This window comes from Congzhengia minquanensis (assembly GCF_014384785.1).
In the GTDB taxonomy this organism is placed as follows: Bacteria; Bacillota; Clostridia; order UBA1381; family UBA9506; genus Congzhengia; species Congzhengia minquanensis.
This window is the reverse complement of sequence record NZ_JACRSU010000004.1, coordinates 172,262-229,932: the sequence shown is the minus strand read 5'-3', so window position 1 is coordinate 229,932 and position 57,671 is coordinate 172,262. Positions and strand designations below refer to the sequence as shown.

Genomic DNA, 57,671 nt, shown 5'->3' with positions numbered 1-57,671 from the left:
TCATGGCTCGTCATTTGTCGTAATTCTGTCGTAAAACATAAAGACAAACTGCTTTAAAACCCCTGAAACACTGTGTTTAAGCCACTTTACTTATCCAAAGGCTTCATTGTCGGAAACAAAAGCACGTCACGAATGGAGTTTTCCCCGGTTAAAATCATAACCAAACGGTCAATTCCAATGCCCAAACCGCCGGTGGGCGGCATGCCATATTCCAGCGCCGTAACAAAATCGTCGTCCATCATGCTGGCCTCGTCGTCCCCCGCGTCACGCTTGGCAACCTGCGCCATAAAGCGTTCTTTCTGGTCTATGGGGTCGTTCAATTCGGAAAATGCGTTTGCACATTCCCTGCCGCAAATAAACAGCTCAAACCGTTCCGTATACCGGCTGTCCCCCGGGCATTTTTTCGCCAAGGGTGAAATTTCAACCGGGTGCCCAGTTAAAAAGGTGGGCTGAACGAGCTTGTCCTCAACAAATTCGTCGAAGAACAAATTCAAAATATCTCCCTTCAGGTGGTGAGGCTCAAACTGAATGTGGTGCTCTTTGGCAACCTTGCGGGCTTCCTCTAACGTTTCAATTTCATTAAAGTCTACGCCAGCATATTTTTTTACAGCGTCCACCATGGAAATGCGCTCAAAGGGCTTTGAAAAGTCCAGCGTCGCGCCGTCATATTCCACCACGCCGGTGCCCAAAACGGCCTGGGCCACATGGCGGTATAGGTCTTCCGTTAAATTCATAATATGCTCATAGTCGGTATAGGCCTCATAAAGCTCTAACAGCGTAAACTCGGGATTGTGCTTTGTGTCCATGCCCTCGTTGCGGAACACCCTGCCGATTTCATACACCTTTTCAAACCCGCCTACAATCAGCCGCTTTAAATGCAGCTCCAGGGCAATTCTCATGTAAAGGTCAATGTCCAGCGTGTTGTGGTGCGTGATGAACGGCCGCGCCGCTGCGCCGCCCGGAATGGTGTGCAGCACCGGCGTTTCCACTTCCATAAAACCCAAATTATCTAAGAAATTTCGAATTTCTTTAATAATCTGTGTGCGCTTTAAAAATGTCTGTCTGGACCTTTCGTTCATAATCAGGTCCACATAGCGCTGCCTGTATCTTAAATCTGTGTCTGTCATGCCATGAAATTTCTCCGGCAGGGGCAAAAGTGATTTGGAAAGCAGCGTATATTCCGAAACCCGCACCGAAACCTGGCCGGTTTTGGTTTTAAACACCTCTCCCTTTGCGCCCACAATGTCGCCGATGTCAAGCTTTTTATAGGCGGCGTAAGACGCTTCACCCAACACGTCTAACTTTACAAAAAGCTGAATTTTTCCGGAAACGTCCTGCAAATCGCAGAACATTACCTTTCCCATGCCGCGTTTTGACATAAGCCGCCCGGCAACGGACACAACTTCGCCCTCCATAGATTCGAAATTGTTTTCAATATCAGCACAATAGTGCGTTTTATCAAATTTCACCTGTTCAAAGGGATTTTTCCCCTCATTCACCAGCTCGGTCAGCTTGTCCCGCCGGATTTGCAAAAGTTCACTCAGCTCCGGCACTGAATTATTTTCCTGTGACATGGTATTCCTCCTAAAATTATGTATATATCAAATATTATACTACAGTTTTATTGTTTACACAATAATTTTTTTATTTTTCTTGAAGTTATTGACTTTTTGAAACGATTGCTATAAAATAAATGAAACTTCATTAAGCATGAAAAGGAGAGAAAAGTTATGTACAATTTCAGCAACGTGACAACCCTTTATATTTCGGCTGAAAACGGCTCAGATATTAACATGGGCTTTCTGCCGGAGGAAGACGGTTTGGGCAACGGCCCCTTACAAACCTTTAAATTTGCGCTGATGCAAATTGCAAACCTGCGCCGGGTGGGAATGTTACAACCCATCACCTTAAAAATAATGGACAGCGAGGTGTTCGTGCCCGAAACCATTGTGATCGACGAATCGGTCTGCGGACTAACCATTGAGCCTTACGACATGGAAAAACGCACCACCATCACGGGCAGCAAAAAGCTCACCGGGTTTTACGAATCGGAGTTTAACGGCCACAAGTGCTTTGCGGTGAACATTCCCGAGGTGAAAGAGGGCAAATGGTCTTTTGCCGATTTATATGTTGACGGCGAACGCGCACAGCTTCCCAGATACCCGGAAACAGGCCACATCATTCCAAAGCAAGTGGAAGTGAAAACAAAGGTTTTGCACGAAGGCTCTAAATGGTTCATTGCCAACGACGGCGATTTGGACGGCATTCAGAATGTGGAGGACTGCTATTTAAGTTTCACCCATTTCTGGGTTGACGAGCACACCCCTATTGAAAGCTTTGACAGAAAAACCAACAAGGTTACGTTAAAATACCGCTCCGGCTACCACTGCTACAGCGAATCTCCGGAAGATTCCAGCACCATGGAATATTATTTAGAAAACGTACCGGAAAAATTCTCTAAGCCCAACCAGTGGTTTTTAGATAAAAAAGAAGGCATTTTATATTACATTCCGAAAAACAACAGTCAGACCGTTGATAACATTTCCGTCTATGCACCGGTTATTTCCATGCTGGTAGACATACACGGCGACGCAGAAAACGGCAAAAAGGCAAACAATATCCGGCTTCGCAATTTAGACTTCCGCTACACCGACGGCGGCTATTACAGCGACCAGATTTTAGACACCGCCACCATGCACACCGAAAATGTTGAACCCAAAGCAACAGACGGTCAGTCTGCCAACAAAGCGCCGGGAACCATTCGCTTTATCGGCGCTCACGGCTGCTTCATGGAAAACTGCTCGGTGAAAAATTTCGGCCACTACGGCGTATCCATTGAAGACGGCTGCGACAACATTCACATTTTAGGCAACACGTTCTACGACGGCGGCGCAGGCGGCATTAAAATTAACGGCGCAGATGCGGAAGGCGAAGCATTTAACCTTACATACGGCAACGAAATTTCCGACAACGAAATTTCGTTCTGCGGCCGGAAATATTTTGCAGGCTGCGGCGTATTGCTGATGCACTCCTTTGAAAACACCGTTTCCCACAACGACATTCACGACCTGTTCTACAGCGGAATTTCTGTGGGCTGGGTTTGGGGTTACAAGCCTACGGTGTGCCGCGACAATATCATTGAAAAGAACCACATCTATAACCTGGGCGACGGTTTGCTTTCCGACATGGGCGGCATTTACCTTTTGGGCTACCAGCCGGGCACCATTGTCCGCGGAAACCTCATTCACGACGTAAACGCCCGCCACTACGGCGGCTGGGGCATTTACACCGACGAGGGCTCAAGCTACATCACCGTTGAAAACAACATTTGCTACAACTTCTCAAACAATGCTTACCACCAGCATTTCGGAAGCATGAACACCGTGAGAAATAACATTTTTGCCTTTTCCACTGACGGAATTCTCCGTGTCAGCAGACCAGAAATGCACCTTAGCATTATTTTTGAGCGCAACATTGTGGTGGCAGACAATTCGCCCATGTATGCGGTGAACTATCACGGCCAGTTTAACCATGCCATTGCCGGCTCGAAAAACGTGTTCTACGACTATGGCCGCGACAAGACCTATCTCATGGAGAGCGACACGGTTCAGGCGGAGCTGCCGGAATTTTCGGCAAAACACAACATGGATTGCGACTCGGTTGTGGCAAACCCGCTGTTTAAAGATGTAGATAACCGTGACTTTACGTTGTCACCCAATTCCCCTGCCATCAAACTGGGCTTTGTTCCTTTTAATTTAAACGATGCAGGCGTAAGAAAATAAGATACCGTGTAAAACAGCTTTATTTATAAAACAGAAAGGGGTACATGATATGTCAGACGAAATGAAAAATCAGGTTGATCCGGACCAGAAAGTCACAGACGCTGCTGTGACACCTGCGGAAAACACATCCCCTGCAGATACACAAGCAGAACAGACGCCCGTCTCCCCAGCGCCCGAAACTGCGCCACAGCCGGAGACACCTCAAGAGGCGGAATCCCTCCAAAAATTCTGCCCACAGTGCGGTGCCCCCCTTGCGCCGGACGGAACTTGCTCCACATGCACAAAGGCAGGAAAAAAATCAGGTAAAAAAACCGCGGCGATTGTAATTGCAGCGGTGGTGTGCCTGGCGGTTCTGGCAGCTGCGGGGCTGTTCGCGGCAAAAAAATATCTGGGAAAAGGCGACGAGCAAATTACCTTGTTTCGTCAGGGACTTCTTCCGGTGAAGGTAGGCGAACAGTGGGGTTACATTGACCAAAACAACAATTTTGCCATCAATCCCCAATTCGATTCTGCGTTCGGCTTTGGGGACAACGGCCTGGCATTGGCAAAAAACGGCGAAAAGTACGGTTTCATCGACAAAAAGGGTAATTTTGTTATCAATCCACAATTTGAGGATGCGAACGGCTTCGATGAACACGGATTGGCAGCAGCGAAAAGCAACGGCAAATGGGGATTGATTGACCAAAAAGGAAACTTTGTCATCAATCCACAATTCGATTCTTCGTTCTACTTTGCAGACAACGGCCTGGCAGCAGTAAAAAGCGGCGAAAAATACGGATACATCGACAAAAAGGGTAATTACGTCATTAATCCCCAATTCAGTTATGCGTCCGACTTTATGGACAGCGACCTGGCGGCAGTAAAAAGCGGCGAAAAATACGGATACATCGACAAAAAGGGCAAATTTGTCATCAATCCCCAATTCGATTATGCGTCCTACTTTGCGGACAACGGCTTGGCGGCAGTAGAAAGCGGCGAAAAATATGGATACATCGACAAAAAGGGTAATTACGTCATCAATCCCCAATTCGATTATGCGTTCTACTTTGCAGACAACGGCCTGGCGGTTGTAAAAAACGACGAAAAATACGGCTATATCGACAAAAAGGGCAATTATGTCATCAACCTGCAGTTTGATTCTGCGTCAACCTTTGATGACAGCGGTATGGCGCTGGTCAAAAACAGTGACCAATTCGGCTTTATCGACAAAAAAGGTAATTACGTCATCAATCCGCAGTTTGATGATGTGCATGAATACTCCAGTTACGACAAAGATTTAATCGCCGTGGAAACCGGAGACAAATATGGCTGCATTGACAGAAAGGGAAACCAGGTAATTTCCGGTAAGGACTACATTTACCAGATTTATCCCGACGGCATTATCTTTGCGCAAGGCAAAAAAGCAGGCGTTCTTAAAAAAGACGGCACGGTGCTTATCAATTGCAGTTACGACGGAGTCGGCTCATATGATTCGGAAAAATTCTGCACAAATGACGATTGTTACAACTACAAATCAGCCGATTCGCTCTATTGCTACACACACAAACCCAAAACCTCATCTTCATCCTCATACTCCACAATGCCCTACTGCGACTTTTATGGTTGCCTCAACCGCGTGGAATACAGCTGGAATGACTATTGCACAGAGCTCAGCTTTATGGAAGACTAAGCTCTGCCGACTAAGCTCCTCTGCAAAAGACAGCACAGAAACTGTGCTGTCTTTTTTTATGCTCAAATGCCCGTAAATTTTTCTTTACAAACTAAATTGGTTGTGATATAATAATTTGCGTTGGCCCCCATAGTTAAATGGATATAACAGCCCCCTCCTAAGGGGCAGTTATAGGTTCGATTCCTATTGGGGGTGCCACGCCGGGACGGACTTTGCTCCGTTCCGATTTTTTTATAAAAAATAAATCCCGGCAAAGCTTTTCACTTGCTGGGATTTATGCTTAGTTATTTAGCGAATAACCGAAAAATGACAGCCAGAACGGGCCGCCGCTTTAATGTAAGCTGATAATTGATCCGCCTTTACGGTGGAGCAAACAGGCTTTTTCCAGGTTTTATTCATGATGTCTTTCCCCCTTTCGTGTCATCTTTCTGAATATCTACTTAAAACGCCAATGATGGCGCTAAAGTACTTTCTGTTTAGGCCGTAAAGAATGGTTTTTCCCTCATTCCGCGTTTTTACAAGCCCAATTCTCGTCAGCATGGTAATGTGATGATAGGCCGTAGAGCCGGAGAAGCTAAAAATCTTTTCCAAATCCTTGCAGGTAACTTCCTCCCGTTCCAACAGTAACTCCAAAATTTTAACACGGCTTTCTTCACATAGCGCATTGCCGAAATCCAATAAACTTAAATCCGTCTTGTTCTTTACAAAATCTAAGATAGAAAGATAGTCGTAACCAAGAAGATAAACAACACCTTCCCGCACACCAAAAAAATTAAGGCTGAATTTATTTATGAGACAATAGGAAACATATAATGACTCTTGATTGTTTTTTTTTATAAATTTTAAATCATCTAAGCCTTTTAATTTTTTGCTTAAAATTTCAAACGTAGTCTGATTGTAAACGTCAAGAATTTTCTGATAATTCTTTTCATAATATTGAGAAAGCATAAATTCTTTTGCAATCAGCTCAAAATGCAGCGTTCGAACATATGGTTCCGGGTGAATAAAAAATTCATACAGCTTGCTTTTTACCTCAGTGGAATAGTGCGATGTTTTTATCAGCGAAAATAGTTCCAACGTAGAGTTCATGCACGCATCAATCTTCTCGTCGGAAATTTCGTAAAAATAAAATCGAATCAGAGCGCGAAGCAGCTGGTCACTGTCTGTCAGTTCTTTCTGAATCAGTTTAAAGTTATAGGTTGTCGTGAACTGTTCTTTATATGGATTAAAATATTGTGTTGCAAAAAAACAGCGTCCGTTTTCAATGGCATGAAAAAAAACATATAAATCATCCGGAATGTCAGAAAATTTTTCCAGAATGTCGTTAAAAAATTTTACATCAGCTTGTTTTCCACTGTTTTCAAGCATATTAATATAATATTGTTTATTAAATCTAAGATAAAATATAAAAAGCAGGTCATAAATATAACCCGGTTCTTTTAACAAACGAATTTGAGACATGCCATCACCTCAACCTTCTTTACTTTCATTATAACAAAAAAACAAAAAAAGTCAAGAATTATGACATCAAACAATTAAAAAAATATAAACTTTTTTATGCTTATCAATGCCCGCAAAACAGTTTTAAAGCGGGCGAAATAGATTTTCCGGGGATATGTCAAAATGGCGGAAAAGCCGAATTGCAATATCCACCGTGATGCTCTTCGGCAGACTGCCCTGCTCAATCTGTATTAATTCCGGCACAGATATTCCGCAAATGTGTGCCATCTCCTCCCTGTTAAGGCCGTTTCTCTTTCTCAATATTTTAACATTATTGCAAAAAATTGAAATTTCTTTATTTGTCATAATAAAAATCCTCCCTCCAACAAATTACATAATGTGAACTGTATTTTTTCTTTTTTGCGGCAAATATTGACAAAACCTGCTTTTTATGTTATAGTTAACGGTATAAAAACATTGAAAAGCAACGAGATGTCGATTTTTGTTTTATCTTGTTTACAGTTATATTATATTTCAATTTATTGGAGTTGTCAAGATATATATTCCAAAATATTGAATTATTATTTCATAAAATTGGAGTGTGATAATTGTGGATTTTTCACAAAATTTATGTAACATCATGAAAGTTCATGGAATTTCAAAGGCAAAATTGGCAAGGCAGTTGGGCGTTTCCCCCAGTACCATTACCAACTGGTTAGAGGGCAGATGCAAGCCGGGCATTGAAAAAATGCGGGAAATGTGCAAATTTTTTCAAGTTACGGCAGATTATTTGCTGACAGGCCGCACAGAACCTGTGGATTATTCTGCAGAAACAACACATTCGCTAACGCCGCAGAGTTTTTCTATGGCTGAAACGGGGAACGGCGCCAAACCGCAGCTTACCGCAAATGAAATTTACAGCATAAAAGAAATGGTTCAGAAATACGAGGAAGATAAAAAATAAGCATGCCCCGCGCACCTTTGCGGGGCATGCTTTTTTAAACCATACCGATAATTCACCCGTTCCCTTTATCAGCCGCAATTCTCCCATGCCTCAGCCCAGAGCAACGTCTAAAATCATCATGATTAAAAATCCCGCCATTACGCTGATGGTGCCAATGTGGGAATGTTCCCCCAAATGTGCCTCAGGAATTAATTCCTCCACAACCACATAAATCATGGCTCCTGCCGCAAAGGAAAGCACCCACGGCATAATGCCTGTAACGCTTCCGGCCACAAGCACGGTGAGCAGGCCGAAAACCGGCTCCACCACGCCCGACAGCGCACCGTAGACAAAGGATTTTCCCTTGCTCATGCCCTCCGACCGCAGCGGCAGAGAGATGGCCGCCCCCTCGGGAAAATTTTGCAGCCCCATGCCAATGGCAAGGGCTATTGCGCCGGCCAGCACGTCGTGGCCGACCTCCCTGCCAGCCACAGAAAACGCAAGGCCCACCGCCATGCCCTCGGGAATATTGTGCAGCGTCACGGCCAAAACAATCATGGTTGTGCGGCGCAGTTTTGAAGGAAGACCCTCCGGCTCTGTGCTGCCGATGTGCAAATGGGGCAAAAGCTGGTCTAGCAGCATTAAAAACGCACCGCCTAAAATAAACCCGCCGCCTACGGGAACCAGCGGGCTTTTTCCCTGGGCTTCCGCCATCTCCATGGCAGGAAGCAGTAAAGACCAGACAGACGCGGCAATCATCACCCCGGCGGCAAAACCCAAAAAAATCTTCTGCGTTTTATCCGACATATCCTTTTTAAAGAAAAACACCATGCCCGCGCCTAAAACGGTGGCAAGGCATGTAAAACCCGTTCCCAAAAGGGCAAACAACAGTTCCCTTGTAAGCAATAAAATCCCTCCATAATAAACAGCATATCCATTTCTTTCTATGATATAACGGAATTACGAAAATGTCAATTGCTTTTGCGCAAACTTAAGGGCACAAAGCTCTTTTTTATATTGCGTTTCCTTGGGATTGTTCTGTGTTTTGTTGACATGCAAAGCGTTTGTCGGATATAATATGCGTAACAAAAAAGGGAGGAATTTTATGCTTTTAAAACAATCGAAAAAAGAACGCTTGTTGTATTACGTCTTTTCCACAAGAGCTGAAATGGGGGCGAAAGCCGCAGAGGATATTGCCGAAAGAATTTTGCTCCTGTTAAAGGAAAAAAAAGAAGTTAACATGATTTTTGCAGCCGCGCCCTCACAGAACGAGGTGCTTTCCGGCCTTGCCGCAAACCGGGAGATTGCCTGGAACAGGGTGAACGCCTTTCATATGGACGAATATATCGGCCTGTCCCAAAACCACCCGCAAAGCTTTGCGAAATTTCTAAACAACGCGCTGTTTGACAAGGTAAACCTTCATTCGGCAAACCTGATTCACGGCGACGCAAAAGACCCCGCCGCAGAGTGCCGGCGCTATGAAACGCTTTTAAAAAACTATCCCGCCGACATTGTATGCCTTGGCATCGGCGAAAACGGCCACATTGCGTTTAACGACCCCTGGGTGGCAGATTTTGAAGATAGCTCCCTGGTAAAAACCGTACCCTTAGACGAAATTTGCCGCAGACAGCAGGTGCACGACGGATGTTTTGCCTCCCTCGGCCAGGTTCCGAAAACCGCCGTCACTCTAACGGTGCCGGCTTTAACTGCCGCGCCTTATTTGTTTTGCACCGTGCCCTCAAAAACCAAGCGGGCGGCGGTTAACGCGGCGGTAAACGGCGAAATTTCGGTTGACTGCCCTGCATCTGTTTTAAGGCGCTGTCAAAACGCCGTTTTATACTGTGATGGGGAAAGCGGACAGGATTTGCTTTAAATTAGGAGGGATTTAACATGTTTCAATTAGGTGTTATCACAGACGAGGTGTCGCAGGATTTTGAAATTGCCCTGCAATTTGCCGAACGGCACGGGCTTGACTGTGTTGAACTGCGGTCTGCCTGGGAAAAAGGGCCTTTTGAATTTACAGAAGACGACATTTTAAAAATAAAGGCATTAAAAGAACAATACCACATGCCTATTGCTGCTGTTTCGTCGCCCTTTTACAAATGTTTCTATTTTGACGAGCAGACAAAGGCTGCCCACCTGGCAGGATTTGCGCGAACCGTTCGGCATGCAAAGCTTCTCGGTGTTTCCTATATCCGTTGTTTTGACTTTCTGCGGGACGATCGGGTAACAAAGGAAATGGTTAAGGAAGCATTTCAAGAGCCAATTGATTTGTGTGAAAGGGAAGGGCTCATCATTTTAATCGAATCGGAACCCACCACAAATTCCTGCGACTGTGAAAAAACGGCGGCCATTGTAAATTATATAGATAGCCCGGCGGTGAAATCCTTGTATGAGCCGGGGAACGACATTTACAGCCCCACCGCCGAAATTCCATATCCCGATGGGTTTCGGTTTGTGGAAAACAGTTTTTGCCACGTTCATGTAAAAGACGCAGTGAAAACTGGCGGAAAAGCTGTCGGCGTTGCAGTGGGCGACGGATTGGTGGACTATTCTGCTATTATAAAAGAACTTCTTCAATCCAACTTTTCCGGTGCCGTAGTGCTGGAAACCCACTACCGCAAAAGCGGCGCCATATCTGACAGTGCTTTAAAGAATCCACAGGGCAGCCAGATTCCGCTTGGCGGCGAGGCCGCCAGCGGGGAATGCATTGTGAATTTAAAAAATATAATCAATCAGGCACAAAGGGAGGTCTTGTAACATGGGACGAAAACTCAGCGCCGCAATCATCGGCCAGGGCAGAAGCGGCCGCGATATTCACGGAAAATACCTGTTGACAGAAGATGCAAAAAAACTTTATAATGTAGTTGCAGTGGTCGAGCAAAACGAAGCGCGCAGAAACCGTGCAAAAGAGGAGTTCGGCTGCCCGGTATTTGAGGATTACCGTCAGCTGTTTGACTTAAATAACATCGACGTTGTCATTAACTCGACCTTTTCTTACCTGCACTTTCCCATTACCATGGATTTGCTCCGCCACAAATTGAATGTAATTGTGGAAAAACCATTTTCCAAATATGCCATGGATTGTGAACAAATGATAAAAGCGGCAAAAGAAAACGGCGTTTTTCTTACGGTGTTTCAGCAGTCGCGGTTCGCACCCTATTATGAAAGGGTGAAAGAAATTATTTCAGGCGGCAAGCTTGGCACCATTCACGAAATTGCAATCTCCTTTTCCGGTTTTTCCCGCCGGTGGGATTGGCAGTGTTCCCAGCGTTTCTACGGCGGCGCACTGCTCAACACCGGGCCGCACCCCATGGACCAGGCGCTGGATTTGCTGGACACCGACGAGATGCCCGCTGTGTTCTCCTGCCTGAAAAACATAAACTCTGCCGGCGACGCGGAGGATTATGCAAAGGTAATTCTTACCTGCCCCGGCAGGCCGCTTATTGAGGTGGAAATAAACCCGGCAGACGCCTATTCCGATTTTACATATAAAGTTTGCGGCAGCCGCGGAAGCCTGCGGGCAACGCAGAAAAACATAAAGTGGAAATATTTTGACCCCGCGCCCCTTCCGCCTTTAACCTTAACCTCGCTCACGGGATGCGACGGCATATCTCCTGCATATTGCAGCGAATCTCTTACCTGGCACGAATTTGAAGAAGAGGTCGGCTGTACTGCTTTCGATTTTGGCACCGCTAAATTTTATGAAAACGTCCACAGCCATTTCACTTTGGGTACGCCCCTGGCCATTCGCCCGGAAAAAATTCTTCAGCAAATCCGCATAGCAGAGCTGATTCACGCACAAAACCCGGCGGAAACCCGCTTTTAAACGGAGGAACAAAACATGACGAAGGTTGCGATTTTAGGAAGCGAAAACAGCCACGCCTGGCACTTTGCCGCGGCGCTGTCCGGCAAAGACGGAAGCAGGCTGTATCAAGACATAGAGCTTATCGGCGTTTACGGCGACATTTCCCGGGAGGATGGGCGGAAGGGAAATGAAGAAATTGCAAAGGTAAGCAGCTGCCCGCATTTTGCAGGCCATTACGACGATTTTCTCAGCGAAGCCGACGCCGTTATGGTGACGGCCCGCCACGGAGATAACCATTTAAAATATGCATATAAATACATAGAAAAGGGAATTCCGGTGTGGATTGACAAGCCCATTACGGCAAACGAAGCCGACGCGGCGGCCCTTGCTGCCCTGGCAAAAAAACACCGCGCACCCATTTGCGGCGGTTCCTCTTTGGTGCACACCGACGAAATCAAACGGCTCAGTGCATATGTAAAAGAAAACCGGGCCGACGTTTTGGGCGGCCACGTCACCGCACCGGTAAATTTAGAAAACGATTACGGCGGGTTCTGGTTCTATTCCCAGCATCTAGTGCAAATGATTACGGCGGTGTTCGGCATTGACGTAAAAAGCGTCACGGCTAAAAGGGAAAACAACTCCGTCCGCGCCGTTTACCGCTATGAAGACTTTTGCGTCACCGCCTTTTTCGGCACAGGCTACACGGCAAGCGTCTATAAGAGCGGTTATGACGCAGTAAGCTGTAACATTCATCTGGGCGACGACTATTTTCTCCCTGAACTGAATGATTTTTATCAAATGATTCAAACAGGGCGCGGAATTGCCGATTTTCGTGAATTTATTGCCCCGGTAATCTTAATTGGGGCAACCAAACGGGCGTTTGAAGAAAACAGGGAAACAGCAGTCACCATTCCCGAAGTGTAAGGGGCAGAGCGGTCATGATAGCGATTAAAAACGGAACTGTGGTAACCGGCGGCGAATCCGTCCGCGCCAATATTTATTTTGAGGGCGGCAAGATTTGCGCCGTCACGCCAAAAGACCTTCCGGCAGAAAAAACGGTTGACGCGGAAAACCTGTTTGTCGCGCCCGGATTTATCGACATTCACACCCACGGCGCAGGCGGCAGCGACTTTTTAGACGGCACGGCAAACGCCTTCCTCACCGCCGCCAGGGTACATGCAGAGCACGGCGCAACCAGCATTGTGCCGACGCTGACCTCTGTCAGCACTGAAAAAATAGAAGCGGCAATGGCGGTGTTTGACGAGGCAAAAATCCAAAACCAAAACGGGGCCAATCTTTTGGGACTGCACTTAGAAGGGCCTCATTTTGCAGCGTCGCAGAAAGGCGCTCAGGAGGAACGGTTTATAAAACCCTTTGACAAAAACGAGTATGAAGCAATTTTAACCGGCTCTGACGGACGCATTTTAAGGTGGAGCGCCGCGCCTGAGCTGCCCGGTGCCAAAGCCTTTGCCGCCCGGCTAAAGGACTTTAACATTCTTCCCTGCACCGGGCACAGCGACGCCGACTGTAATTGTGCCCTTAAAGCCTTTGGCTGGGGGTTTCGCCACGTGACCCACCTGTATTCCTGCATGAGCAGCGTTCACAGAACAAACGGCTACCGTCACGGCGGCATTGTGGAAGCGGCATTCTTAAACGATTTTATGACGGTTGAACTCATAGCAGACGGTGCGCATCTGCCGCCGGAGCTGTTAAAGCTCGTTTATAAAATTAAGGGCCCTGAAAAAATTGCACTGATTACCGATTCCATGCGCGGCGCAGGTATGCCGGAGGGCAAAAGTGTTTTGGGCTGCATTACCGACGGTCTGCCTGTAATTGTGGAAGACGGCGTGGCAAAACTGCCTGACAGAACCGCCTTTGCGGGAAGCGTGGCCACCTGCGACAGGCTGGTGAAAACAATGGTGCAGCTCGCTGAAATTCCGCTTTCTAAAGCTGTTCAAATGGCATCTCAAACGCCGGCGGACATTTTAAGCCTTGCAGGAAAGGGACAGATAAAAGAAGGGTTCGACGCAGACATTGTCATTTTTGACAAAGACATTCACATAATGAAAACCATAGTCGGCGGGAAAGTGGTGTATGGATAATGGAGGAAAAAATTTCGCTTTACAGGGACGCGCCCTCGCCTGTAATTGTGTATCACAATAAAAACGAACGTCCCCATGTGGACGTTCCGCATCTGCACAGCCAATATGAAATTTATTATAACATCGACGGCGCAAAGGGATTTTTTGCAGACAAGCGGTTTTACGACTGCACGGGCTTCGACCTGTTTGCCATTCCCCAGGCATGCGTTCACAAGGTAATTGTCAGCCGCGGCGCGGTTTATGAACGGTGTATTATCAATATCGACACAAAAATTATCGACGCAATTAACGCCGCACCCCACATGAACCGGCCATTGAGCTGGCTTGCGGGCTCGCCTTTTCCCAAAAAGGCAAACCTGAACGAACAGGAACACGAAGAATTTATGAACCTGATCAAACAATATCACCTGCAGGAGTCCCATGAATTAAAGCGGTATGCCGCCTTAATTGGAATTTTGGCCTTTATCGGCGGATTTTTCCTTCCCGGCCGGATGGCTTCTCCCGCGGGCAGCCCTCCCGACTCCATTGCGGAGAAGGCACTGGTGTTAATTGAAGACCAGTTTCAAGACATAAAAATTTCTGAAATTGCAGAAACGCTGTTTGTGAACGAAAGCTATTTCAGCAAGCTGTTTAAAGAGGAGTTTGGCCTCACACCGGAAAACTATTTGATTGTGAGAAAAATTGCAGAAGCAAAAAAATATTTGTATATGGGCGCTTCGGTGAAAGAAGCCTGTTTTCTTTCCGGCTTTCACAACTACTCCAATTTCATCAGAACGTTTAAAAACTTTGAAGGATATTCTCCCGGAAACTTAGAGAAATTAACAGACCCGCTGTAACCAAACAGCGGGTCTGCTCTTTATTTTTGAAAGAAAGAAATAATGTTTTCCGCCGCCGCAACGTCCATTTTGACAAAAATTTCTTCTGTGAACGTTCCCACATGCGGCGTTAAAATTACGTTTTCCATGCCGCGAAAGCTGCTGTTTGTCTCCGGTTCTTTTTCAAAAACGTCAATTGCCGCGCCCGAAAGTTTGTTTTCACATAAAGCGCGCTTTAAATCGGCGCAATTTACCACGCCGCCCCGGGCCGCGTTAATCAAATAGGCGCTTTGCTTCATTTTGCACAGCTTGCCATAATCCATATAATTTGCGGTATTCTCAGTCAGCGGCAGGTGCAGCGTCACGAAATCGGACTCTTCTAACAGCTCGCAGACCGGTTTTTGCTGTGCGCCAAACTCCGCTTCCGCCCGCTCATTGCGCACCGTATCCGTGTATAAAATATGCATGCCGAAGCTGTGGGCGCGCCTTGCAACTTCATATGCGATTTTGCCCATACCAACAATTCCTAAGGTTTTTCCGTTCACGCTGTGGCATTGACACCGCTCCCAGCGCCCTGCGTGCATGCTTTGGTTTAAAACGCTTATCCTGCGTGAAAATTCTAAGATATACGCCATAACCAGCTCCGCCACCGGCGGCTCCACCACGCCCAGCGTTCGGGCCACCGCAATGTTCTTTTTTTCTGCATAGGCCACGTCCACACTGTCTGTGCCCACGCCCCGCCGGGAGATAATTTTTAAGTTCGGCGCGCTGTCAATGACCTCTCTCGTGATTTTTTCCAAATCGCAGATCAGCGCGTCTGCGTGTTTTGCATAAGGAATGATCTCTTCCGGCGTTAAAAACTTGTGCCCATAGGGGTTGTCTGTCACCGAAAATCCGTTTGCAAGCAACAGCTGTTTTGCCTCGCCGGAAAACTTTCCGAAATATTCGCTGGTAATTAACACGTTATACATCCATGTAACCGCCTTTCATTGCCGAAACCGCATTCTTTTTATAAATCCCTAAAATGCCGCTCTCCTTTGGCGGCGCATAAGAAAACCCTTTCCTCCGGCTTTCAAAATCCACGCCGATTGCTTCAATCCGTCGGTTGGGAACGTCAATAGAAATCATGTCGCCGTCTTTTATCAGCGCAAGGTTGCCGCCCTGGGCGGCCTCCGGCGAAATGTGCCCGATACACGGGCCGCGGCTTGCGCCGGAAAACCGGCCGTCTGTAATAATCGCCGTGGTGGAAACAAGGGTTTCGTCTGCACACAGCGCCTCGGTGGTGTAAAACATTTCCGGCATGCCGCTTCCCTTCGGCCCGGCGTAGCGAATGACAATGCAGTCACCGGGATTAATTTTCTTTTCGATAATGGCGTTTCTTGCTGAAAGCTCGCCGTCAAACACCCTGGCGGGGCCGCAGAACACCTGCATCTCTTTCGGCAGAGCCGTATATTTCAGCACCGCCCCGTCTTCCGCCAAATTTCCGTAAAGCACGGCAATTGCCCCGGTGTCGGAAAGTTTTTTGATAACGTCCTCCCGCTTTAATCCGTAGTTGGCAAGATACCCCTCCCAGCGGACAAGCTCGCCCTCAATCTCCGCCAGGTTTTCGCCCAGCGTTTTGCCCGTTACCGTTAATGCGTCAAGCTCCAGCAAATCCTTCACCGCAAGCATTACCCGCGGCACACCGCCGGCATACCAGAACATTTCGGTGCTAAACTCGCCAACCGGACGGGTGTTCACCAAAAACGGCGTTTTTCGGTGCAGCTCGTCAAACAGACGCATGTCCAAATCAATTCCCAATTCATGGGCAATGGCAGGCAAATGCAGAAGCGCGTTTGTGCTGCCGCCGATGGCGCCGTGAATGACGATGGCGTTTTTCATTGCCCTTTCGGTTAAAATGTCCCGTGCGCGTATGTTTTGTTCCACCAAACGCACACAGGCGCGTCCCGCTGCTTTTGCGGCGTTTTGAATAAACTTAAGTCCAACAGGCATCAGTGCGGAATGGGGCAGCGCAAGCCCCAGCGCCTCGCTTAAAACCTGCATGGTGGCCGCGGTGCCCATAAACTGGCACGCCCCGCAGGAGGGGCAGGCATCTTGCTGGCACTTGTGAAACGCCTCTTTCGTCATGTCGCCCTGGCGGCATTTCACGCTGACATTTCCAATTTGTTCCAACGTAAAACCGCCTGCCGCCGCCGGCATAACGCCGCCGGGAACGAACACCGAAGGCAGATTCAGCCGCGCAATGGCCATTAAGTGTGCAGGCACGCTTTTGTCGCAGCTGGAAATGGCCACCAGCCCGTCAAAATCGTTGGCCTTTGCATGAATTTCCACCATGCCGGCAATGATGTCTCTTGAAACCAAAGAATAGTTCATGCCGTCGTGACCCTGAGCAATGCCGTCGCACATGTCGGTCACCGTGAAGACCGACGGCTTTGCCCCGCTGTATTTCACACCGTCTGCCGCCATTTGCACCAGCCGGTCTAAATGTGCGCTTCCGGGATGGCTGTCTCCGAAGGTGGAATCGATTAAAATTTGTTTTCGTAAAATATCTGTTTCGTCCCAGTCCATACCCTGGCGCAATGCGTCAATTTCCGGCGCGTTCTGTTTTAAGTCGCTCATAAAAAAACCTCAATTCCTAAATTTTTGCTTTCTGCGTGGAACTCCGCACCACAAGCCGCGGCTGAAAGTCCACCGTCACGGGATATTTGTTCCGCTTGTTAATTTTATCGTCAATCAAGTCAATGGCCTGGCGCGTCCGCTGGGCCGTCAGATGGTCTACCGAAGTCAGAGCCGGAGAAACAAACTCCGAAACCGGCAGATTGTCAAATCCCGCGCAGGAAACGTCTTCCGGCACCTTAAGCCCAAGCTCCTGCAAAGCTTTTAAAATGCCGATTGCCGTCATGTCGTTGATGCCAACCACCGCCGTAGGCCTGCCACCGCCTATTTCAAACAGTTCTTTCGTTTTTTGATATCCCAACTCAATTTCATAGTTTGCGTGCTCCATCTCCTGTTCTGTGTCGCCGGAAATAACAATCAGTTCCGCACGGCCGCTCAACACGCGCTTCATTCCGTCAATCCTCCGTTTGCGCGACAGGGTAATAGAATGTTTCGGTGCAGTGATAACCGCAATTTTTTTGTGTCCGAAATGAAGCAGATGCTCTGCCAAAAGCTCCCCCGCCAATCCGCTGTTTAAGCTGACGCAGTCGGCCGCGGTGCCCGGCTCTGTTTCGCCCACAATGGCCACCGGCAAACCCAGCCGCCGGGCAGTTTCCATCTCTCCTGCGGCGGGCGTAAACCCATAGAGAATACCCGCCACTTTCAGGCTGATTAAAAGCTTAAAATACCGTGCTTCTTTCGTTTCGCTGCGGTTGGTATTAATCACAATTAAGCCATAGCCCTTGGCGGCGGCAATCTCGTCAACTTCCTTTGCCAGCGCCGGATAATATAAGTTCGACATATTGGGCACTAAGAGCGCCAATACGCTGTCTGACACTTTATGATAGTTTTTCAGCTTGCCCCTGGGAACAAACCCAAGTTCACTGGCAGCCTCAAACACTTTTTGTTTTGTGCTTTCTGAAATGCGCATATCGGCTCCGCTGAAAACAAACGAAACCGTGGACTGCGACACACCCGCAAGTTTTGCAACATCCTGCATCGTAGCTTTTTTCATTTTCCACACCCCTTGGGTGTAATTATATGCGTTATTAGCAATATTGTCAATTACCTTTCCTCATAATTCCTGTAAAACCGCCGCTAATATTCATTAAAATATTAGTAATAAATTCAGGCCAAAGTCATTGACAAGCCGGTGCTTTTCCGTTATAATTCCAACCAAGACGGAAAATGAAAGGACAGGTATGAATGAGAAAGGATTTATTGGCGTTAACCCCCCTTTACGGGAGCTGGATTCAAACGGGCAGTCCGGCGGCGGCTGAAATTCTTGCAAACGCAGGCTTTCGGTGGCTGGCGGTGGACATGGAGCACACAGAAACCTCTTTAAAGGAGTTCACCAACATCGCCAGGTCTATGGAAAAATACGGCGTTTTTCCAATGGTTCGGGCAAGCGAAAATAATACGGTCGAAATCCGAAAATATTTAGACTGCGGAGCAAAAGGCATTATTGTTCCCATGGTAAATTCCGCAGAGGAAGCAAAAAAAGCCGTTGCCGCGTGCAAATATCCGCCGGAGGGCGTCCGCGGATTTGCCTTTGTTCGGGCGAACGACTGGGGCGACAGCTTTGATGACTATGTGAAACGTGCAAACTGCGAAACCGTGGTGATTGTGATGGTTGAAACAAAAGCCGCAGTGGAAAACATAGATGAAATTTTGACGGTAGACGGCGTAGACGGTGTGTTTATTGGTCCTTACGACCTATCCGGCTCTTACGGAATTCCCGGTCAGACCGGCCACAAAACGGTGAAAGACGCCATGCAGAAAGTGCTCGCCGCTTGCAAGCGCCATAAAAAAGCCGCAGGGCAGCACATTGTAACGCCCACGCAGGAAAACGTTTCCGAGGCGATATCTTCGGGATTTACGTTTCTGGCGCTGGGAATGGACACGGTTTTTGTTTCGGAAGGTGCAAAAGCCGCGCTGAACATGGCAGAACAAAAACAATAAGGAGTGAATAAAACGATGGACGATTTTAAAAACATTAAAAATGGTTTGATTTTGCCCTCCATTGGATATGCCGACCAGCCCAAGCTAATCGAGGCGGACAATGGCACATGGGTTTACACCATCACCACCGGTGAAGGCGCAGAAGGCACGAAGAATACATTTGTGGGCATTGCGCTCAGCCGCGACTTAGGAAAAACCTGGTCTGAGCTTAAAAGAATTGACGATTCCCCTTTCGAGAGCTCCTACTCCAGCCTGTTTAAAACAGACTTCGGCAGAATTTATTGCTTTTATGACTTCAACACAGACGGACTGAACACAGATGATGAAATTGAAGAAGCCGACGGCACAGTTTCCCGCGCACAGCGGTTCGATATGGGCTTTGGCATTTTTTGTTTTAAATACAGCGACGACAACGGTCAAACCTGGAGCAAAAAACGATTCGAAATTCCCATGCGCGACTTTGACATTGACTTTGCAAATCCCATCAAAGTGCGGGGCAAAACAAGGCGTTGCTTTTGGAACGTGAGCAATCCTTTTGCATTGGGCGGCGCATTTTATCATCCCATGAACAAAATTATGTATCAAAACGGCGATGTTCTCTATCGAACAGAGGGCGTATTGTTAAAAAGCGACAATTTGCTGACGGAAAAAGACCCGGAAAAAATTCGGTGGGAAACATTGCCGGAGGGAACCAAGGGCATTCAAAGCCCCGCCGGCACAAGAATTTCCGAAGAACACTGTTATGTTCCCCTGTCTGACGGCACCATTTACGACGTGTTCCGCACCATAGACGGAATGCCTGGTTACACGAGAAGCCAAAATGGAGGACGCACCTTTGATGCGCCGCGCTATCAATGCTTTGCCGACGGCACCGAGATGAAGCACCCCAGAGCGGCAAATTTTGTTTGGAAGTGTAAAAACGGAAAATATCTTTACTGGTTCCACAACACCAACGGAGAGGAATGGGGCGGCCGAAACCCCGCATGGCTCTGCGGGGGCGTGGAGTGCGATTCGGAAAATGGTAAAACCATCAAATGGTCGAAGCCCGAAATTGTTTTGTTCAGCGAAGATAAAAAAGAGGGCATGAGTTATCCCGACTTGTTTGAATGCGGCGGAAACTATTATTTGGCCGAAACCCAAAAAACCGTTACCCGTTTGCATAAAATTCCGAAAGAATTTTTGTCAGGGCTTTGGTCGGAAGTAGACGACTAAAATTGGTGCTAATATTAGCAACTTCTATCCACCGTACAAATAAATTTTTATATAAACAAAAACAGCAGGCAAAATGCCTGCTGTTTTATCTCGCACGAAAACTGCCTTTTTCTATCTGCCGTGCTAAATTTTTGCTTTTATTGAACACAAAACACGAGATGCCGCAGCAAAATAAATTGCTGCGGCATCTCAACACACACAAGATACACACATAAAGCATATCCATGTTTTAATTTTAGCATAGGACATGCTAAAAATCAATATACAGCTTGCACAATTAATAAGATTATTTAACTATATAATTTGTTTATTTTTTACAATCAAACATTAAATCGGAATAGAACAACGTCGCCGTCGCACATCACATATTCCTTGCCCTCAGAGCGCACAAGTCCCTTTTCACGGGCAGCGGCATAGGTTCCGCAGTGAATTAAATCCTGAAACCGCACCACCTCGGCACGGATAAAGCCTTTTTCAAAATCCGTATGAATTTTCCCCGCGGCCTGAGGTGCTTTGGTGCCGGCAGTTATGGTCCATGCACGCACCTCCGGCTCACCTGCTGTTAAATAGCTGATCAGCCCCAAAAGCTTATAGCTTTTCTTCACCAGCCTGTCCAAACCAGACTCGTTAATACCCAGTTCGTCTAAATATTCCTGTTTTTCCTCCGGTTCTAAGGCTGAAATGTCCTCTTCAATTTTGGCGGAAATGGGCATAACCTCCGAACCTTCCGATTCTGCCAGCTCCTCTAAAATTTTTACATATTCGTTGTTTTCAATGCCGCCTGCAAAATCGTCCTCTCCCACGTTGGCAGCATACAGCACAGGCTTAAAGGTTAAAAGGTCAATTTCCCTTGCAAGCTCTTCCTCCTCGTCGGAAAGCGCAAGCGACCGGGCGGGCTTGCCCGCTTCTAAAACCTCTTTCAGCTTTTCTAAAAATTCCACTTCAATTTTATACTTTTTTTCGCCGGACTTCATGAGCTTTCTTGTCTTATCCAGGCGTTTTTCCACCATTTCCAAATCTGCAAAAATAAGCTCTAAGTTAATGGTTTCCACGTCACGGACGGGGTCGACAGAGCCCTCCACATGAATGATATTAGAGTCGTCAAAGCAGCGGACAACGTGGACAATGGCGTCCACCTGCCGTATATGGGACAAAAACTTGTTGCCCAGCCCTTCGCCGCGGCTGGCGCCCTTCACCAAACCGGCAATGTCAACAAACTCAATAACGGCATGGGTCACTTTTTGGGGATGATACATCTCCGCCAAAACGTTCAGCCGCTCGTCCGGCACGGCCACAATTCCCACATTGGGCTCTATGGTACAAAAAGGATAGTTTGCAGACTCTGCCCCTGCTTGGGTGATGGCGTTAAAAAGAGTGGACTTTCCCACGTTGGGAAGCCCCACGATTCCTAATTTCATGATTGAACCACCTTTTTTAAAGAATAAAGAAATAGCTGCTGCATAACATAAGCCATGCAGCAGCTTTATTTGCGGTTTATAAGCTTGCCTTGGCTTTTTCCACCAAAGCTGCAAAGGCTTCTTTGTCGCTGATTGCGATTTCAGAAAGCATTTTGCGGTTCATTTCAATGCCCGCTTTTTTCAAACCGTTCATGAACGTTGAATAGTTCATGCCGTTCATTTTTGCCTGAGCAGAAATTCTGGCAATCCACAGCTGACGGAAGTTTCTCTTTCTCTGCTTACGGCCGACATAAGCGTAAGCCAAAGATTTCATAACCGCTTCTTTTGCTGTTCTGAACTGTTTGCTTTTCGCACCTCTGTAGCCCTTTGCCAGTTTTAAAATTCTTTTATGTCTTTTGCGCGTGGTGACAGCGCCCTTAATTCTTGCCATTTGTAGTTACCTCCAAAATATTTATTTTCTATAGCGAATTTGCGAAATTATTTATAAGGAATCATCTTCTTAATGGTCTTTAAATTCGCATTGGACGCATAAGCACCCTTTCTGAGCTTTCTCTTTCTCTTGGTCGATTTCTTCGTCAGAATGTGGCTTGTGTAATTGTGTTTCATTTTCACTTTACCGTTTTTGGTAATTCTAAACCTTTTAGCACTCGCTCTATGTGTTTTGATCTTAGGCATAATGGTATAACCCCTTCCGAAATATTAATTTATTTAGCGGCTCCCTTTGGAGACACGACCATACTCATGTTCTTTCCCTCAAGCTTGGGCGGTTTGTCTACTGCGCCGAATTCCGACACAGCTTCTTTAAATCTCTCTAAAAGCTGGAACCCTAAAGCACTGTGATGAACTTCACGGCCGCGGAAGCGCACCGTGATTTTAACTTTGTCGCCGTCTGACAAAAACTTTTTGGTGTGGTTTACCTTCGTTTCAAAATCGTGATTGTCGATGGACGGAGAAACCCGTATTTCCTTAATACTGACTACCTTTTGATTTTTCCTTGCTTCTTTGTCACGTTTGGCAAGCTCGAACTTATATTTCCCGTAGTCCATAATTTTGCACACGGGCGGCTCGGCCTTGGGCGCGATTAAAACCAGGTCTAAATTTTTTGCATAGGCCTGTTCCAAAGCGTCGGCAGACGTTGTAATTCCGAGGGGAGCGCCGTCTTGTCCGACGAGCCTAACCTCTTTTACTCTGATTTCTTCGTTAATCAACAAATCTTGTTTACTAATGGAAAAACACCTCCAAATAAAATAAAAAATGCGGACAGATACCCTGTCCGCAAAAATAAACACAACTAAAAAAGCTGAGAATATTTACCACTTCGGCAATCCTGGTGGTGAGAAACGTACAGGCTTCTGCTTAAATACTTAATTAGAATACCACATTGCGCGTCATTTGTCAAGCTTTTTTTCAAAAAACATTGAGCAACTCTGCTTTCTGTGCTATAATAATGATAAATCAACACGAAAGGAATGACGCACATGAAAGTAATTTTGGTGAACGGCAGCCCGCACGAAAAGGGCTGCACCGATACGGCGCTTTGTGAGGCTGCACAGGCCTTAGAAAAGAACGGCGTTGAAACAGAACGATTCTGGTTAGGGAACAAGCCCCTTTCCGGCTGCATTGGCTGTGGCTTTTGCCGCAAGGCCGGGCGCTGTGTGTTCGACGACTGTGTAAACGAATTTGTAGAAAAGGCAAAAACCGCCCACGGGTTTCTGTTTGGCACCCCCGTGCACTATGCCAGCGCCTCCGGTGCAATCACCTCGTTTATGGACAGGGCGTTTTACTCTGGCAGTACTGTTTTTGCCGGAAAACCTGCTGCGGCGGTAGCAAGCTGCCGCAGGGGCGGCGCGTCTGCCGCGTTAGACCAGATAAACAAATATTTTGGCATTTGCGGAATGCCCACCGTTCCCTCCCAATATTGGAACATGGTGCACGGCAATACCCCCGACGAAGTGATAAAAGACGAAGAGGGCATGCAAACCATGCGCACACTGGGCAACAACATGGCATGGCTGCTTGCGTGCATTGAAGCCGGGAACAAGGCCGGCATTACCTACCCCACACGCGAACCCGTAATCAGAACAAACTTCATTCGGTAACGGGGAGGCGCTTCAAATGAATATTCTATTAAGAGGATACCGCGAGAGCGACTTAAGCCAAATGACCGAAATTTGGAACGAGGTTGTGGAAGAAGGCATTGCCTTTCCCCAGACAGATGTTTTAGATGCGTCGGGTGCAAAGGCGTTTTTTGCCTCCCAAAGCCACTGCGGCGTAGCTGTGGACGCAGACAGCGGAGCCCTCGCCGGGCTTTACATTCTCCACCCCAACAACGTGGGCCGGTGCGGCCACATCTGCAACGCCAGCTATGCGGTGAACTCCGGCCTGCGGGGCCGGCATATCGGCGAGAAATTGGTGACCGACTGCATGAAACAGGCAAAAGCTTTGGGGTTTCGTATCCTGCAGTTTAACGCGGTGGTAAAAACAAACGCTGCTGCGCGAAGTCTCTACGAACGACTGGGATTTACTCAGCTTGGCACGATCCCCGGCGGATTTTTAATGAGAAACGGGACGTATGAAGACATTTGCCCCTATTATCACGAGCTTTAAAGAGAGCGGCTGATAAAACAGCCGCTCTCTTTTTCTTAAACCGCAAGAAACGCGCCCTGTTTTTTTAACTCCTTCTGAACCGCTTCAATATTAACATCATCAATATTTATATTATCAATCGCACAAATTGCTGCCACTACGCCGCCGGCATGGCCCGTCGCGCCTGCAATGGGGGACACCCGAACTGCTGCCTGGGCTTCAAACGTCACGCTGATGCACCGCCCGACGGTGATAAGATTGTGCAGCTCCCCATAAAGTGCAGACAAAGGGATACTGTAAAACGCCCCGGGCGCCAATCCCTTTTCTTCAAACATGTTTTCGTTTAACCCGTCCGGCGAGTGAATGTCGATAGGATATCCCCCATGGGCCACCGTGTCGGAAAACCGTTTGCAGGAAATCAACTCTTCCTCTGTAATCACATGCTTTCCCTCAATCTGCCGGGAACTTCTAATGCCGATAAACGGCCCAGTAAATTCCAAGTAGGATTCTTCAAAGCCTGAAATATCGCGCTTTAAAACTGCTAAAATCTCCTGCGCCTGCTTTCGTCCCTCAAATTCCGCTTTGGTTAAGTCTGCCGGGTCGGTTGGATCAATGCCTGTCACCCGGGTGGTGTTTACAATGAACTCGCCCTTTCGGTTGGTTTCAAAAAAGAGAATATCCTCTCTTAAAAACGACACCCGCCCGTCGCGGCGGGCATTTTGCAGCGTTTTTGTAAACCCGCCGATGGAAAGCCGGGAAGAGCGGTCTACAATCCCTAAATCCCCCTTAAGCCGTGGGAACTCTTCCCCGTGGGTTTTAATATATACTTTTACTTTATCCGTGTCTACATTGGTAACTTTAAAATTCATGGTCACAGGCTGGCACTTGCCGTCTGCCTTTCTTCCCTTGTTCACCTTTGCACCTGCTAAAAACGAAAGGTCGCAGTCTCCGCTTGCGTCCACAAACATCTTTGCCCTGATTTTTTCTCCGCCGTTTTTGTGATAAACTGAAACAGACGTAATTTTTCCGTCCTTTTTGTCCACTCCCGTCACACAGGTGTGGTATAAAAGCGTTACGCCGGCTTCTTGGCACATTGCCTCCAGCTCCAGCTTCATACCCTCGCTGTCAAAGGGCGTTACCGTGTAGGTATAAGCTGTGGTGTCGTAAATGTGACCGGGAGACAGACCTTTTTGTTTCAGCCTTTCAATGACTTCGGCGCACACGCCGCCCACCACCTGGGTTTCGCCTGCGTGAAAGGTCATCATAGGGCCGGTTCCGCAGGCGGTCAGCGTGCCGCCTAAAAAGCCATACCGTTCAATTAAAATTACATGTGCCCCGGCCCGCGCCGCACCAATTGCCGCGCACACACCGGAAATGCCGCCGCCTACAACCGCCACATCAAACAGTTTGTTTCTCATCTTTTATCCCATTCCTCCATGCACAAATGAGCGGACTTAAACCTTTGGCTTAAGTCCGCATTTTAAACCATATTTTTTAAATATCCTGTTTAAAAAGCATTGCCGCGCCGATAATGCCGGCATCGTTCCCCAGCTTTGCCGCAACAATTTCGGTTGCAGGAACGCCTGCCGCGCTGCTGGTATAAATCTGCGTATCCACATATTTTCTGAGGGGGGCAAGCAGTGTTTCGCCCTCTTTGCTGATGCCGCCGCCGATAACAAACTTTTTCGGCTCGAAAATATTAATCAAATTAGCTGTGCCTACGCCAACATATTTTATGTATTGGTCCACAATTGCTTTTCCTGCCTCGTCACCGTTACGCATTGCATCAAAAGCCGTTCTGCCGCTGATTTTGGATTCATCCCCACCAATCATCTGATGGATTTTGCTGTTGGGATATTTTTTAATTTCCTCTGCGGTTTCACGAATCAGGCCGGTTACAGAGGCATACGCCTCCCAGCAGCCATATCTTCCGCAGGTGCAGGGCGCACCGTCTGCCACAATAACCATGTGTCCCAGCTCGCCGCCGGCATGATTAAAGCCGGCATAAATCTTGCCGCCGATCACAATGCCTCCGCCAACGCCCGTCCCTAAGGTAATCACAACAACATCCTTTTCTCCGGCTGCAGCACCCGCAATGATTTCGCCGAACGCCGCTGCATTCGCGTCGTTTTCAATATAAACCTCCACATTGGGGAAATATTTTTTCAGTTCATCTCCCACCGGCGCGTCGATAAACGCCGGAAGATTGTTGGCATACACCACTTTCACGTTTTCAACGTCGGGTGTGCCCGGGCTTGCTATACCGATGGACTTAACCTCAGACTCAGAAATTCCCGCGTCTGCAATCAGCTTTTTGCAAAGGCCCGCCATGTCCTTCATAATGTCCGCAAAGGGGCGCAGCCGCCCTGTGGGAACCGAACCCTTCGCAATAATTTCACAACTTTCGTTTACGACTCCGGCAGCGATGTTGGTGCCGCCCAGATCGATACCTATGTAATACATTTTCCCTCATCCTTTTCTTTATTTTTTTATATAATTTTATTTCAATCTTCTTTGCCGCAGCGCCTCATACATCAGCACTGCCGCCGCCACAGAGGCGTTCAAAGAATTGATTTCACCAGCCATGGGAATCCGCACGAAAAAGTCGCAGCCCGCACGGATTTTTTTCGTAATCCCCCTGCCCTCTGATCCAACCACCAAAGCAATCGGCCCTGTAAGGTCTGCGTCGCACATTTCCTGCTCACCCGCCATGTCGGCCCCGGTAATCCAAAGACCGTTTTCTTTCAGTTCGTTCATGGCCTGGGTTAAGTTCCCCACCCGGGCTACGGGCGTGTGAGCCGCCGCCCCGGCGGAGGTTTTAAACACCACTGGGTTTACGCCGGCAGACCGGTTTTTTGGAATAATCACGCCATGGGCGCCGGTGCAGTTGGCCGTTCGGATAATGGCGCCCAGGTTGTGCGGGTCTGTAATTTCGTCTGCAATAATCACGAAAGGCGGCTCCTGTTTTTCTTTCGCGCGATTTAAAATGTCCGCAACCGTAACATAGGAAACCTCAGCACACACAGCAACAATGCCCTGATTTGCTTCAGTTTTCGCCAACTCGTCAATCTTGTCCGGCGGCACCGCTTTAAACGGCACGCCTTTTTCTTTCGCGGCGGCAATGATTTTTGAAATCTGCGAGCCATATGCCTTGTTGCTGATATAAATTTTTTCAATGGGCAGGTTTGCAGCCACCGCTTCAAAAACAGGGTTTCTGCCCTCAATTGTGGTAAGTTCTGTCTTAATCATACCTGTTTCCCTTCAAAAGTTTATCCTAACACCCAGCTTGGCAGCCACGTGAGTGCGTCCGCATACCAAGCGGGAATTCTCATTCCTGTTAAAACGGGGTAAAATGCAATAAACAGCACCAGCACGCATACCAAATATGCCCTTATGGGTATTTTTGCAATTGGATATCGTTTTAAAATCTCTCTCAGTCCGTAGGCAATTGCCAGCGTCACAAAGATGACGCAGGGGAAGAAGTGGTAGATAAACGCCTGCCGCGAAATCAGCACCCACGGAAGATATAACGCGCCGAAGCCCACCAAAATTGTATTCATTTCGGCGTTCCGTTTCCCTTTTACTGAAAGATAAATTAAAAATCCCATAGACGGAATGGTGAGCCACCAAACCAGCGGGTTTCCAAAAGAGGAAATTCCCTGGGCCTGGGTTTCGGGAACAAAGTCCCAATTGGGATTATACGCGTAAAGCGGCCGCATGTCAAGAGGCCACGACCACCACGGTGACCCGTAAGGGTGGGTTTCCGTCAGCTGTGAATGATAGCTCAGCATGGTTTGCTGATTGTCCCAAAAATAGCTGATATCTGCCGCGTCGGACAAAATAATTGGCAGATAGGACAAAAAGTAAATCACAAACGGCACAACAATAAAGAAAACCACGGCAGCGGCAAGGGTTTTAATCAGGTTCGGCACAAATTGTTTTAAAATCTTGTCCGCATCCCCCACAAGCCGGCCCTCTTTTGCGGCTCTGTATTCAAAAAACCGTTTCAGCAGCGTCCAGAAAAACAGCACACCAAGGCCAATTCCGGCATATACGCCCTGCCATTTTGTCGCCACGCCAATGCCGAAAAACAGACCGCTTAACCCCAAAGGCAGCAGAGTTCTTTTAACGCCCCCGTCATAAAAGTTTTGCTTCGTATATTGATACATGAAGTAATACATCAGCATAGCAAACAGCGCGGTAAACGAATCGATGGTAGCAAGGCGCGTCTGGGACAGATGCATAAAATCAAACGTAAACAGAAACGACGCCACAAAGGCCCATTTGGAATCTTTTAAAATCTGCTTGCCCAAAAGAAAGGACACCGGCACCATCAAAACACCGCAAAGCGTTCCGAAAAACCGCCAGCCAAAGGGATTTACGCCAAAAATCATCATCCCCAAAGAGATTATCAGCTTGCCCAAAGGCGGATGGGTATTTTCATAGGGCCAAATCCCGTTTATATATTCATAGGCAGTTCTGGGGTGATACACCTCGTCAAAATACGTACCGTCATACCAGGTATATTCATAAACTGCCTTGTCCTGCTCGTCGAACATCAGGTTCGCCGTAGAATTTTCAGAAATTGCCGCAACAGGGGAAATTAAATTCTGTTCCCCGTCAAAACAGGCGATTTCGTTTATGAAAAAATTGCCCTCATCCACGGTAATCTTCATAAATCTTCCCCGCTCCTGAGCAAAAAAACCGTTCCAGTTGAACACAGAATCCACAACCAGCTCGGTTGCGTCGCCAAAAATCAGTTCCGCGTTTTCCTCGCCCTCCGCCGGGTCAATGCCAAATGAAACGCTTAAACTCCGTTCAACTTCGCTGTCAGAGTCCCTGCGGTCAATCCAGCCCAAAAAGAAGTTTATCCTGTCAAATTCCTGTTCTTCTCCAAAATCCAAAATTACGGTTTCGCCGGGCGCTTCCGGCCGAAAGCCGGTTTCCGGCGCAGACATGCTGCCCAGATGCACAAATGCCGAAACGCCGTAAGCCAGGGTTAAAACACTAACAATGATAAAATCCTTTTTTGTGCAGCGAACCTTGTCGCCGTTTTTTTCAATACAGATAATTTTGGGTGTTCTCATTTCCGGCAGCTTCACGTCGTCGTGAATCACCATTTTATACCACACCACGGCCATATATCCGAAAAAGATGATATGCACCCACGACAACGCAATAAACGACTGTTCGGGAAAACTGATGAACCCCTCGTTGTCTAATAACGTAATGCCGGTTTGAATAAAACTCAGCACCGTTGCCGCCCCGAAGGCAAACAGCATGCGTTTGTCCCGGGTATAGATATAAATCACCAGCAAAATTAAGATGAGCGGGAACATATACCGCTCGTGCATGGTGTGGGCAAGCATATAAATGCTTAAGATATTGAAGCCGCCCAAAATCAAAACGCCCGACCTGTTTTGGGCAAAAAACGTGCCCAGGCCAATTGTAAGGGAGGTCAAAATAATGCCGATAAATCCCCAGCTTTGATAGGAAATGCCCAAAAAGGTTCCGGCCGTGTCTGCCCAGTTTAACCCAAACGCGCCGAACACGTTAGCAGCGTTTAAGCTCGCATAGGGATACTGCCCTGCGGCTTCCTTATAAAGCGCAAAAAACCTTCCGAAGTCTAAGCCGAAAATGGGGATTGCCGCTGCCACGGTAATGGCCGCTGACGCTAGAAGTCCCAGCAAAAACTTCTGCAGGGAAAGGAAGTGCTTTTCTTCTTTAAACTCTGAAATAACGTCGTAAATCAGCCAGAAGCCCAAAAGCGGCAGAAATATAATCATCTGTGGCTTTGTCAGCATGCCGACGGCAAACGCCACAGCCGCCTGAAAATATCGTTTTCTGTAAACCGAAAAGATGAGCCAGAAAATCATCAGGGTATAAAGCCCGTCAATCTGCCCCCAGAACACCGAATTTAAAATATAAGCCGGATTAAACAGCAATGCCAACGACAAAATTCCTGCTGTTTTCTTGCCGAATTCGTCATAGGCCAGCTTGAAAACCACCAGCGCGCTCACCGTGTCTGCGAGTACCGGAACAAGCTTTATCAGCGCTGTATAAGCATCGCTTCCAAAGGAGATGTGAAACAGTTCTGCCAGTCTGCCAATGACAGTTAATACATAAAGGTAAAGCGGCGGGTAATCCACAAAATATTCCGCGCCCAGCGGGCCGTAAAACTCGCGAACGCTTTCGTGTCTTCCCAAATCCGCCCATGCGGAAAACAAGCTCATGTCGGAAGAATGGCCGAAAAAGGTTTGGGAGAGCCACACCTTAAGCGCCGTAATGACCAAAATAAGCGCAACAAAAACAACGGTATGTGTTCTTCCGGTTTTCTTTTCCATCTCATTTTCGCTTGTCAACATTCTATATGCGCCCCAAAGCAGGGCAACATAAAGCGCCGCAGAAACTGTCAGGTAATTCAATCACATTCTCCCCTCTTAATAAAAACCCTGGGAATTGCCTTTCCCATTTCACGGTAAAAAGCCCTATTTTTGAATCTCGTCGTAAAGTGTTTCTACCGCTGTGCGAAGCTGATCGTCCTGAGACGGTTCAAGGGTTGTGAGCTTCGATTTCAGCTCGTCGGGCAGGTCAACCTCAATGTCCGGCATAATGCCCTTTTTATCAATGCATTCGCCTTTCGGCGTATAATATCTTGCATTGGTCAGATAAATGGCCGTGTCTTTCGTCAGCATATAGGGCGTTTGGCCTACGGCCTTGCCATAGGTTTTTTTGCCGATAATTTTTGCTGCCCCATAGGCCTGGGTACTGCCAGCCATCAGTTCCGACGCGCTGGCTGTGCCCTCGTTTACCAAAATGGCCATAGGAAGCGCCAAATGGTCTGCATCGGAATAAAAATATTGTTTCTTTCCCTTATTGTCCTCCAAATATGCAATGGTGCCCTTGGGCAGGAGCATGTCGGTCATTTGAAGTACGCTGTCGGCGTAGCCGCCGGGATTGTTTCTCAAATCAATAATCAATCCTTTTGCACCGCTCGCCTGAATACTTTCCAATCCTTCAGAAAATTCGTCCACTGTGCCGTGCTTAAACTCGGAAATACGGATATATCCAAGGTTTTCGTCCAGCATTTTATACGACACCGTGTCCACCGGAATCACGTCCCGTGTCACATCAAACACCTTTTCCTCCCCGTCCCGCAGCACATGGATTTTAACAGATGTTCCGGCAGCCGCGCCTTCGCCGCGGATGTGGTCCACCACGTCGTTGTAGCTGTCCTGGGTAACGGTCATGTCGTCCACCTGGGTTACAACATCGCCGGGAAGAATTCCGGCCTTTTGCGCCGGAGACCCGTCTGTAGGAGAAATTACCACCATTTGGTTCTGTTCTGCATTATAGCTTACCGTAATACCCACGCCCACATATTCCTCTTTGGTGCTTTCCTCATAGGAATCGAACGTGGTGGCGTCAAAATAGTAAGAATATGGGTCTTCTAAGCTTGCAACCATGGCGGATATGGCATAGTCGTTCATTTTGTCCATCTGCTCGTCGCTTAACTGGTCCACGTAATGTTCGCGGATTAAGTTCCGGGCCTGGGCCACAACGTCATATCGACTGAATCTGAAGTAAAAATAAGTTCCTGTAACAGCAACCGCCGCCGTTGCAATAAATGTACAAATTGCCGTTGCAACAAGTGTTTTTTTTGTGAACAACTTACGCATCTCCCTGAATGAATATGATATATTACTATGATATGTAAGGCATGGGGTCTGTAGTCTTGCCATTGATTAAAACTTCAAAATGGAGGTGGTTTCCGGTGGAATTGCCCGTTGTGCCAACCTTTGCAATAACCTGACCTTTTGTCACCTTCTGTCCGGCCGATACCAAAAGCTTGGAGGAATGGCCATAAAGTGTAGATGTGCCGCCGCCGTGGTCTACAACAACGCAGTTGCCATAGCCGCCGTTCCAGCCGGCCATTTTCACCGTGCCGTCTGCCGCAGCTAAAATGTTTGAGCCGCCGGGGGCCGCCAGGTCAACGCCGGAATGAAACTTCTGGGTTTTATAAATCGGGTGCAGACGGTATCCATAAGGCGAAGAAATCCGCACATAGCTGGGCGCTGGCCAGCAGAACTTGCCGCCGGTATATTTCACCGTGTCTGTGGTTTTGGAAAGCTTGGGAACCAAAGAAGCCTTTAAATCCTCCTCCTCTTTCCGCGCCTTTTCATACACCTTTTTATAGCTTTCAATGTCCTGTTCTAATTCTTCCGTCAGCTTTTCCTTTTCATCCAACTTTGTCTGAAGCGTGTTTTCTTTTTCCGAGGCAATTCCCCTGGCCTCTTCCTGCTCGCTTTTTTTCGTTTCCACAACAGCCTTTGCGGCTTCAACGCTGTTTTTTAAGCTGACCATTTCATCAATAACAGCCGTGTCATGCCTTGTAATTTCATTTATGGTTTCCACATGGGCCAAAAATTCGGAAAAGCTTTCCGAAGACAGCAACAGCTCTAAATAGGAGCTTGCCGAGGTTTCGTCCATGGAGCGCAGCACCTCTTTAAACTCGTCGTTGTGCTGTTCAATGTTTTGCTCATGCTTTGCAATTTCTTCTTCTTTTGCCTTAATCTCTGCGTCTGCCTCGTCAATAATCGAATCGATTTCATAAATCTCGGTCTGCACAATGTCGATTTCCCTGTCTAAGGCTTCGCTTTCTGCCACCACGTCTTCTTTCTCCGCTTCGGCAGCTTTTATTTTGTCCAGCGCCTCCTGCTTTTCCTTGCTGGCGTTGTTAATTTTTTCCTGCACGGTTTGTGCATGAACCACAGCCGTGTTGTCGTTCGTCAGACCAACGGGGAGGCAAAGCAGAACCGCCGCCGCTACCGCAATCAGTTTCCGTCTTGTTTTCATTTGCACACTACTCCTTTAACAACAATTCGCACGCCGCGTCAAACTGCCGGTCAATTTCAACTTCCACTTTGTCAATCTCATTGTTCAATGCATTTTGTGTGGTATAGTCCATCACACCATACGCATATAATCCCAAATCAGACTGAAACTTTTCCGTTGCCGAGGCTGTAAAACTGTCAAATGTATCATCAACATTCCCTGTGTAATACCCAAGCACCGTGAGCCGTTCTTCAATGGCCCGCACGTCTTCCGCTTTTGCACCCACAGAATACCGGTCGTTTATTGTCATGGGCGTCAGCCCCGACGCATCATAAGGTTCATAAGCGTTTTTCACCCGCACATCCGGCTCAATGCCCAAACCGTTAATTTTGCTGCCGTCGGGTTTTGTAAACTCTGCGACGGAAAGCTTAATGTCACCCAGCTGAAATCCGGGAGGGTTAATCAGGCGCATAAATTCCTGCATGCTGCCCTTGCCATAAGTGGTAAGTCCCACAACCTTGGCAAGTCCTAAATTTTGCATTGCTCCTGCAAAAAGTTCTGCTGCACTGGCGCTGTTTTCATTCACCAGCACCACCATTTTTCTGTCCGGTGCTTTCTTAAATTTTGCGTTAGACTTTAGTTCTGTGCTGAACCGTTCATCGTTATACTCAATTTTTGTTAAAACTGTGTCTTTCGGTACGAACAAGCTTAATATGTCAATGACACTGGAAAGGTCGCCCCCGGGATTATCCCGAACGTCAATAATCAGTTTTTTAATGCCCTGCCCCTCAATGTCAGCCAGTGCTTTTTCCACCGATTCCGGTGTGCTTAGCGCAAATTTACTGATATAGATATAGCCAATGCCATTGTCCTCCACTGTGTAACCCACGGTTTCGGCCAAAACACGCCTGCGCTGAACAGAAAGCTCCACATCTGCGTCTCCTCGGTGCACCTTAAGGTTCACCATGGTTCCTTCGTCTCCTTGAATGAGCGCCGAAGCCTCGTCTAACTCCAATCCAACAATGCCCTGTCCTTCCACTTGAAAAATAACGTCCCCTATCTGCATACCAGCATCAAATGCACCGCCTTCGGGATTTACCTCAACAATTTTAATGCCTTCGGGAACTCGCTCTATTGTTACACCAATGCCCACATAGGCCTTTTCCACAACGTTCACAAACTGTTCCAACTCTTCCTGGGTAAAATAGTCCGAATGTGGGTCTAAGGTGTCGGTAACGGCTTTGATGGAACCCTCCAAAAGCGTTGGGTCCATATTCATCACATAATCTAACACCGCTTCATACATGGCGCCTTTGTCCGCATCAAAACGATAATCCTCCGCAATTTTGTTGATAATGGCCCGAATGTAACGAGACGCCGTCTGCCCGGGCGTTTCCGCCGCATTGACCAAAGCTGCACCCTGGGGCATAATGAAAATCACTGCCGCAAGCAGGGTTGCAAGTATTTTTCTAATCTTTTTCATTGGTACCTCCCTTTTTGGGAATGTTCATTCCCTACATGTGTCTTGGTGCCGAAATGCCCAAAACTGCGAGGGCGTTTTGAATCACCTGCCCAGTAGCGGAAACAAGTTTTAACCGCGCCTCGGCAAGAGATGTGTCCTCGCAGTCCACCTTGCACGCGCTGTAAAAGCCGTGGAATGCGGTGGCCAGCTCCATAGTGTATTTTGTAATTTTGCTGGGATCCCGGGCCACAGCTGCCAGCTTAATTTCTTCCGGGAACCGCGCAAGCTCTTTCATTAAATCAATTTCCTTAGGATCGGTCAGGCGCGTTAAACTTAAGCCGTCACAATTTTTAACGGAAACACCCTTGTTTGCCAGCATATTTATTATACCGCAAATGCGGGCATGGGCATACTGCACATAAAACACGGGGTTGTCGCTGGACTGGCTCACCGCCAGCTCCAAGTCGAACTCAAAGTGGCTGTTTGCCTGGCGCATGTTAAAGAAAAACCGTGCCGCGTCTACGCCAATTTCCTCTAACAGGTCGCCTAAGGTGATGGCCTTTCCCGTCCGCTTCGACATTCTCACAGCTTCGCCGTCGCGCACTAAGCGCACCAGCTGCATTAAAATAATTTCAAGCCTGTCCGGCTCTATCCCTAACGCTTGCATGGCGGCCTTAAGACGCGCCACATGGCCGTGGTGGTCTGCTCCCCAAATGTCAATGGCGGTGTCGAACCCGCGGCTGACCAACTTATTTTTATGATATGCAATGTCTGCGGCAAAATAGGTTACAAACCCGTTTGCGCGAACAAGCACATCGTCTTTTTCCAGGCCAAACTCCGTGGCCTTAAACCAAATCGCGCCCTCCTGTTCGTAAGTATAGCCGCGCTCTGTAAGCTCCTCCACAGTTTTTAAAATATCGCCGTTTTCGTGCAGCTTGCTTTCGTGAAACCAAACGTCGTAATGAATGCCATAGTCAGAAAGCCCGTCTTTCATGGCATCAATATTTTTATAAAGGGTCGCGTCAATCAGCGCGGCCTTTAACTCCTCCTCCGGCACGTTTAAAAACCTGTCGCCGTGCTCTTTGGCAAAGTTTTCTGCGTGCTTGCGCACATCGTCGCCGTGATACCCATCTTCCGGGAACTCCACAGCGTCCTCGCCCAGCAGGGCCTGCTTATACCGTGCTGCCAGCGACACCGCCAGCTTTTCAATCTGGTTTCCTGCGTCGTTCACATAAAACTCTTTTGTCACATCAAAGCCTGCCAGCCTTAAAATGTTAGCCAAACAGTCCCCCAAAGCGCCGCCTCGGGCATTTCCCATGTGCATGGGCCCTGTTGGATTGGCGCTGACAAACTCTACATTTACCTTTTTGCCGCCGCCAAAATTCGTCTGCCCAAACTGGTCTTTCTCTGCTTCAATGGTGCTCAAAATTTGTGTAACATAGGCGGGATCCAGTTTAAAGTTGATAAACCCCGGCCCGGCAACAGAAACTTCCTTAATATAAGTGTCCGCGTAATCCATGTTGGAAACCAGGATATTTGCAATGTCCCTGGGTGCGCGCTTTGCCTGTTTTGCCATGAGCATGGCCGCATTCACAGAAAAGTCGCCGAAGTTTTTGTCCTTAGGCTCTTCAATTAAATAATCGGGAACGCTGCTTGCCGCCAGCTCTCCCTTTTGGTTTGCCGAATGAATTGCCCCGTCTGTCACATTCCTTACGAGGCCGGTTATGTCTTCATATAATGTCACTGATTTTCCACCTTTCTTATGTAAACATGCAGGTTGTTGCGAACGGGATCGCTGTCGTTAAGCTGAACAAAATAGTCTAGCTCAACCTCTCCTCCGCTGTCATCTACGTCCACGCGCATTTCGTTGGTATACACATCCACGCTGAGGCTCCCGTAGGGCGTTCTGTAAATTCCTGTGTACTGCTTGTTGGCCTCAAACACCATCTGCGACGCACCACCGCCGTTTTCAAAGCGGATCATGGACACATAGTCGTCCTTAATCTTCAGCGTAGTGGTGGTGTTGTCATACCCCGTTATTTCGCTGCCCTCGTAGGACACATAAAATCTTCCGTCACGTTTTAAATATCTGCCTGCCGTGGTCAGTTCAAAATTGTCGTCCTCGCCGTCAACCGTCTGTCTGCCCGACAGCGTTATCCAAGCGTTTGTTTCCATACTGTTCTCCTCACATGTATTTTTCAATATCAATTTTTTCTACGCCGCCCGGAATCTCCTGCTGCAAAAACTTAGATCCCAGCTCGGCAAAATCGTCCGGACAGTCACTGACAAAAAATTGATACTGTCCGTCTGCCTTCCCGGTGCACAAAAGCCCGTTTTGCTCTAAATAGTCTTTCACAAACCCGGCGGTGACCCTTCCCGGGTCAATAAGCGTCACATGATGTCCCATAACCCCGCCAATGGTTTCCGCCAGCAGCGGATAGTGGGTGCAGCCCATAATCAGCGTGTCCACGCCCGCTTCTTTCATCTCTGTTAAATAGTGCTTCGCGGCAAGCTGTGCAATTTCGCCGGTGGTGAACCCATTTTCCACTAAAGGGACAAACAGCGGGCAAGGCTTCGAAATGGTAAAAATGCTTTCATCAATTTCTGCAATCAGCCGTTCATACGCGCCGGAGCGGATAGAACCCGCCGTTCCGATGATGCCGATACGCTTATTTTCCGTGGCTGCGACCGCCGCTTTTGCCGCCGCGCCAACCACGCCGAAAACCGGAACGTCAACCATTCCCTCCACCGACCGCAGCGCAATGGTGCTGGCGGTGCCGCAGGCAATGACAATAAGCTTTAAGTCAAATGTATTTAAGAACCGGATGTCGCTTTTTGTGTACTTAATAATGGTGTCGTTGGATTTCGATCCGTAGGGGACGCGGCCCGTATCGCCGAAATAGACGATAGGCTCATTGGGCAAAAGATGCATCAGCTCTTTCACCGCGGTGAGTCCGCCGAGACCGGAATCGAAAATCCCAATATAGTTTGAAGACAACGTTTATCTCCCTCCGAACTCATTCATAGCAAAGTCAATCAATCTGTCAAGCAAAACGCTGTTTTCAAGGCCGCTGCGCTCCCAAAGCATGGGATACATGCTGATGTCTGTGAATCCCGGCAGAGTGTTAATTTCGTTTAAACAAACCCTGCCTGTGTTTTTCTCCACAAAAAAGTCAACTCTTGCAAGGCCGGTGCAGTCTAACGCATAAAAGGCGCGCACTGCCAAACCGCGAATGGTTTCGGTCAAATCCCCATCTAGCTTTGCGGGAATTTCCAGCCCGGCGGTGTCGTCAATATATTTGGTGTCATAGTCATACATGGCCGTGGTTTTCACAATTTCTCCCAGGCACGAGGCCTCAGCCTTTTCATGGCTACCCAAAACGGCGCACTCCACCTCGCGGATGCCCATCATTTTTTCCACCAAAACCCGCCGATCTTCGTTTGCCGCAACTTTTAAAGCCGTCTTTAACTCGTTTTTATCCTGAACCAGCGTAATTCCAACAGAAGACCCTGCATTGGCAGGCTTCACTACAACGGGATAGCCAAAGGTTTTACAAATTTGTTCGTCCGCCGCGTCCACACTGTCCGCCGCGTTATGTACCAGGTCGAACCCTTCGGTTACGGGAATTCCCTCTTGAATCAGCACTTTTTTCGCCAAAATTTTATCCATGCACAGGGCGGAACCGGTGACGCCGTTGCCCACATAGGGAACCTGCGAAAGTTCAAAAACGCCCTGAATGGTGCCGTCCTCGCCGTTTTTGCCGTGGAGAACCGGAAAATAAACATCCACATGTTCTGTGAAAAAGTCGCCGTTTTTATTCACAATAATCAGGCCGCCGTGCTTGGGGTTCGGGGAAATTACGCAGGATTTGCCGGGCGCATCTGCCCAACTTCCGTCCTTAATATGGGAAATGTCTCCGCTGTAGAGAAAGCTCTCTCCCTCTTTTGTAATTCCCACAAGCAGCAGGCTGTATTTTTCTCTGTTTAAGTGGCTGATAATGTTATAAGCCGACATACAGGATATCTCATGTTCTGATGATTTGCCGCCAAATACGACGCAAACAGCAGGTTTCATAACGTTACGTCCTTTCCATCAATTCACATATAATTATGACAATCTTATTATATTATAGTACACTTGCCGCCGTTATACAATCTTTTTTTTCATTTGTATCACAAATTTAAAATTTTATTCACGAAACAGTAAATTTTCATTGACAAAAAAGAAACAAGCTTAATCTTGCTGTAATATTGGAGATATAAAATTGTAATAAAATCATGGCAGGAATGTATTGACTTTTCCAAAAGAACGGCATATAATTATCACGATTGAAAAGAAATAACAAAAACAAGCTACAAGCTCAATTTTGAGAAAGCGTGCGTGATTGTTATGAAACAGAACAATGATAAAAAAGGCTTTTGGATTCATATGTGGCCCTACATCCGCGAACACAAGGGAAAACTGATTTTCTGCGTGATTTGTGCGCTGATTGTGGGCGTTTGTGTGGCCGTTCAGCCCCTTGTAATTAAATATATTGTTGACAGCGGAATTTCAAATGATGCGTTGATGCCCAACGACAAAATCCGGTTTGTAGGGATGCTTTGCCTGTTATACATCGCCATTGCGACCACCAGGGTGTTCATCTGGCGAATGGGCTTTACCAAGATGTTCCGCGCCTTAGAGGGCTCTTTGTTCAACCTGAGGTCGAAATTTTTTGCCCATGTGCAGCAAATGGGCATGAAGTTTTACGAAAGCACCTCGGCGGGCGAGCTGTTTAACTGCATTATGGGAACTCCCATGGTGAACATTAAAACCTATATGAGCCAAATTTTTATGGGTGTGCCCTACCAGGTGGTATCTCTGGCAATTTCACTCACCGCCCTGTTGTATTACGACTGGGTGCTCACCGTAATTTTGCTTGCCACCGCAATGGTTATGGCGCTGTTTAACAAGTTTGCCCGGCGGAAAATGCGGCGGGTTTCCACCGACTATATCCGCAGCGAGGCCGAGGCCAGCAAATATTTAAGCGACACCCTAAACGGTATGGACGCGGTGAAGCTCTATTCCATTGAAGACAACACGTTTAAAAACTTTCAAAACATTTTAGGTCAGATGTATGAAAAAGGCGTAGTGGCTTCCACCTCTCAGCAAAAGGAGTCTTTAAAGCCTGAACTAATTCAGTATATCGGCACGGCGGTGGTATATTTTGTCGGCGCAATCTCCTGTGTTTACCGGGGCGTTTCCGTTGGTGTGCTCTATGCGTTTTTATCCAGCATGACCTCCATTCTGGGCATTTTAATCACCTGGCTGAACATCGGCCTGCAAAAGAGCAGCGCCGAATCGGGCTTAAACAAAATCATGGCCATTTTAAACACCAGCTCCGCCACCCCTGAAAAAGAGGAAACGCGCCAAAGAAGCGTGGAAGTTGAGCGCGACAGCGCCATGAAGAAGCAAAAGCCCTGCATTGCGTTTGAAAACATTGACTTTGCGTATGAAAACAGAAAAATATTTGAAAACTTCAGCTGCAGCATCCGCTACGGCGAAAGCGTGGCATTGGTTGGCAGCAGCGGAAGCGGCAAAAGCACCTTTTCAAAGCTTGCCATGCGGCTTTACGACGTGCAAAACGGCGCGGTGCTGGTTCACGGCAAGGACGTGCGAGACTACAGCCTCCACGACCTTCGGGTGTCGTTTGGAATTGTTCCCCAGAGCACCTTCATTTTCTACGGTTCCATTTGGGATAACATTAAAATTGCCCGGCCCGATGCTTCAAACAAAGATATTGTAAACGCAATGGAAATTGCCCACGTGCACGAGTTTGTAAACGAGCTGGAAAACGGGTGGAACACCGTGGTAGGCGACGGCGGGTTAGACCTTTCCGGCGGACAGAAGCAGCGCATTGCCATTGCCCGCGCGGTTTTGGGCAACCCCGATATCTTAATATTTGACGAGGCAACCTCGGCGTTAGACAACATCTCGGAACACGCCATTCAAGACGCAATGGAAACCTTAATGAAAACCCACACGGTTATCATCATTGCCCACAGGCTTTCCACCATTCGAAATGTAGACCGCATTTTGGTGTTTGAAAGCGGTAAGGTTGTGGAAGAAGGCTCCTATGACGCACTCAGTCAAAAGGAAGGCGGCACGTTTGCCGAACTTTTAAAGTATAACAAATAAAAAAAGCCGGACCGCAAATGCGGCCCGGCTTTTTTTATTCTTCAATAAATACAAGATTTAAAATGATGGCTTTTAATTCTTCTTTTAAAATTCCATGGCTGCTGGTGATAGAAAACACAGCCGGGCCATTTTGCCAAACGGCAACTTTGCACAGCCCTCCGCTTGACTTTACCGTCACAGCGTTTTCGCCGAATTGCTCGGTTTCTGTCAGCTCATAGGCGTTATAATCGCCGCTGATATCACCGGATCCGGTTCCCGTGCGGTAGGTGAGCCTGTCGTCTTCACTTTCATAATCAACCTGAATAAAATCTTTTCCCAGCTGAGACATATTTGTAATTTGATGCCCTTCCGGCATATATCCCGGCACAAAAAAATCGAAGCCTGCAAGGGCATGAAGCTCAGAAAATTCCTCTGCGCCCTGCATCGGATTTCCGCCGTTAACAGAAGGAAGCGTATCTTCAGGCGGTTCTCCGTCAGAGGGCAGCTGGCTCTCCAACGGTGGAAGCACGCCGGAGGAGGCATTCCCGCCGGGTTCGGCGTCTGCCGGAGGAGCGGATTGCTGCGGCGTATCCGGCTTGTTTGCGGAGCCGTCCGGTCGCGCTGTCTGTGCAGACCCATCGCTCTGCCCGTTCCCAGTCTTTGGTTTTTCCGGTTTTCCTGCCGGCGTTTTAACCGCAGGTTTCTCCTGGCTGGCAGGGGGTGTTGGCTTCTCTGCCGTAACTATTTCATCCCTCTCCGCCGTTGGCGCGTTGGATGTCTGCTGCGCCGGCGGCTCTGTCGGCACAAACTCCTCCGGCAGAGCGCTCTGCCCGCCAAAAGGAACTTTTTTTAAAACCGGCGCAAGACATAGAAATAAAAGCACACACGCCGCAAGGCTTCCATACCGGATGCGCCGGTATATTATTTTCTTTCTGTTTTTTTTATGTGAAAGGGCGGCATTCATGACTTTTGCTTTCATTTCGTCGGACAAAACAATTTTATCCATCGACGCTTTATATCGGTTCATCAAAGTCATAATCCTCCTTTAAAATTTGTTTCAGCAGCTTTCTGGCCCTGAATAAATGGGAACGCACCGTTGTCTGTGTTTGATGCAAAAGCTTTGCAATTTCCGCAGTGCGGTATCCCTCATAGTAATAAAGGTGTACCGCAACGCGGTACTGTTCAGGAAGGCTTAAAACCGCGCGGGTTACATCGCTTCCCTCGTCATAGCTGTCGCAAACCGGAATTTGGGCCTCCTCTTCAAAAAAGGAGGTGTGTTTTCTCCCGTAGGATTTTAACTTGTTTTTACAAAGGTTAACAGACGTTTTCATGAACCAGGCCTTTTCGTGGCCGCTGTCATTAAAATTCGGGGTATAGTCCATAAACTTGATAAAAACTTCCTGCACAACATCTTCGGCATCCTGCATGTTTTTTAAATAGGAAAAGGATAATCGTAGTATCATATCGCCGTATAAATTTAAAAGCCGGGATATGGTCTGTTCTGTCGACTCCAAACAAGATGCCTCCTTTTTTCATTTCCGCCGCACGGCCTGTAAAACCACAGCCTTTAAAAATTTTATTTTATATTTTCAATGATAACGCGGATATCATCCATAGAAAGTCCATTTTCTGCGTGAAGGGCAAACGTTTCGCCGCTATTCGTCCAAGCTGCGCTGTGAACGGTTTCACCCTCGCCCTTTACGGTTACGGTGAGCCCGCCGATTGTTACGTCTTTCACAGATTCATAAACAGAATAGTCACCGCTGATATCTTCGTCCCCTACAGCCGTTCTGTATGAAATTACACCGTTTCCCGATTCATAGAAAATCTGAAGCATTCGGTTTGAAATAGTGGTAACTGCGCTCATTTCATATCCTTCCGGAAGCTTGGTTGGAACAACAGCGTTAAAACCTGATGCCACAATTGCGTCTTCCACCGTTTTGTGCTCTTTTACAGGGTTGGGAATTTGAACCTGCGACTCTGTTTCCACCTGAAAGGTTATCGTGTTGTCTTTCACGATAACCGCATCGTCATTGCCAAATAAAATTTTGAACATGTTGGCCGGAACAAAGGTTGTGCCGTCTTTCAGTTCGGGGGCCGCGCCCAGCGCCGTCGGCGCAGACATGCCGATTGCAACGGAGCTTGCCTTAAAGTAGCTGTCAGCCCCTATGTAAACCGATGTGTTCACAGTTCCGTTGTCTAAGAAAATTCCCTGGTCTTCTGCCTTCCACTCAATCGCAAAGCCAAGCTTTTCACCAACGAAACGGACAGGAACCATAATTTGATCCCCTTTAGTATATACCGTTTTGTTCCCAATGTCCAGTTTTTCTTCATTCACAAAAATACTGTAGTTGTTTTCGCCGCCCGCTGATATTAAATTGCCTTCTGCCGAAACTGCAAACGACTGTGCGCAGATTAACGCGCCGCTTAATAATAATGTAGTAAATTTTTTCATGATGGTTACCTCCTGAAGTTGTATCATAATTTGTTTTTTGGGCCCTTCACTGATATAAACAACTGGTAAGGCAAAAATGTTGCAGGAAATCAAAAAAAATTTATCGAAACTTTTACGAAACCTTTACATTCTGTGAACACCAACGATTTTTCTTGTTTTTTCATGGGTTCCGTGTTATAATATATTTTGTATAATTATGTATAAACAGGAGATTTGTATGAAAAAAACAACGACAGGCTTATTTTTGGACACAGCCTTTGCCGCGGCCCTGTTCATAAAGGTTTTCAGCGCAGGATTTTCTTACTTCTGCGTGCTGGACGACTATGTTCAATATGGCTGCTATCCGCTGTATGACAACCTTTCCAGAGTTTATTTTGGAATTGGCACCGCGTCAAACCGGCCCCTGGCGGCGTTTTTCGACCCGGCAGTTTGGGGTGCGTTTTTTCCCAACATGGTTTTTGCGCTGCTCATTCTCTGCGCGTTGTTGTTTTTGTCTGCAAAGCTGTTTGACCGGTGTTTCACAATGTGTGGAATCGCCGTTACACCGTTTTTCTACGCGGTTTACCTGCTGCTTCCCCTGGGGTTTGAGGGAACATATTGGATTTCGGCGTCTTCAAGGATTGTGGTGGGGCTGTTTTTCACCGCGCTTACGGTATATCTTCTAATCACATATATAAAAGAAAGAAAAGCCTGGCAACTGTTGCTTTACGCGGTCTGCTCCCTGGCCTCTTTCGGATTTTATGAGTCTGTCACCGTGCTGTCCGGGCTTGTTCAGGGGCTGATTATTTTAAAATTTACCTTTGATGAAAAACAGTATAAACGCCTGTGGCTTTTGGCGATTCCGGCTTTGTGCACCGCCGCGGTGCTAGTCTATTATAAGCTGGCGGCCCACATCGGCGCTTTAGGCAGCCGTGCCGCAGAATTTTCTGTCACCCACATTGGCGCCCGGCTGGGCGAGCTTTTCTCCCAGTTTGGATATATCTTCACCGCCGGACTTTACCGCACCACTGCCGCAGGTTTTTTAGACGGGCTGAAAATTCTAATGCAGAACGGCGTTTTCGGCATTGTTATCAGCATTTTGATTTTATGTGTTTCTGTTCTTTGTGCATATGCCGGCGGAAAATATAAACTCTTTGCCGAAGCAAAGCTGTGCGTGCCGCTGGGACTGCTGCTGATTGTTTTGCCCCTTCTGCCCAACATATTGGTGCCGGACGTTTGGCTGACCTACCGCAGCATTGTGGTTTGCCTGCCTGGTTTTTGCGTGCTGTTTGCGCCGCTTTTGGCCTTGGCGTTTCAAAACCGCTGTGCGAAAACCGCCGCGCTGTTTTTGTTAACGTCGGTTTTTTTGGTGGGCTGTGTAAATGAGGTGCACACTTACAAAGCAGTGAGCGAATTGGACGGCCAAATTGTAAACGAGGTGTTACAGCACTTAGACGACGAGGTGCTGGCCGGCAAAAAAGAAACGGTTTTAGTGCTTTCGCAGGAGGTTATCACACCGCAGACGTCTTTTTACAAAGACCATGTGAAAAGCGTTTTTTATGCGGACTGGGCGGTTACCGGCGCTGTCCGCGCCTGCGCGCGGAATATAAAGATTAAAACCATTACTCCCGTATATTCCTTAGAAAATGTGGACACCGAGGGAAAGCAGGTTTTGTATATGGATGAATTTTATCATGTGACGGAGGAAACCAATGAGTGACAAAAAAAGGCTGAATGTTTTGGGCGTGGGCGTTGACACCGCTGCAATGAAAGAAGCGGCGGAAACGTTAGTTGCGGCAATGGACGGCGGTTCCGTTTACAGCGTATATACCCCCAATTCGGAAATTATTTTATATGCTTATAAAAATCCTGAATACTGTGCGGTTTTAAACCGGGGCGACATGGTAACGCCTGACGGAATCGGCGTGGTGCACGCTTCAAAAATTTTAAAACGGCCGCTACCCGAGCGTGTGGGCGGATTCGACCTGGCAAACATGGTTTTAGCCAAAATTGCAGGAACGGGCAAATCGGTTTATTTGTTCGGCGGAAAACCCGGCGTGGCAGAGGCTGCGGCGGAAAACCTTTGCCGTCTTTACCCCGGAACCAATATCTGCGGCACGGCGGACGGATATTTTGACACAGAAAAAGAGCAGCGAATTATAGAAGACATCAACGAGAAAAAGCCGGACCTTTTGTTTGTGTGTTTGGGCTTTCCCAAACAGGAGCTTTGGATTGATACACATAAACATGAACTGGGTGCCAAAGTATGTATGGGAATCGGCGGCAGCTTAGACGTGTTTGCAGGCACGGTGAAGCGAGCACCAGTCGGGTTTCAGAAACTGGGGCTTGAGTGGCTTTACCGCCTGATCAAACAGCCGTCCCGGTTTGTCAGAATGTTGGCGCTGCCCAAATTCGGCTTTACGGTTTTGCTCCACGGGAAACAATATTTAGAAAAATAAGGAGATTTTAAATGGCAGAATTTAAATCCGGCTTTGTCAGTATAATCGGCAGGCCCAACGTGGGGAAATCCACCTTAATAAACCGCCTTGTGGGCGAAAAAATTGCAATTATCTCCAGCAAGCCCCAAACCACCAGAAACAACATTTTGGGAATTTTAACAGACGAAGACAAACAAATTGTGTTTACCGACACGCCGGGAATTCACGAACCTACCAGCATGTTGGCGGAGATGATGGTAAAATCCGCAAATAACGCCTTAGTTGACACCGACGCCATTTTGCTTTTGGTGGAACCAATTGCCAACGTGGGACGGACGGAGGAAAAAATCATTGAGCGTTTAAAAAAACAAAAAACGCCTGTGATTTTGGTGATTAATAAAATCGACACAGTGAAAAAAGACGTGTTGCTGTCTGTTATCGCGGCATATACCAGTGTGTTCGAGTTTGCCGCGGTAGTGCCCATTTCCGCAAGGAAATCCGACGGGGTAGACGCCGTGAAGGCAGAGATTGAAAAATTTATAAAACCCGGCCCCCAATATTTTCCCGAGGACATGGTGACCGACCAGCCCCAGCGCCAGATTGCCGCAGAAATCATTCGGGAAAAGCTGCTCAGGAGCCTGAATAAAGAGGTGCCCCATGGCATTGCAATTGAAATCTTTTCTTTTGAGGAGTCGGCCTCGAAGCTTACCATTGAGGCAAACATATACTGCGAAAAACAGTCCCACAAGGGAATTATCATCGGCAAGGGCGGCGAAATGCTGAAAAAAATCGGTACCGAGGCCCGCACTGAGCTTGAACGCATGCATGTTAAAAAGGTGTTTTTGTCCCTGTGGGTTAAGGTGAATGAAGACTGGCGGAACAAACGAGGCAAAATTGCAAACTTTGGGTTTGAATTACAATAAACGAGTGGCGATGGCATGGAACTGATAAAAACAGACGGCGTTATTTTAAAACGGACTTATGTGGGAGAAAAAGACGCCATTATTAAAATTTTGACCAGCGGAGCAGGGCTGGTCTCCGCCTCTGTGAAGGGCGTTAAAAACATGAAAAGCAAGCTTGCTGCCGGAAGCCAGGTGTTTGGCTACAGCGATTTTGTGCTCCGGCCGGGCAAGGAACTTTTTGTTGTGACGCAAAGCGCACAAAAAGAGGGGTTTTTCGGCCTTTCCTCCAACATTGAGCGGCTTTCCTTTGCATCATACTTTGCAGAGCTCACCGCCGCGTTTCACCCCGGCGCTGAGGACGCAAAAGCCATTTTGCCCCTGCTTTTAAACACGTTATACCTGCTCTCAAACTCCAGCAAGAACATGGAGCTGATAAAATGCGTGTTCGAGCTTCGCCTTTTGTGCTATTTGGGGTTTGCCCCAGAGCTTGACGCCTGCACAGTGTGCGGCGATACCGAGAAGCTGTGCTTTTTCAGCCCCTCGGCAGGAGGAACGGTTTGCCGCGGCTGCGGCGCTTTGGCAGACGCATGCATTATTACCGAAAACACCCTGGCCGCCATGCGGTATGCGCAAAACAGCGACGACAAAAAGGCCTTTTCCTTTGCGCTTTCAAAAAGTGCAATCGACGAGTTTGCCCAGTGCACGGAAAAAATGTGCGAACAGGTGTTTTCCCGCCCTTTGCCGTCTTTGGCATATTTAAAACAAATTACAGGAAAACTTTAATTTTCCGGAGGAATTTATGAATTTAGATGCAATTTTAAAAACAGTTGAAAAACCTTCCCGCTATATCGGGAACGAATATAACAGCGTACACAAGGCGCTTGACGATATTTCCATCCGGTTTGGCTTCTGCTTTGCCGACGTGTATGAAATCGGCATGTCCCATTTAGGAATGAAAATTTTATACCACCTGCTGAACACTGCAGAAGACATTTACTGCGAGCGGTTCTTTGCCCCCTGGGTGGACATGGAGGAGCAGATGCGTACAGAAAACATTCCTTTGTTTTCGCTGGAAACCAAAACGCCTGCCAAAGAGTTCGACTTTTTGGGATTTACGCTTCAGTATGAAATGAGCTACACCAACATTTTAAATATGTTGGATTTGGGTCGCATTCCCTTTTATGCAAAAGACCGGGACGAGGAATATCCCATCATCTGTGCAGGCGGTCCCTGCGCCTATAACCCGGAGCCTTTGGCCGACTTTATCGACTTTTTTATGCTGGGCGAGGGCGAAGAAATCATGATGGAAGTGATGGACGTCTACCGCAGGGTGAAACAAAACGGCGGCAAAAAAGACGATTTCTTGCGGGAAATTGTGGTCATTGAGGGCATTTATGTGCCAAAATTTTATTATGTGGAATATCACGAAGACGGCACCATCAAATCCTTTACGAAAAACGATGAACATGCGCCGGACAAAATAAAAAAACGGATTATAAAGGATTTTGACAGCTCCTTTGCGCCGGACAATATCATTGTGCCGTTTATGGAAATTGTTCACGACAGAATTATGCTGGAAATTTTCCGCGGCTGCATCCGCGGCTGTCGGTTCTGCCAGGCGGGCATGATTTACCGCCCCGTGCGGGAGCGGTCGCCGGAAACGCTGCTTTCCTTGGCCCAGCGGCTTATTCAGAACACAGGGTATGAAGAAATTTCCCTTTCCTCTTTAAGCACCAGCGACTATACAAGCTTAAAAGAGCTTACCGACGGGCTTCTTGCCCTTACGGAGCAGAAAAAAATCGGCCTGTCTCTGCCGTCACTTCGGCTGGACAACTTTTCCATAGAGCTTATGCAAAAGGTACAAAAAGTAAGAAAATCCGGCCTGACCTTTGCGCCGGAGGCAGGAACCCAGCGGCTTCGGGACGTAATTAATAAAAACATTACGGAGCAGGATTTAAGCACTGCGGCGCAAACGGCGTTTTCCGGCGGCTACGGCACAATTAAGCTCTATTTTATGATTGGCCTGCCCACCGAAACGGAAGACGATATTTTAGGAATTTCGAAGTTGGCAGACGAGGTGGTTTCCATCTACAAGCACACGCCGAAGGAAATACGCAACAAAAACCTGCGGGTTACGGTGAGCGTTTCCTCCTTTGTGCCGAAGCCCTTCACGCCCTTCCAGTGGTTCGGGCAGAACACACAGGGGCAGCTGTTTGAAAAACAGATGCTTTTAAAAGACGCAATCAAAAACCGCTACGTTTCTTATAACTGGCACGACTCCTCTTTAAGCATTTTAGAGGGCGTGTTTGCCCGTGGAGACCGAAAGCTTTCTAAAGTATTGGTTGAAGCGCACCGGCTGGGCGCAAAGTTTGACAGTTGGCACGAATTTTTTAACATGGAAACATGGCAAACCGCCTTTGCAAACACCGGCATTGACCCCTCATTTTATAACGAGAGGGAGCGCAGCTATGAAGAAATTCTCCCCTGGGATCACATTGACATCGGCGTCTCCAAAGCGTTTTTGATGAATGAGAACGAAAAGGCAAAGCGGGGCGAGCCAACCGCCAACTGCCGGGAAAAATGCGCCGGCTGCGGCGTCATTCCGTCGTTTGGAGGTGGGTTCTGTGGCTAAATTCCGCATTCAGTTTACAAAGTATGGCGACATGAAATATGTGTCCCACTTAGACATGATCCGTCTGTTTACGCGCATGTTTCACCGGGCGGAGCTGCCCGTGGCATATTCCAACGGATTTAACCCCCACCCGAAAATGTCGGTTCTGCTGCCGCTGTCTGTGGGGTTTGAGTCGTCCTGCGAATATTTAGACGCCGAGTTTGAAAAAAGCGTCAGCATGCTGGAGTGCTTGAAAAAATTAAAATCCGCAGCGCCTTTGGGCATGGAAATTCCCCAAATTTGCGAGTTAAACGAAACCAGCAGGAAAGCAAAGGAAATCCGCTACGCAAGTTATGATATCACCACAGACGCGAAAATAGATGCAGACAACCTGGAACGCTTTTTAGAGCGCGAAACCGTTGAAATTGTGAAAAAAACAAAACGCTCCGAGGGCGTGGCGGACATTCGGTCCGATATTATGGATTTGTGCCGGAAAGAGGAACACTCCTTTTCTGCAGTGATTTCCGCAGGCAGCAACGCAAACTTAAAACCAGATTTATTAATAGAGGCAATGAAAACATATATAGAAGAATTTCGTCCCCAAACGGTCAGCATTTGCCGCACGGGCATTCTAACGGAACGGGGCGAACCGATGATGTAGTTTTACATACCGAAATGGGGTGAACGAATTGACTGCGCGGCAGGTGGCACTTGAAATTTTAACGAAAACCGAAACAAATCACGGATATTTAAATCTGGTGTATATGGAGGTTTTAAAGGCGAACAGCTTTTCGCCCTTAGACGCCGCTTTTATAAAAGAACTGGTTTTCGGCGTTTACCGAAACAAGCTTTATTTAGATTACATCATCCGCGCAAACTCTTCCCTGCGCCTGAAAAAAATTGAACCGACGGTATTAAACATTTTGCGGTTGGGCGTTTATCAGATTTTGTTTATGGATAAAATTCCCGACCACGCCGCTGTGTCAGAGGCGGTTTCCCTTTCGAAAAAACGAAGCCGCGGCCGCACGGCGGGGTTCGTAAACGCTGTTTTGCGGTCGGTGCTGCGAAGCGGCGGGGCTGACCTTTCGCCCTTAAAAAAAGACGCCGTAAAGTATTTCAGCGTAAAATTCTCCTACCCCGAGGAGTTGACCTCGTTTTTTGTAAACACCTTTGGCAAGAGCCGTGCAGAGGCGCTTTTGGCGGCAGGGAACGAAACACCGCCCCTCTGTGTTCGGGTAAATATTTTAAAAACAACCCGGCAGGAGCTGGCTGAAAAACTGCACCGCGCCGGCATTGAAACGAAAGAAACGCCGTTTACCGACTGCGGACTGTATCTGTTTGGCGCAAGCGAGCAGGCAAGACGGGAGTTTTCTGCTCTTTTCACTGTGCAGGACCAAAGCTCACAGCTTGCAGCACTTTCCCTTTCGCCCGAGCCGGGCGACACGGTGTTAGACCTTTGCGCCGCACCGGGCGGCAAAACCACGCACTTAGCAGAGCTGATGGAAAACTGCGGACAAATTTACGCCTCAGACCTGTATGAAAAACGGCTTCATGCCGTAAACGAGGCGGCAAAACGGCTGGGCATTACCATAATAAAAACCAAACAGGCAGACGCGGCGGAGCCCAATCCGGCACTTAGACAGATTGCCGACAAAGTCCTGCTGGACGTGCCCTGTTCCGGGCTGGGTATTATCCGGCGCAAACCTGACATAAAATATAAAGAACACATTACCGATTTTGATGAAATTTTATCTGTGCAGCAGCAAATTTTAAACACGGCAAAAGAGTATGTAAAGCCCGGCGGCATTTTGGTTTACTCCACCTGCACCATAAACCCTTCCGAAAACTTGGGGCGCGTTCATGCTTTTTTAAAGGAAAATCCGAATTTTGAAATGGACGCAATGAAAAACCCCCACATCACCGGGGAAATGGCACAGCGGGCCAAAGCGGGATTTATCGAGCTGTTTCCGGACACGGATAACAGCGACGGATTTTTTGTTTGCAGGCTGAAAAAATTAAGATAGAAGAAAAGGCTAACCCATGAAAACAGATTTCAGAAACCTTACATTTGAAGAAACCCAGGCGCTTTGCAAGTCGCTTTCGCTGCCCGGCTACCGCGCCGGACAGATTTTCAGCGCCGTTTTTAAAACAGACGCGATTTGCGAAATTACCACCCTTTCTAAGGAGCTGAGAGAAACCCTTTCGGAACATTATTATATCGGAACCCTCACCTGCCGGGAAAAACAGGTGTCGAAAAAAGACGGCACCGTGAAGTTTTTGTTCTGCCTTTCCGACGGCAGCCTGATTGAAAGCGTGTTCATGCGCTATCACCATGGCAACACGCTGTGCGTGTCCACCCAGGTGGGCTGTGCCATGGGGTGTGCGTTCTGTGCTTCCACAATCGGCGGCAAGGTGCGCAACCTCTCCGCTGCCGAAATTTTAGAGCAAATCTTGGCGGCAGAAAAGGAAACCGGCGAAAAAATCTCCAATATTGTGATGATGGGCATCGGCGAACCGTTAGACAATTTTGACAACGTGGTAAAATTCTTAAAAATTGTGAACCATAAAGACGCGCTGAATATCGGCTACCGCCACATTTCGCTGTCCACTTGCGGGGTGGTGCCGAAAATTTATGAGCTGGCAAGCCTGAACTTGCCAATTACGCTTTCTGTTTCGCTTCACGCGCCTTTTAACGATTTACGAAGCGAAATTATGCCCATCAACAAAAAATATCCGCTGGAAACCTTAACCGCGGCAATGACGCATTATATTCAAAAAACAAACCGGCGGATCAGCATTGAATATGCCTTGATCCGCGGCAAAAACGACAGCACAGCCTGTGCGGACAAATTGGCAAAACTGTTTTCCGGCGGGCTTTACCATATCAATTTAATTCCCGTGAACAACGTGCGGGAACGTGATTTTAAAAAAACAGAAAAACAGCATGTGGCGGCGTTTTTAAAACGGCTTGCCGAAAGAGGCTTAAACGCTACCGTAAGGCGAGAGCTGGGAAGCGACATAGACGCTGCATGCGGACAGCTCAGGAAAAAAGCAGCACACATAGAAACAGACATAAATTAACGAGGTGATAAACGAATGGAAGTGAGTTCAGCTACAAGCGTCGGACGCATCCGTCCTCTAAACGAGGATTCCTATTTTGTGTCCGAGCCTGACCAGTCCGGCACGGTTTTGGCCATTGTTGCCGACGGCATGGGCGGCCACAACGCAGGCGAGGTTGCCAGCGGCAAGGCCGTGGGAATTGTGCAGAAGGACGTTCTTGGAAAATGCGGCAAAAATGCAAAAGACGTTTTGGTAAAAGCCGTAAACGACGCCAACCGCGAAATTTATGAAATGAGCGTAAACGCCAGAAATCTTTCGGGCATGGGCACCACCATGACGGCCTGCGTTGCGGAGGAACACAACGTAACCGCGGTTCAGGTGGGCGATTCCAGGCTATACTTAATCCGCGGGGAGAAAATTACGCAAATTACAAAAGACCACTCCCTGGTGGAAATGCTTTTAGAAAACGGCAAAATCACGAAGGAGGAGGCGCGGCGCCATCCTCAGAAGAACATCATTACCCGCGCGGTGGGAACGGACAAGACCGTTGAAGCGGACATTTACGAGTTTCGGGCAGAGGCGGGCGACGTAATTCTGCTCTGCTCCGACGGCTTGGTGAACATGGTGGAGGACGAAGAAATTCTGTCTGTTATAAATTTAAGCGAAACGCTAAACGACGCGGCAAACAAACTGGTTGCGGAAGCGGAAACCGCTGGCGGCACGGATAATATAACCGTAATTTTAATCAGGTTTTAAAATTACCAGAAACGGAGATGGCTAATCATGATGAGTGGAAAGATTATTGATGGGAGATACGAAATTATAGAGGAAATCGGCCGGGGCGGAATGGCCATTGTTTACCGGGCAAAATGCCTGGTTCTAAACCGGTATGTGGCAATTAAGGTGCTGCGTCCGGAATACCGGGACGATTTGGAGTTTATCAAGCGGTTTAAAATTGAGGCTCAGTCTGCTGGCAGCCTGTCTCACCCGAACATCGTTTCAATTTATGATGTAGGAAACGAAGACGATTTGGAATATATCGTCATGGAATATGTGGAGGGCATCACCTTAAAACAATACTTGAGCGCAAAGGGAGTTCTCCAGTGGAAAGAGGCGGTTGACTATGCTTCCCAAATTTGTTCCGGTCTTGAGCATGCTCACAAAAAGGGCATTGTGCATAAAGACATTAAGCCGGAAAACATTATCATCACTAAAGAGGGAATTTTAAAAATTACCGATTTTGGCATTGCAAAGGCGTTAAACCAGGGAACCATTACCACCGGCGGCCTCACCATGGGCAGCGTGCATTATTTTTCGCCGGAGCAGGCCCGGGGCGGGTTTACCGACGCGAAAACTGACCTTTATTCTTTGGGCATTTTAACCTACGAGATGGTGACGGGACGGCTCCCCTTTGAAGGGGAATCCGCCATCAGCATTGCCATGCAGCATTTAGAAACCGAGCCTGTGCGCCCGTCGGTGTTTAACCCGTCTATTCCAAAATCCTTGGAAACGGTAATTTTAAAAGCAATGAAAAAAGAACAGAGCGAACGGTATCAAACGGCCACACAAATGCTGATTGACTTAAAAAAGGTTTACGTGGGCTCTGAGGTACGGTACGACGAAGGAGATGAGTTTACGAAAAAATTCACGCCGATTAATCCGCAAACTGCAAGCAACAAAAACGGTGCACCCCAGGGTGCGAAAAACGGCACCCCCCAGCGCAGATCCCAGAACAGCCAAGGCAAAGCCCCTGTGAAAAAACAGCCCTCCCGCGCCGAGCTCGCCAAGGCGAAAAAGAAGAAAAAGAAAGGCGACACCTTAGGCATTGTGGCCGGCATTTTTGCTGGTATTGCGGTGATTGCCTTAGCGATTTGGGGCTGGTCGTTTATGACGGGCGGCTCAAAAAACGAGGTGGAGTGTCCTGAACTTGTGAACCACACCTGTGCCGAGGCGCTGGAACTAATTGAAGGCACCAAGCTGAAAATTGTGCAGGAAAACGGCAAGGAAATTCAGGCAGATGATGAGGGCATCATTGTAACGCAGGACCCAAAAAGCGGCAAAAAAATTAAAAACAACGCAAAAATAACCGTCACATTGGGCGACCAGCCTGCCACTATGGAAAAAATCCCCTCAGTTGCAGGAATGACGGAGGCAGACGCAACTTCTGCATTAAAAGCGCTGAAATTTGACGTTACCGTGGAACGGCAGGACAACAGCGACGTAGCCGCAGGCCGCGTTATCAGCACCCATCCGGCGGCCGGCACCTCTGCATCGGAGGGTTCTGTCGTTACCATATACGTAAGCAACGGCAATAAAAACGACAACACCGAAAATGAATATACCATTGTTCCCGATTTGCTTGGTAAAACGGAAAACGAAGCGAAATCTGCTTTAGAGCGCGCCGACTTAAAGCTTGGTGAAGTGCAGCAGGTGGCAAGCGAAAAGGAAAAGGGAACGGTTGTGAAACAGTCTGAAGCTGAGGGCAACCGGGTGAAGAAAAATAAAGCCATCGACATTCGCATCAGCAGCGGCAAAGCGGCAACCTCCGCCACGCCAACACCTTCTGCAAAGCCCTCGGCAAGCGCATCTCCCTCCTCCACGCCGAAGCCTTCGTCCACGCCCACCAGCGGCGGCGATGACGAACCAAACGAGGGCGGCAACAACGGCACAAATGAGGATTAACCGAAAGGACGGCTTGCATAAATGACTGGTACAATCATGAAAGGAATCGGCGGGTTCTATTATGTAAAATGCGACAGCGGTACGGTTTTCTCCTGCCGCGCAAGGGGCCGGTTCCGCAAAGACGGGCAGGTTCCCATGGTGGGTGACAGGGTGGAGATTGAAATTACCGACCCAGAAGAAAAGGAAGGGTATGTAACCAAAATCGGGCCGCGGAAAAACCAGTTTTTCCGGCCTCCCGTTTCCAATATTGACTTACTTTTGGTCACCTTTGCCATAAGCGCACCGGAACCGGCCTTAGAATTGATTGACAAGCTGACAGTAACTGCGGTATCCCAGGGGGTAGCCTGCGCCGTGTGCATTAATAAAGCAGAATTGAACCGGGAAAAAGCCGCCAATTTGGCAAAGGAATATGCATTGGCAGACTTTCCCGTGATTGTCTGCTCCGCCAAAACAGGCGAGGGTGTGGATCGTTTAAAAGACCTGTTAAAGGGAAAGGTTACTGCACTGGCCGGAAGCTCGGGAGTTGGGAAATCCAGTCTGCTCAACGCCATGGGGGAAAACTTCACCTTAAAAACCGGAGCGGTGAGCGATAAAATTCAGCGGGGAAAACACACCACACGGCACACAGAGCTGTTCCCTCTCTCCTTCGGAGGTTTTGTGTTCGACACGCCGGGGTTTGGCTCTTTTGAAGTGGAAAAAATGATGGCCCAGAATCTTTCCGCCATGTTTCCGGAAATTGCAAAACACGGCGGCCAGTGCCGGTTTCCGGGATGCAGCCACATCACCGAGCCGGACTGCTCGGTGAAAGACGCATTAAATAGAGGCGAAATCGGTCAAAACCGCTACAACAGCTACTGTGCGCTTTACAACTCTTTAAAAGATGTTAAAGACTGGCAGCTTTAAAAAGAACAGCTATTAAAGATTTATATCATTTTCTATTAAATCAGAACAACAAGAGGTGAAGCATTATGACGCCAAAAGAACGTGCAGTGGCGGCGCTGAATTTGCAGACGCCGGATATGGTTCCTACTTTTGAACTGGAGTTTCAGTTAGCAGAGGAAATGTTCGGCAGACCCTTATTCGGCGCGCAGTTCAGCGAGGAAAACCAACGCAAAATGAGCCGGAAGGAAAAAGACCGCGCCATTTATGAAGAGGCGGAATATACCGCAGAGGTTTATTCCAAATTGGAATATTCCATTATTCCGGCGCACGGATATGAATTAAATGACCCAAACGACTTAGCCCTGTATCATCGCTGTCTGCGCGAAATTGTAGGCGATACCGTAATGCTCGGAAGCCACGGCGACGGTACGTTTGCAATCCCGGACGGCAATGAAATGTATGAATTTGCATACCGCATGGCGGACGACCCCGAGGGACTGAAAGCAGAAGCGCAGAAACGGGCAGACGCGGCGATTGAACACAACAAATGGCTGCAGGAAAACGGCATCGACTGCCTGCTGCTCTGTTCGGATTATTGTTATAATAACGGACCGTTTCTGTCTCCTCAAAACTTTGGCGAGTTCATTCAGCCGTATCTGTATCAGATTATTGACGCTGCCAGAAAAGACGGATTATATACCATTAAACACACAGACGGAAACATTATGCCGATTTTAGACCAATTGGTGGAATGTAACCCTCACGCTCTGCACTCGTTAGACCCCATGGCAGGCGTGGACATTAAAAAGGTAAAAGAGCTGGTGGGCGACAAGGTGTGCCTGTGCGGCAATGTGCATTGTGCGGCGCTGCAAACCGGCACCGAACAGGATGTGACAGACAGCGCGGAATATTGTCTGACCTACGGAAAGCCCGGCGGCGGATACATCTTCTGCACCAGCAACGTGCCGTTTAAAGGAATGGATCCCAAGCGCTATCAGTTGGTATTGGATATCTGGAAACGGATGCGCATGTATTAAATAAGAGAACAGCCGAAAACGGCAGCATTAAAGGGAGGAATACCAATGATTTTATTAGCTCCATCCATTCTTTCGGCAGATTTTTCCCGATTGGGCGAGGAGGTGTCTGCGGTGGAAGCCGCAGGCGCGCAATATCTTCATATCGACGTAATGGACGGGCATTTTGTGCCCAACATTTCATTTGGTGCGCCGGTGATGAAAAGCATTCGTAAAATGAGCCAAATGGTGTTCGACGTTCATTTAATGATTTCGGACCCCCTGCGCTATATTGACGATTTTGCGGCCGCCGGAGCAGATATTATTACGTTTCACATTGGCTGCAGCAGCGACATCGATGAAACGCTGGATAAAATAAAGTCGCACAACATAAAATGCGGCCTGGCTGTGAACCCCGACATTCCGGCAGAGCGGCTGTTCCCTTACCGGGACAAAATCGACATGGCGCTGATTATGTCGGTGTTTGCAGGCTTCGGCGGTCAGAGCTACATTGACGGTGTAAACGCCAAAATCCAGGCAGCGCGAACCTTTTTCGGCCCGGATTTCGACATTGAGGTTGACGGCGGCATAAATTTAACGAACAAAACTGTTCCCATAGCAAACGGCGCAAACGTTTTGGTTGCAGGCACTGCAATTTTTGGGGCGCAGTCGCCCAAAGAGGCGGTTTGCTCATTTTTAAACGAAACGGAGATAGACAATTGAACGCGTTGATTTTTGCCGGCGGTGATTTTGACGGTCTGCCGGAGGGCGTTTGCCCTGATGATTTCAACCTGATTCTTGCC

Annotated in this window: 52 protein-coding genes, 1 tRNA gene and 1 pseudogene (1 of these 54 cut by a window edge); 29 read left to right on the top strand and 25 right to left on the bottom strand. The window is 47.9% G+C overall.

The window, feature by feature from the left end; genetic code table 11:
- Positions 1-86: 86 nt before the first annotated feature.
- Positions 87-1,574, bottom strand: a complete 1,488-nt coding sequence (gene lysS / locus H8698_RS11310) for a lysine--tRNA ligase (protein WP_249313585.1) — start codon at positions 1,572-1,574, stop codon at positions 87-89.
- A gap of 156 nt (positions 1,575-1,730) precedes the next feature.
- Here lysS and H8698_RS11305 point away from each other — a divergent pair, with 156 nt between their 5' ends.
- The 3 genes from H8698_RS11305 to H8698_RS11295 all read left to right on the top strand — a co-directional run bounded on the left by H8698_RS11305 (position 1,731) and on the right by H8698_RS11295 (position 5,649).
- Positions 1,731-3,782, top strand: coding sequence for a right-handed parallel beta-helix repeat-containing protein (locus H8698_RS11305; RefSeq protein ID WP_249313584.1), 2,052 nt, complete (start codon positions 1,731-1,733; stop codon positions 3,780-3,782).
- A gap of 49 nt (positions 3,783-3,831) precedes the next feature.
- Positions 3,832-5,451, top strand: coding sequence for a WG repeat-containing protein (locus tag H8698_RS11300; protein WP_249313583.1), 1,620 nt, complete (start codon positions 3,832-3,834; stop codon positions 5,449-5,451).
- A gap of 123 nt (positions 5,452-5,574) precedes the next feature.
- Positions 5,575-5,649, top strand: a tRNA-Arg gene (locus H8698_RS11295).
- Between the two features lie 222 nt (positions 5,650-5,871).
- On the opposite strand, the gene H8698_RS11290 is transcribed toward H8698_RS11295, so the two are convergent.
- Complete coding sequence (locus H8698_RS11290; RefSeq protein ID WP_249313582.1) at positions 5,872-6,912, bottom strand: ArsR/SmtB family transcription factor; 1,041 nt, start codon at positions 6,910-6,912, stop codon at positions 5,872-5,874.
- Positions 6,913-7,035: 123 nt separating this feature from the next.
- Positions 7,036-7,257, bottom strand: a complete 222-nt coding sequence (locus H8698_RS11285; protein WP_249313581.1) for a helix-turn-helix transcriptional regulator — start codon at positions 7,255-7,257, stop codon at positions 7,036-7,038.
- A gap of 244 nt (positions 7,258-7,501) precedes the next feature.
- Here H8698_RS11285 and H8698_RS11280 point away from each other — a divergent pair, with 244 nt between their 5' ends.
- Positions 7,502-7,855, top strand: coding sequence for a helix-turn-helix domain-containing protein (locus H8698_RS11280; protein WP_249313580.1), 354 nt, complete (start codon positions 7,502-7,504; stop codon positions 7,853-7,855).
- 90 nt (positions 7,856-7,945) lie between these two features.
- Here H8698_RS11280 and H8698_RS11275 read toward each other — a convergent pair whose 3' ends face one another.
- Positions 7,946-8,740 (bottom strand): ZIP family metal transporter, encoded by a 795-nt coding sequence (locus H8698_RS11275; protein WP_283245460.1) that lies wholly within the window; start codon positions 8,738-8,740, stop codon positions 7,946-7,948.
- Positions 8,741-8,939: 199 nt separating this feature from the next.
- On the opposite strand from H8698_RS11275, the gene H8698_RS11270 reads away from it, so the two are divergent.
- Genes H8698_RS11270 through H8698_RS11245 form a run of 6 tightly spaced genes read left to right on the top strand, consistent with a single transcriptional unit; the run spans position 8,940 to position 14,580 of the window.
- Positions 8,940-9,707: a glucosamine-6-phosphate deaminase gene (locus H8698_RS11270; RefSeq protein ID WP_249313579.1), complete on the top strand. Its 768-nt coding sequence runs from the start codon at positions 8,940-8,942 to the stop codon at positions 9,705-9,707.
- A 17-nt stretch (positions 9,708-9,724) separates the two neighbouring features.
- On the top strand, positions 9,725-10,594 hold the full coding sequence (locus H8698_RS11265) for a sugar phosphate isomerase/epimerase family protein (protein ID WP_249313578.1): 870 nt from the start codon (positions 9,725-9,727) through the stop codon (positions 10,592-10,594).
- A 1-nt stretch (position 10,595) separates the two neighbouring features.
- Positions 10,596-11,663: a Gfo/Idh/MocA family protein gene (locus tag H8698_RS11260; protein ID WP_249313577.1), complete on the top strand. Its 1,068-nt coding sequence runs from the start codon at positions 10,596-10,598 to the stop codon at positions 11,661-11,663.
- A gap of 15 nt (positions 11,664-11,678) precedes the next feature.
- Positions 11,679-12,566: a Gfo/Idh/MocA family oxidoreductase gene (locus H8698_RS11255; protein ID WP_249313576.1), complete on the top strand. Its 888-nt coding sequence runs from the start codon at positions 11,679-11,681 to the stop codon at positions 12,564-12,566.
- A gap of 14 nt (positions 12,567-12,580) precedes the next feature.
- The gene (nagA, locus tag H8698_RS11250) at positions 12,581-13,744 is read left to right on the top strand and encodes an N-acetylglucosamine-6-phosphate deacetylase (RefSeq protein ID WP_249313575.1); all 1,164 of its coding nucleotides are present in this window, start codon (positions 12,581-12,583) and stop codon (positions 13,742-13,744) included.
- The gene (locus H8698_RS11245) at positions 13,744-14,580 is read left to right on the top strand and encodes an AraC family transcriptional regulator (RefSeq protein WP_249313574.1); all 837 of its coding nucleotides are present in this window, start codon (positions 13,744-13,746) and stop codon (positions 14,578-14,580) included. Before nagA ends, H8698_RS11245 begins: the two co-directional genes overlap by 1 nt.
- A gap of 20 nt (positions 14,581-14,600) precedes the next feature.
- Here H8698_RS11245 and H8698_RS11240 read toward each other — a convergent pair whose 3' ends face one another.
- The 3 genes from H8698_RS11240 to H8698_RS11230 are packed head-to-tail and all read right to left on the bottom strand — an operon-like array spanning position 14,601 to position 18,229.
- Positions 14,601-15,530, bottom strand: coding sequence for a phosphoglycerate dehydrogenase (locus H8698_RS11240; RefSeq protein ID WP_249313573.1), 930 nt, complete (start codon positions 15,528-15,530; stop codon positions 14,601-14,603).
- On the bottom strand, positions 15,523-17,178 hold the full coding sequence (gene ilvD, locus H8698_RS11235; RefSeq protein WP_249313572.1) for a dihydroxy-acid dehydratase: 1,656 nt from the start codon (positions 17,176-17,178) through the stop codon (positions 15,523-15,525). The genes H8698_RS11240 and ilvD overlap by 8 nt, the downstream gene beginning before the upstream one ends.
- A 16-nt stretch (positions 17,179-17,194) precedes the next feature.
- The gene (locus H8698_RS11230) at positions 17,195-18,229 is read right to left on the bottom strand and encodes a LacI family DNA-binding transcriptional regulator (protein WP_249313571.1); all 1,035 of its coding nucleotides are present in this window, start codon (positions 18,227-18,229) and stop codon (positions 17,195-17,197) included.
- Between the two features lie 191 nt (positions 18,230-18,420).
- Here H8698_RS11230 and H8698_RS11225 point away from each other — a divergent pair, with 191 nt between their 5' ends.
- A complete protein-coding gene (locus H8698_RS11225) occupies positions 18,421-19,176 on the top strand; it encodes an HpcH/HpaI aldolase family protein (RefSeq protein ID WP_249313570.1) in 756 nt (251 codons plus the stop codon).
- Positions 19,177-19,191: 15 nt separating this feature from the next.
- Positions 19,192-20,388, top strand: a complete 1,197-nt coding sequence (locus H8698_RS11220; protein ID WP_249313569.1) for a sialidase family protein — start codon at positions 19,192-19,194, stop codon at positions 20,386-20,388.
- A 320-nt stretch (positions 20,389-20,708) separates the two neighbouring features.
- Here H8698_RS11220 and ychF read toward each other — a convergent pair whose 3' ends face one another.
- The 4 genes from ychF to infC form a co-directional block, all read right to left on the bottom strand.
- Positions 20,709-21,806, bottom strand: a complete 1,098-nt coding sequence (gene ychF, locus H8698_RS11215) for a redox-regulated ATPase YchF (protein WP_249313568.1) — start codon at positions 21,804-21,806, stop codon at positions 20,709-20,711.
- 76 nt (positions 21,807-21,882) lie between these two features.
- Entirely contained in the window at positions 21,883-22,236 is a 354-nt protein-coding gene (gene rplT / locus H8698_RS11210) for a 50S ribosomal protein L20 (protein WP_177678382.1), read from the bottom strand.
- A 47-nt stretch (positions 22,237-22,283) separates the two neighbouring features.
- Positions 22,284-22,481, bottom strand: coding sequence for a 50S ribosomal protein L35 (gene rpmI, locus H8698_RS11205; RefSeq protein WP_177678381.1), 198 nt, complete (start codon positions 22,479-22,481; stop codon positions 22,284-22,286).
- Between the two features lie 29 nt (positions 22,482-22,510).
- Positions 22,511-23,014, bottom strand: a complete 504-nt coding sequence (gene infC / locus H8698_RS11200; protein WP_177678392.1) for a translation initiation factor IF-3 — start codon at positions 23,012-23,014, stop codon at positions 22,511-22,513.
- A 270-nt stretch (positions 23,015-23,284) separates the two neighbouring features.
- Here infC and H8698_RS11195 point away from each other — a divergent pair, with 270 nt between their 5' ends.
- Together H8698_RS11195 and H8698_RS11190 are read left to right on the top strand one after the other, a co-directional pair.
- A complete protein-coding gene (locus H8698_RS11195; protein ID WP_249313567.1) occupies positions 23,285-23,905 on the top strand; it encodes a flavodoxin family protein in 621 nt (206 codons plus the stop codon).
- Positions 23,906-23,921: 16 nt separating this feature from the next.
- Positions 23,922-24,413 carry a GNAT family N-acetyltransferase gene (locus H8698_RS11190; RefSeq protein WP_249313566.1) on the top strand — a complete coding sequence of 164 codons (492 nt, stop codon included), beginning with the start codon at positions 23,922-23,924 and terminating at the stop codon, positions 24,411-24,413.
- A gap of 35 nt (positions 24,414-24,448) precedes the next feature.
- Here H8698_RS11190 and H8698_RS11185 read toward each other — a convergent pair whose 3' ends face one another.
- From H8698_RS11185 to H8698_RS11135, 11 genes are all read right to left on the bottom strand, one after another.
- A complete protein-coding gene (locus H8698_RS11185; RefSeq protein ID WP_249313565.1) occupies positions 24,449-25,810 on the bottom strand; it encodes an FAD-dependent oxidoreductase in 1,362 nt (453 codons plus the stop codon).
- A 76-nt stretch (positions 25,811-25,886) separates the two neighbouring features.
- Positions 25,887-26,855, bottom strand: coding sequence for an ROK family protein (locus tag H8698_RS11180; RefSeq protein WP_249313564.1), 969 nt, complete (start codon positions 26,853-26,855; stop codon positions 25,887-25,889).
- Positions 26,856-26,891: 36 nt separating this feature from the next.
- Positions 26,892-27,641, bottom strand: coding sequence for a 23S rRNA (guanosine(2251)-2'-O)-methyltransferase RlmB (gene rlmB / locus H8698_RS11175; RefSeq protein WP_249313563.1), 750 nt, complete (start codon positions 27,639-27,641; stop codon positions 26,892-26,894).
- Positions 27,642-27,661: 20 nt separating this feature from the next.
- Entirely contained in the window at positions 27,662-30,817 is a 3,156-nt protein-coding gene (locus H8698_RS11170; RefSeq protein WP_249313562.1) for a phospholipid carrier-dependent glycosyltransferase, read from the bottom strand.
- Positions 30,818-30,880: 63 nt separating this feature from the next.
- The gene (locus H8698_RS11165) at positions 30,881-32,062 is read right to left on the bottom strand and encodes a S41 family peptidase (RefSeq protein WP_249313561.1); all 1,182 of its coding nucleotides are present in this window, start codon (positions 32,060-32,062) and stop codon (positions 30,881-30,883) included.
- A gap of 34 nt (positions 32,063-32,096) precedes the next feature.
- Positions 32,097-33,248, bottom strand: coding sequence for a murein hydrolase activator EnvC family protein (locus H8698_RS11160; RefSeq protein ID WP_249313560.1), 1,152 nt, complete (start codon positions 33,246-33,248; stop codon positions 32,097-32,099).
- 7 nt (positions 33,249-33,255) lie between these two features.
- Complete coding sequence (locus tag H8698_RS11155; protein ID WP_249313559.1) at positions 33,256-34,710, bottom strand: S41 family peptidase; 1,455 nt, start codon at positions 34,708-34,710, stop codon at positions 33,256-33,258.
- A gap of 31 nt (positions 34,711-34,741) precedes the next feature.
- Complete coding sequence (argS, locus tag H8698_RS11150; protein ID WP_249313558.1) at positions 34,742-36,433, bottom strand: arginine--tRNA ligase; 1,692 nt, start codon at positions 36,431-36,433, stop codon at positions 34,742-34,744.
- Complete coding sequence (locus H8698_RS11145; protein WP_249313557.1) at positions 36,430-36,864, bottom strand: YwiB family protein; 435 nt, start codon at positions 36,862-36,864, stop codon at positions 36,430-36,432. Before H8698_RS11145 ends, argS begins: the two co-directional genes overlap by 4 nt.
- Before the next feature lie 10 nt (positions 36,865-36,874).
- Positions 36,875-37,687, bottom strand: a complete 813-nt coding sequence (gene murI / locus H8698_RS11140) for a glutamate racemase (protein WP_249313556.1) — start codon at positions 37,685-37,687, stop codon at positions 36,875-36,877.
- Between the two features lie 3 nt (positions 37,688-37,690).
- Positions 37,691-38,764, bottom strand: a complete 1,074-nt coding sequence (locus H8698_RS11135) for a D-alanine--D-alanine ligase family protein (RefSeq protein WP_249313555.1) — start codon at positions 38,762-38,764, stop codon at positions 37,691-37,693.
- Positions 38,765-39,079: 315 nt separating this feature from the next.
- Between H8698_RS11135 and H8698_RS11130 the strand changes: the two genes are divergently transcribed.
- On the top strand, positions 39,080-40,867 hold the full coding sequence (locus H8698_RS11130; RefSeq protein ID WP_249313554.1) for an ABC transporter ATP-binding protein: 1,788 nt from the start codon (positions 39,080-39,082) through the stop codon (positions 40,865-40,867).
- A 34-nt stretch (positions 40,868-40,901) separates the two neighbouring features.
- Here H8698_RS11130 and H8698_RS11125 read toward each other — a convergent pair whose 3' ends face one another.
- From H8698_RS11125 to H8698_RS11115, 3 genes are all read right to left on the bottom strand, one after another.
- Positions 40,902-41,873, bottom strand: a complete 972-nt coding sequence (locus tag H8698_RS11125) for a DUF4367 domain-containing protein (RefSeq protein ID WP_249313652.1) — start codon at positions 41,871-41,873, stop codon at positions 40,902-40,904.
- Positions 41,860-42,360, bottom strand: a complete 501-nt coding sequence (locus H8698_RS11120) for an RNA polymerase sigma factor (RefSeq protein WP_249313553.1) — start codon at positions 42,358-42,360, stop codon at positions 41,860-41,862. Before H8698_RS11120 ends, H8698_RS11125 begins: the two co-directional genes overlap by 14 nt.
- Positions 42,361-42,422: 62 nt before the next feature.
- Complete coding sequence (locus tag H8698_RS11115; RefSeq protein ID WP_249313552.1) at positions 42,423-43,301, bottom strand: stalk domain-containing protein; 879 nt, start codon at positions 43,299-43,301, stop codon at positions 42,423-42,425.
- 217 nt (positions 43,302-43,518) lie between these two features.
- Between H8698_RS11115 and H8698_RS11110 the strand changes: the two genes are divergently transcribed.
- From H8698_RS11110 to H8698_RS11045, 14 genes and pseudogenes are all read left to right on the top strand, one after another.
- Complete coding sequence (locus H8698_RS11110; protein ID WP_249313551.1) at positions 43,519-45,000, top strand: glucosyltransferase domain-containing protein; 1,482 nt, start codon at positions 43,519-43,521, stop codon at positions 44,998-45,000.
- Entirely contained in the window at positions 44,993-45,739 is a 747-nt protein-coding gene (locus H8698_RS11105) for a WecB/TagA/CpsF family glycosyltransferase (protein WP_249313550.1), read from the top strand. The genes H8698_RS11110 and H8698_RS11105 overlap by 8 nt, the downstream gene beginning before the upstream one ends.
- An 11-nt stretch (positions 45,740-45,750) precedes the next feature.
- A pseudogene (gene era, locus H8698_RS11100) lies at positions 45,751-46,666 on the top strand (GTPase Era).
- Positions 46,657-47,403: a DNA repair protein RecO gene (gene recO / locus H8698_RS11095; protein WP_249313548.1), complete on the top strand. Its 747-nt coding sequence runs from the start codon at positions 46,657-46,659 to the stop codon at positions 47,401-47,403. Before era ends, recO begins: the two are co-directional and overlap by 10 nt.
- 16 nt (positions 47,404-47,419) lie before the next feature.
- Positions 47,420-49,252: a TIGR03960 family B12-binding radical SAM protein gene (locus H8698_RS11090; protein WP_249313547.1), complete on the top strand. Its 1,833-nt coding sequence runs from the start codon at positions 47,420-47,422 to the stop codon at positions 49,250-49,252.
- Entirely contained in the window at positions 49,245-49,892 is a 648-nt protein-coding gene (locus H8698_RS11085) for a TIGR03936 family radical SAM-associated protein (protein ID WP_249313546.1), read from the top strand. Before H8698_RS11090 ends, H8698_RS11085 begins: the two co-directional genes overlap by 8 nt.
- Positions 49,893-49,920: 28 nt before the next feature.
- Positions 49,921-51,255: a 16S rRNA (cytosine(967)-C(5))-methyltransferase RsmB gene (gene rsmB / locus H8698_RS11080; protein ID WP_249313545.1), complete on the top strand. Its 1,335-nt coding sequence runs from the start codon at positions 49,921-49,923 to the stop codon at positions 51,253-51,255.
- Between the two features lie 16 nt (positions 51,256-51,271).
- Positions 51,272-52,312: a dual-specificity RNA methyltransferase RlmN gene (gene rlmN / locus H8698_RS11075; protein ID WP_249313544.1), complete on the top strand. Its 1,041-nt coding sequence runs from the start codon at positions 51,272-51,274 to the stop codon at positions 52,310-52,312.
- A gap of 15 nt (positions 52,313-52,327) precedes the next feature.
- Positions 52,328-53,047, top strand: coding sequence for a Stp1/IreP family PP2C-type Ser/Thr phosphatase (locus tag H8698_RS11070; protein ID WP_177679244.1), 720 nt, complete (start codon positions 52,328-52,330; stop codon positions 53,045-53,047).
- Between the two features lie 27 nt (positions 53,048-53,074).
- Positions 53,075-54,973, top strand: a complete 1,899-nt coding sequence (gene pknB / locus H8698_RS11065; protein WP_249313543.1) for a Stk1 family PASTA domain-containing Ser/Thr kinase — start codon at positions 53,075-53,077, stop codon at positions 54,971-54,973.
- Positions 54,974-54,994: 21 nt separating this feature from the next.
- Complete coding sequence (rsgA, locus tag H8698_RS11060; RefSeq protein ID WP_249313542.1) at positions 54,995-55,876, top strand: ribosome small subunit-dependent GTPase A; 882 nt, start codon at positions 54,995-54,997, stop codon at positions 55,874-55,876.
- Positions 55,877-55,941: 65 nt separating this feature from the next.
- On the top strand, positions 55,942-56,892 hold the full coding sequence (locus H8698_RS11055) for a uroporphyrinogen decarboxylase family protein (RefSeq protein ID WP_249313541.1): 951 nt from the start codon (positions 55,942-55,944) through the stop codon (positions 56,890-56,892).
- A 45-nt stretch (positions 56,893-56,937) separates the two neighbouring features.
- Positions 56,938-57,591, top strand: coding sequence for a ribulose-phosphate 3-epimerase (gene rpe, locus H8698_RS11050; protein WP_249313540.1), 654 nt, complete (start codon positions 56,938-56,940; stop codon positions 57,589-57,591).
- Positions 57,588-57,671: the beginning of a thiamine diphosphokinase gene (locus tag H8698_RS11045; protein ID WP_249313539.1), read on the top strand. Its footprint extends 537 nt past the window's final position; the window shows 84 of its 621 coding nt (coding positions 1-84); the start codon lies at positions 57,588-57,590; its stop codon lies off the right edge, out of view. Before rpe ends, H8698_RS11045 begins: the two co-directional genes overlap by 4 nt.

Coding starts and splice junctions, on each gene's coding strand:
- lysS (WP_249313585.1), bottom strand. CDS start 1,574: ATGTCACAGGAAAATAATTCAGTGCCGGAGCTGAGTGAACTTTTGCAA.
- H8698_RS11305 (WP_249313584.1), top strand. CDS start 1,731: ATGTACAATTTCAGCAACGTGACAACCCTTTATATTTCGGCTGAAAAC.
- H8698_RS11300 (WP_249313583.1), top strand. CDS start 3,832: ATGTCAGACGAAATGAAAAATCAGGTTGATCCGGACCAGAAAGTCACA.
- H8698_RS11290 (WP_249313582.1), bottom strand. CDS start 6,912: ATGTCTCAAATTCGTTTGTTAAAAGAACCGGGTTATATTTATGACCTG.
- H8698_RS11285 (WP_249313581.1), bottom strand. CDS start 7,257: ATGACAAATAAAGAAATTTCAATTTTTTGCAATAATGTTAAAATATTG.
- H8698_RS11270 (WP_249313579.1), top strand. CDS start 8,940: ATGCTTTTAAAACAATCGAAAAAAGAACGCTTGTTGTATTACGTCTTT.
- H8698_RS11265 (WP_249313578.1), top strand. CDS start 9,725: ATGTTTCAATTAGGTGTTATCACAGACGAGGTGTCGCAGGATTTTGAA.
- H8698_RS11260 (WP_249313577.1), top strand. CDS start 10,596: ATGGGACGAAAACTCAGCGCCGCAATCATCGGCCAGGGCAGAAGCGGC.
- H8698_RS11255 (WP_249313576.1), top strand. CDS start 11,679: ATGACGAAGGTTGCGATTTTAGGAAGCGAAAACAGCCACGCCTGGCAC.
- nagA (WP_249313575.1), top strand. CDS start 12,581: ATGATAGCGATTAAAAACGGAACTGTGGTAACCGGCGGCGAATCCGTC.
- H8698_RS11245 (WP_249313574.1), top strand. CDS start 13,744: ATGGAGGAAAAAATTTCGCTTTACAGGGACGCGCCCTCGCCTGTAATT.
- H8698_RS11240 (WP_249313573.1), bottom strand. CDS start 15,530: ATGTATAACGTGTTAATTACCAGCGAATATTTCGGAAAGTTTTCCGGC.
- ilvD (WP_249313572.1), bottom strand. CDS start 17,178: ATGAGCGACTTAAAACAGAACGCGCCGGAAATTGACGCATTGCGCCAG.
- H8698_RS11230 (WP_249313571.1), bottom strand. CDS start 18,229: ATGAAAAAAGCTACGATGCAGGATGTTGCAAAACTTGCGGGTGTGTCG.
- H8698_RS11225 (WP_249313570.1), top strand. CDS start 18,421: ATGAGAAAGGATTTATTGGCGTTAACCCCCCTTTACGGGAGCTGGATT.
- H8698_RS11220 (WP_249313569.1), top strand. CDS start 19,192: ATGGACGATTTTAAAAACATTAAAAATGGTTTGATTTTGCCCTCCATT.
- ychF (WP_249313568.1), bottom strand. CDS start 21,806: ATGAAATTAGGAATCGTGGGGCTTCCCAACGTGGGAAAGTCCACTCTT.
- rplT (WP_177678382.1), bottom strand. CDS start 22,236: ATGGCAAGAATTAAGGGCGCTGTCACCACGCGCAAAAGACATAAAAGA.
- rpmI (WP_177678381.1), bottom strand. CDS start 22,481: ATGCCTAAGATCAAAACACATAGAGCGAGTGCTAAAAGGTTTAGAATT.
- H8698_RS11195 (WP_249313567.1), top strand. CDS start 23,285: ATGAAAGTAATTTTGGTGAACGGCAGCCCGCACGAAAAGGGCTGCACC.
- H8698_RS11190 (WP_249313566.1), top strand. CDS start 23,922: ATGAATATTCTATTAAGAGGATACCGCGAGAGCGACTTAAGCCAAATG.
- H8698_RS11185 (WP_249313565.1), bottom strand. CDS start 25,810: ATGAGAAACAAACTGTTTGATGTGGCGGTTGTAGGCGGCGGCATTTCC.
- H8698_RS11180 (WP_249313564.1), bottom strand. CDS start 26,855: ATGTATTACATAGGTATCGATCTGGGCGGCACCAACATCGCTGCCGGA.
- rlmB (WP_249313563.1), bottom strand. CDS start 27,641: ATGATTAAGACAGAACTTACCACAATTGAGGGCAGAAACCCTGTTTTT.
- H8698_RS11160 (WP_249313560.1), bottom strand. CDS start 33,248: ATGAAAACAAGACGGAAACTGATTGCGGTAGCGGCGGCGGTTCTGCTT.
- H8698_RS11155 (WP_249313559.1), bottom strand. CDS start 34,710: ATGAAAAAGATTAGAAAAATACTTGCAACCCTGCTTGCGGCAGTGATT.
- H8698_RS11145 (WP_249313557.1), bottom strand. CDS start 36,864: ATGGAAACAAACGCTTGGATAACGCTGTCGGGCAGACAGACGGTTGAC.
- H8698_RS11135 (WP_249313555.1), bottom strand. CDS start 38,764: ATGAAACCTGCTGTTTGCGTCGTATTTGGCGGCAAATCATCAGAACAT.
- H8698_RS11130 (WP_249313554.1), top strand. CDS start 39,080: ATGAAACAGAACAATGATAAAAAAGGCTTTTGGATTCATATGTGGCCC.
- H8698_RS11125 (WP_249313652.1), bottom strand. CDS start 41,873: ATGAACCGATATAAAGCGTCGATGGATAAAATTGTTTTGTCCGACGAA.
- H8698_RS11115 (WP_249313552.1), bottom strand. CDS start 43,301: ATGAAAAAATTTACTACATTATTATTAAGCGGCGCGTTAATCTGCGCA.
- H8698_RS11110 (WP_249313551.1), top strand. CDS start 43,519: ATGAAAAAAACAACGACAGGCTTATTTTTGGACACAGCCTTTGCCGCG.
- H8698_RS11105 (WP_249313550.1), top strand. CDS start 44,993: ATGAGTGACAAAAAAAGGCTGAATGTTTTGGGCGTGGGCGTTGACACC.
- recO (WP_249313548.1), top strand. CDS start 46,657: ATGGAACTGATAAAAACAGACGGCGTTATTTTAAAACGGACTTATGTG.
- H8698_RS11090 (WP_249313547.1), top strand. CDS start 47,420: ATGAATTTAGATGCAATTTTAAAAACAGTTGAAAAACCTTCCCGCTAT.
- rlmN (WP_249313544.1), top strand. CDS start 51,272: ATGAAAACAGATTTCAGAAACCTTACATTTGAAGAAACCCAGGCGCTT.
- H8698_RS11070 (WP_177679244.1), top strand. CDS start 52,328: ATGGAAGTGAGTTCAGCTACAAGCGTCGGACGCATCCGTCCTCTAAAC.
- pknB (WP_249313543.1), top strand. CDS start 53,075: ATGATGAGTGGAAAGATTATTGATGGGAGATACGAAATTATAGAGGAA.
- rsgA (WP_249313542.1), top strand. CDS start 54,995: ATGACTGGTACAATCATGAAAGGAATCGGCGGGTTCTATTATGTAAAA.
- H8698_RS11055 (WP_249313541.1), top strand. CDS start 55,942: ATGACGCCAAAAGAACGTGCAGTGGCGGCGCTGAATTTGCAGACGCCG.
- rpe (WP_249313540.1), top strand. CDS start 56,938: ATGATTTTATTAGCTCCATCCATTCTTTCGGCAGATTTTTCCCGATTG.